56 protein-coding genes (2 of these 56 cut by a window edge) are annotated in these 57,671 nt (G+C 41.6%); 47 read left to right on the top strand and 9 right to left on the bottom strand.

Annotated elements, in window-relative coordinates; translation table 11 throughout:
• The 4 genes in view from B3R63_RS02460 to B3R63_RS02445 are tightly spaced (at most 46 nt apart) and all read left to right on the top strand, a layout consistent with a single transcriptional unit that may run on beyond the window.
• Positions 1-244 carry the 3' end of a HesA/MoeB/ThiF family protein gene (locus tag B3R63_RS02460; RefSeq protein ID WP_051005731.1) on the top strand. It extends 497 nt beyond the left edge of the window, so only the last 244 of its 741 coding nucleotides appear in the window; the start codon falls outside the window, past its left edge; the stop codon is at positions 242-244.
• A gap of 46 nt (positions 245-290) precedes the next feature.
• A complete protein-coding gene (locus tag B3R63_RS02455) occupies positions 291-1,595 on the top strand; it encodes an ABC1 kinase family protein (RefSeq protein ID WP_151838882.1) in 1,305 nt (434 codons plus the stop codon).
• A 19-nt stretch (positions 1,596-1,614) separates the two neighbouring features.
• The gene (folB, locus tag B3R63_RS02450; RefSeq protein WP_005405653.1) at positions 1,615-1,995 is read left to right on the top strand and encodes a dihydroneopterin aldolase; all 381 of its coding nucleotides are present in this window, start codon (positions 1,615-1,617) and stop codon (positions 1,993-1,995) included.
• Entirely contained in the window at positions 1,952-2,395 is a 444-nt protein-coding gene (locus B3R63_RS02445) for a 2-amino-4-hydroxy-6-hydroxymethyldihydropteridine diphosphokinase (protein ID WP_005025500.1), read from the top strand. Before folB ends, B3R63_RS02445 begins: the two co-directional genes overlap by 44 nt.
• A 60-nt stretch (positions 2,396-2,455) precedes the next feature.
• Here B3R63_RS02445 and coq7 read toward each other — a convergent pair whose 3' ends face one another.
• Together coq7 and B3R63_RS02435 are read right to left on the bottom strand one after the other, a co-directional pair.
• Positions 2,456-3,091 (bottom strand): 2-polyprenyl-3-methyl-6-methoxy-1,4-benzoquinone monooxygenase, encoded by a 636-nt coding sequence (coq7, locus tag B3R63_RS02440; RefSeq protein ID WP_005025502.1) that lies wholly within the window; start codon positions 3,089-3,091, stop codon positions 2,456-2,458.
• A 2-nt stretch (positions 3,092-3,093) separates the two neighbouring features.
• Entirely contained in the window at positions 3,094-4,413 is a 1,320-nt protein-coding gene (locus B3R63_RS02435; protein ID WP_075040022.1) for an MFS transporter, read from the bottom strand.
• A gap of 170 nt (positions 4,414-4,583) precedes the next feature.
• Between B3R63_RS02435 and B3R63_RS02430 the strand changes: the two genes are divergently transcribed.
• From B3R63_RS02430 to B3R63_RS02400, 7 genes are all read left to right on the top strand, one after another.
• Entirely contained in the window at positions 4,584-7,340 is a 2,757-nt protein-coding gene (locus B3R63_RS02430) for an autotransporter assembly complex protein TamA (protein ID WP_286728212.1), read from the top strand.
• A 29-nt stretch (positions 7,341-7,369) separates the two neighbouring features.
• Entirely contained in the window at positions 7,370-11,884 is a 4,515-nt protein-coding gene (locus tag B3R63_RS02425) for a translocation/assembly module TamB domain-containing protein (protein ID WP_286728211.1), read from the top strand.
• A gap of 193 nt (positions 11,885-12,077) precedes the next feature.
• Positions 12,078-12,434, top strand: coding sequence for a hypothetical protein (locus B3R63_RS02420; protein WP_005014772.1), 357 nt, complete (start codon positions 12,078-12,080; stop codon positions 12,432-12,434).
• A 92-nt stretch (positions 12,435-12,526) separates the two neighbouring features.
• Positions 12,527-12,886, top strand: coding sequence for a hypothetical protein (locus tag B3R63_RS02415; RefSeq protein WP_005014768.1), 360 nt, complete (start codon positions 12,527-12,529; stop codon positions 12,884-12,886).
• A gap of 435 nt (positions 12,887-13,321) precedes the next feature.
• A complete protein-coding gene (locus B3R63_RS02410; RefSeq protein WP_005014764.1) occupies positions 13,322-15,961 on the top strand; it encodes a bifunctional aconitate hydratase 2/2-methylisocitrate dehydratase in 2,640 nt (879 codons plus the stop codon).
• A 131-nt stretch (positions 15,962-16,092) separates the two neighbouring features.
• Positions 16,093-17,337, top strand: a complete 1,245-nt coding sequence (locus B3R63_RS02405) for a PD-(D/E)XK nuclease family protein (RefSeq protein ID WP_286728209.1) — start codon at positions 16,093-16,095, stop codon at positions 17,335-17,337.
• Between the two features lie 403 nt (positions 17,338-17,740).
• Positions 17,741-17,959, top strand: coding sequence for a hypothetical protein (locus tag B3R63_RS02400; RefSeq protein WP_017401086.1), 219 nt, complete (start codon positions 17,741-17,743; stop codon positions 17,957-17,959).
• A 124-nt stretch (positions 17,960-18,083) separates the two neighbouring features.
• On the opposite strand, the gene B3R63_RS02395 is transcribed toward B3R63_RS02400, so the two are convergent.
• Positions 18,084-18,569: an Lrp/AsnC family transcriptional regulator gene (locus B3R63_RS02395; RefSeq protein ID WP_005025518.1), complete on the bottom strand. Its 486-nt coding sequence runs from the start codon at positions 18,567-18,569 to the stop codon at positions 18,084-18,086.
• A gap of 451 nt (positions 18,570-19,020) precedes the next feature.
• Here B3R63_RS02395 and B3R63_RS02390 point away from each other — a divergent pair, with 451 nt between their 5' ends.
• Genes B3R63_RS02390 through B3R63_RS02375 form a run of 4 tightly spaced genes read left to right on the top strand, consistent with a single transcriptional unit; the run spans position 19,021 to position 22,635 of the window.
• Complete coding sequence (locus B3R63_RS02390) at positions 19,021-19,974, top strand: ABC transporter permease (RefSeq protein WP_286728208.1); 954 nt, start codon at positions 19,021-19,023, stop codon at positions 19,972-19,974.
• Complete coding sequence (locus B3R63_RS02385; RefSeq protein WP_286728207.1) at positions 19,967-20,929, top strand: iron chelate uptake ABC transporter family permease subunit; 963 nt, start codon at positions 19,967-19,969, stop codon at positions 20,927-20,929. Before B3R63_RS02390 ends, B3R63_RS02385 begins: the two co-directional genes overlap by 8 nt.
• Positions 20,914-21,678 (top strand): ABC transporter ATP-binding protein, encoded by a 765-nt coding sequence (locus tag B3R63_RS02380; protein WP_005405615.1) that lies wholly within the window; start codon positions 20,914-20,916, stop codon positions 21,676-21,678. Before B3R63_RS02385 ends, B3R63_RS02380 begins: the two co-directional genes overlap by 16 nt.
• A 9-nt stretch (positions 21,679-21,687) precedes the next feature.
• Complete coding sequence (locus B3R63_RS02375; protein ID WP_005405609.1) at positions 21,688-22,635, top strand: siderophore ABC transporter substrate-binding protein; 948 nt, start codon at positions 21,688-21,690, stop codon at positions 22,633-22,635.
• Positions 22,636-22,935: 300 nt separating this feature from the next.
• On the opposite strand, the gene B3R63_RS02370 is transcribed toward B3R63_RS02375, so the two are convergent.
• Positions 22,936-24,144, bottom strand: a complete 1,209-nt coding sequence (locus B3R63_RS02370; RefSeq protein ID WP_286728206.1) for an MFS transporter — start codon at positions 24,142-24,144, stop codon at positions 22,936-22,938.
• A 344-nt stretch (positions 24,145-24,488) separates the two neighbouring features.
• Here B3R63_RS02370 and gltS point away from each other — a divergent pair, with 344 nt between their 5' ends.
• Positions 24,489-25,715, top strand: coding sequence for a sodium/glutamate symporter (gene gltS, locus B3R63_RS02365; RefSeq protein ID WP_286728205.1), 1,227 nt, complete (start codon positions 24,489-24,491; stop codon positions 25,713-25,715).
• Positions 25,716-26,430: 715 nt separating this feature from the next.
• Positions 26,431-27,348 (top strand): LysR family transcriptional regulator, encoded by a 918-nt coding sequence (locus B3R63_RS02360; RefSeq protein ID WP_005405492.1) that lies wholly within the window; start codon positions 26,431-26,433, stop codon positions 27,346-27,348.
• Between the two features lie 13 nt (positions 27,349-27,361).
• On the opposite strand, the gene B3R63_RS02355 is transcribed toward B3R63_RS02360, so the two are convergent.
• On the bottom strand, positions 27,362-27,817 hold the full coding sequence (locus B3R63_RS02355) for a DUF441 domain-containing protein (RefSeq protein ID WP_286728204.1): 456 nt from the start codon (positions 27,815-27,817) through the stop codon (positions 27,362-27,364).
• A 386-nt stretch (positions 27,818-28,203) separates the two neighbouring features.
• Between B3R63_RS02355 and B3R63_RS02350 the strand changes: the two genes are divergently transcribed.
• The gene (locus B3R63_RS02350; RefSeq protein ID WP_286728203.1) at positions 28,204-28,911 is read left to right on the top strand and encodes a pseudouridine synthase; all 708 of its coding nucleotides are present in this window, start codon (positions 28,204-28,206) and stop codon (positions 28,909-28,911) included.
• Positions 28,912-28,972: 61 nt separating this feature from the next.
• Here the strand turns inward: B3R63_RS02350 and B3R63_RS02345 are convergent, their stop codons facing one another.
• Positions 28,973-29,287 (bottom strand): type II toxin-antitoxin system RelB/DinJ family antitoxin, encoded by a 315-nt coding sequence (locus B3R63_RS02345; RefSeq protein ID WP_005014739.1) that lies wholly within the window; start codon positions 29,285-29,287, stop codon positions 28,973-28,975.
• Between the two features lie 108 nt (positions 29,288-29,395).
• A complete protein-coding gene (locus B3R63_RS02340; protein WP_286728202.1) occupies positions 29,396-30,307 on the bottom strand; it encodes a pseudouridine synthase in 912 nt (303 codons plus the stop codon).
• 145 nt (positions 30,308-30,452) lie between these two features.
• On the opposite strand from B3R63_RS02340, the gene tsaE reads away from it, so the two are divergent.
• The 4 genes from tsaE to hfq all read left to right on the top strand — a co-directional run bounded on the left by tsaE (position 30,453) and on the right by hfq (position 34,366).
• Complete coding sequence (gene tsaE, locus B3R63_RS02335) at positions 30,453-30,929, top strand: tRNA (adenosine(37)-N6)-threonylcarbamoyltransferase complex ATPase subunit type 1 TsaE (protein WP_005025544.1); 477 nt, start codon at positions 30,453-30,455, stop codon at positions 30,927-30,929.
• Positions 30,919-32,883, top strand: a complete 1,965-nt coding sequence (mutL, locus tag B3R63_RS02330; protein ID WP_005014736.1) for a DNA mismatch repair endonuclease MutL — start codon at positions 30,919-30,921, stop codon at positions 32,881-32,883. Before tsaE ends, mutL begins: the two co-directional genes overlap by 11 nt.
• 6 nt (positions 32,884-32,889) lie before the next feature.
• Positions 32,890-33,834 (top strand): tRNA (adenosine(37)-N6)-dimethylallyltransferase MiaA, encoded by a 945-nt coding sequence (miaA, locus tag B3R63_RS02325; protein WP_286728201.1) that lies wholly within the window; start codon positions 32,890-32,892, stop codon positions 33,832-33,834.
• A 91-nt stretch (positions 33,835-33,925) separates the two neighbouring features.
• Entirely contained in the window at positions 33,926-34,366 is a 441-nt protein-coding gene (gene hfq, locus B3R63_RS02320; RefSeq protein ID WP_286728200.1) for an RNA chaperone Hfq, read from the top strand.
• Positions 34,367-34,488: 122 nt separating this feature from the next.
• Here the strand turns inward: hfq and B3R63_RS02315 are convergent, their stop codons facing one another.
• The gene (locus tag B3R63_RS02315) at positions 34,489-35,799 is read right to left on the bottom strand and encodes a peptidylprolyl isomerase (protein ID WP_286728199.1); all 1,311 of its coding nucleotides are present in this window, start codon (positions 35,797-35,799) and stop codon (positions 34,489-34,491) included.
• Complete coding sequence (locus tag B3R63_RS02310; RefSeq protein ID WP_286728198.1) at positions 35,799-38,240, bottom strand: LPS-assembly protein LptD; 2,442 nt, start codon at positions 38,238-38,240, stop codon at positions 35,799-35,801. Before B3R63_RS02310 ends, B3R63_RS02315 begins: the two co-directional genes overlap by 1 nt.
• Before the next feature lie 120 nt (positions 38,241-38,360).
• Here B3R63_RS02310 and B3R63_RS02305 point away from each other — a divergent pair, with 120 nt between their 5' ends.
• The 25 genes from B3R63_RS02305 to rpsA all read left to right on the top strand — a co-directional run.
• On the top strand, positions 38,361-39,374 hold the full coding sequence (locus B3R63_RS02305) for an aminoglycoside phosphotransferase family protein (RefSeq protein WP_286728197.1): 1,014 nt from the start codon (positions 38,361-38,363) through the stop codon (positions 39,372-39,374).
• A complete protein-coding gene (gene murU / locus B3R63_RS02300) occupies positions 39,374-40,078 on the top strand; it encodes an N-acetylmuramate alpha-1-phosphate uridylyltransferase MurU (protein WP_286728196.1) in 705 nt (234 codons plus the stop codon). The genes B3R63_RS02305 and murU overlap by 1 nt, the downstream gene beginning before the upstream one ends.
• 70 nt (positions 40,079-40,148) lie before the next feature.
• Entirely contained in the window at positions 40,149-40,781 is a 633-nt protein-coding gene (gene rsmG / locus B3R63_RS02295) for a 16S rRNA (guanine(527)-N(7))-methyltransferase RsmG (RefSeq protein ID WP_005014727.1), read from the top strand.
• A gap of 24 nt (positions 40,782-40,805) precedes the next feature.
• Positions 40,806-41,588 carry a ParA family protein gene (locus tag B3R63_RS02290; RefSeq protein ID WP_005014724.1) on the top strand — a complete coding sequence of 261 codons (783 nt, stop codon included), beginning with the start codon at positions 40,806-40,808 and terminating at the stop codon, positions 41,586-41,588.
• Positions 41,585-42,472: a ParB/RepB/Spo0J family partition protein gene (locus tag B3R63_RS02285; RefSeq protein ID WP_005014719.1), complete on the top strand. Its 888-nt coding sequence runs from the start codon at positions 41,585-41,587 to the stop codon at positions 42,470-42,472. The genes B3R63_RS02290 and B3R63_RS02285 overlap by 4 nt, the downstream gene beginning before the upstream one ends.
• A gap of 44 nt (positions 42,473-42,516) precedes the next feature.
• Complete coding sequence (locus B3R63_RS02280) at positions 42,517-43,149, top strand: MotA/TolQ/ExbB proton channel family protein (RefSeq protein WP_005025558.1); 633 nt, start codon at positions 42,517-42,519, stop codon at positions 43,147-43,149.
• Between the two features lie 14 nt (positions 43,150-43,163).
• Positions 43,164-43,586, top strand: a complete 423-nt coding sequence (locus tag B3R63_RS02275; protein WP_005014717.1) for an ExbD/TolR family protein — start codon at positions 43,164-43,166, stop codon at positions 43,584-43,586.
• Positions 43,586-45,313, top strand: a complete 1,728-nt coding sequence (msbA, locus tag B3R63_RS02270; RefSeq protein WP_286728194.1) for a lipid A export permease/ATP-binding protein MsbA — start codon at positions 43,586-43,588, stop codon at positions 45,311-45,313. Before B3R63_RS02275 ends, msbA begins: the two co-directional genes overlap by 1 nt.
• A 3-nt stretch (positions 45,314-45,316) precedes the next feature.
• Complete coding sequence (gene lpxK / locus B3R63_RS02265) at positions 45,317-46,327, top strand: tetraacyldisaccharide 4'-kinase (RefSeq protein ID WP_286728193.1); 1,011 nt, start codon at positions 45,317-45,319, stop codon at positions 46,325-46,327.
• A gap of 9 nt (positions 46,328-46,336) precedes the next feature.
• Entirely contained in the window at positions 46,337-47,098 is a 762-nt protein-coding gene (gene kdsB / locus B3R63_RS02260) for a 3-deoxy-manno-octulosonate cytidylyltransferase (RefSeq protein WP_286728192.1), read from the top strand.
• Positions 47,099-47,115: 17 nt separating this feature from the next.
• The gene (locus B3R63_RS02255) at positions 47,116-48,099 is read left to right on the top strand and encodes a DNA polymerase III subunit delta' C-terminal domain-containing protein (protein ID WP_111280918.1); all 984 of its coding nucleotides are present in this window, start codon (positions 47,116-47,118) and stop codon (positions 48,097-48,099) included.
• Positions 48,100-48,117: 18 nt separating this feature from the next.
• Entirely contained in the window at positions 48,118-48,459 is a 342-nt protein-coding gene (locus tag B3R63_RS02250; RefSeq protein WP_286728191.1) for a PilZ domain-containing protein, read from the top strand.
• Positions 48,460-48,502: 43 nt separating this feature from the next.
• Positions 48,503-49,276 (top strand): TatD family hydrolase, encoded by a 774-nt coding sequence (locus tag B3R63_RS02245; protein WP_248122210.1) that lies wholly within the window; start codon positions 48,503-48,505, stop codon positions 49,274-49,276.
• 39 nt (positions 49,277-49,315) lie between these two features.
• Positions 49,316-49,924 (top strand): TetR/AcrR family transcriptional regulator, encoded by a 609-nt coding sequence (locus B3R63_RS02240; RefSeq protein WP_005405506.1) that lies wholly within the window; start codon positions 49,316-49,318, stop codon positions 49,922-49,924.
• 14 nt (positions 49,925-49,938) lie between these two features.
• A complete protein-coding gene (locus B3R63_RS02235) occupies positions 49,939-50,502 on the top strand; it encodes a type II secretion system protein (protein WP_286728190.1) in 564 nt (187 codons plus the stop codon).
• Complete coding sequence (gene gspI, locus B3R63_RS02230) at positions 50,492-50,878, top strand: type II secretion system minor pseudopilin GspI (RefSeq protein ID WP_005025576.1); 387 nt, start codon at positions 50,492-50,494, stop codon at positions 50,876-50,878. The genes B3R63_RS02235 and gspI overlap by 11 nt, the downstream gene beginning before the upstream one ends.
• Positions 50,875-51,510, top strand: a complete 636-nt coding sequence (gene gspJ / locus B3R63_RS02225) for a type II secretion system minor pseudopilin GspJ (RefSeq protein ID WP_286728189.1) — start codon at positions 50,875-50,877, stop codon at positions 51,508-51,510. Before gspI ends, gspJ begins: the two co-directional genes overlap by 4 nt.
• A gap of 22 nt (positions 51,511-51,532) precedes the next feature.
• Positions 51,533-52,477 (top strand): type II secretion system minor pseudopilin GspK, encoded by a 945-nt coding sequence (gspK, locus tag B3R63_RS02220; protein WP_286728188.1) that lies wholly within the window; start codon positions 51,533-51,535, stop codon positions 52,475-52,477.
• 96 nt (positions 52,478-52,573) lie between these two features.
• On the top strand, positions 52,574-53,170 hold the full coding sequence (locus B3R63_RS02215; RefSeq protein WP_005025581.1) for a 6-pyruvoyl trahydropterin synthase family protein: 597 nt from the start codon (positions 52,574-52,576) through the stop codon (positions 53,168-53,170).
• A 44-nt stretch (positions 53,171-53,214) separates the two neighbouring features.
• On the top strand, positions 53,215-53,928 hold the full coding sequence (gene ung, locus B3R63_RS02210) for a uracil-DNA glycosylase (RefSeq protein ID WP_286728187.1): 714 nt from the start codon (positions 53,215-53,217) through the stop codon (positions 53,926-53,928).
• On the top strand, positions 53,925-55,049 hold the full coding sequence (locus tag B3R63_RS02205; RefSeq protein ID WP_111280930.1) for an enoyl-CoA hydratase/isomerase family protein: 1,125 nt from the start codon (positions 53,925-53,927) through the stop codon (positions 55,047-55,049). Before ung ends, B3R63_RS02205 begins: the two co-directional genes overlap by 4 nt.
• A gap of 3 nt (positions 55,050-55,052) precedes the next feature.
• The gene (tadA, locus tag B3R63_RS02200) at positions 55,053-55,544 is read left to right on the top strand and encodes a tRNA adenosine(34) deaminase TadA (RefSeq protein WP_286728186.1); all 492 of its coding nucleotides are present in this window, start codon (positions 55,053-55,055) and stop codon (positions 55,542-55,544) included.
• 82 nt (positions 55,545-55,626) lie between these two features.
• Positions 55,627-56,061, top strand: coding sequence for an SRPBCC family protein (locus tag B3R63_RS02195; protein WP_286728185.1), 435 nt, complete (start codon positions 55,627-55,629; stop codon positions 56,059-56,061).
• A 10-nt stretch (positions 56,062-56,071) separates the two neighbouring features.
• Positions 56,072-56,755: a (d)CMP kinase gene (gene cmk, locus B3R63_RS02190; RefSeq protein WP_005014688.1), complete on the top strand. Its 684-nt coding sequence runs from the start codon at positions 56,072-56,074 to the stop codon at positions 56,753-56,755.
• 105 nt (positions 56,756-56,860) lie between these two features.
• Positions 56,861-57,671 carry the 5' portion of a 30S ribosomal protein S1 gene (gene rpsA, locus B3R63_RS02185; RefSeq protein ID WP_005014687.1) on the top strand. 863 nt of this gene lie beyond the right edge of the window, so only the first 811 of its 1,674 coding nucleotides appear in the window; its start codon is at positions 56,861-56,863; its stop codon lies off the right edge, out of view.

Below are 57,671 nucleotides of genomic sequence, written 5' to 3'. Positions count from 1 at the left end.
TTTTCCTAAAGGCCAGCATACAGATGAAAGTTTGCGCTGTGCTGACTCGGGAGTCTTGGCCACTACACCGGTAATGATGGCGTCATTACAAGCGCATCATGCTTTATTATATTTAGGTTTAAATCTTTTACCATTACGAGAAAAACTTTTACTCTGGGATGGTTTGAGTATGAAACAACGTATACTTAAATTTGAAAACGATACAAATTGTTCAGCCTGTCGAGCAAAAAGCCCTTTAAACTAGGGTGCATTTGTTAAAATCTCTCTTATTATTCTTGTATTTATAAGCTATGAAAAAAAATATATGGTTTGAAAGCATGCGGTCTGTAGCGCGTATGGGTGAAACTGCAGTAATCGCAGCCAAGACAGGCATTAAATATGCCACAGCGGCTGAAAAGCCCAATAATGCTAAAATGATGCGTGAAACTTTTGAATCCTTGGGTTCTACCTATATTAAACTTGGCCAGTTTATTGCCAGTACACCCTCACTTTTTCCACGTGAATTCGTTGAAGAATTTCAGGGTTGTCTGGATCAGACCCCTACTTTGCCTTTTTCTTATATTCAACAGGTTCTGGCTTCAGAATTTGCAGATCGCGACTTGTCTGAAATTTTTGCTTCAATTGATGAGACACCACTGGCATCTGCGTCTATAGCACAGGTTCATGCCGCCAAACTTAAAAGTGGTGAAGATGTGGTGATCAAAGTACAAAAGCCCGGTGTCGAAACCATCTTGTATACTGATCTGAATGTTTTGCACTGGGCCACCAAACTTTTGGAAAAAGTTGTACCCAAGGTCAAATTTGCTTCACTAGCTGATATTGTTGATGAGATCAAGACACGTATGGTACGTGAAGTTGACTTTATTGAAGAAGCACAAAACCTCGATGATTTTATTGAGTATTTGAAAATCAGCCAAAATCAGACTGCTACAGCACCAAAGGTTTACCATCAGTATTCTACCCGCCGTGTATTGACTATGCAGCGTCTGTATGGCGTACCTCTGACTGATTTTGAGGTGGTGAAAAAGTATGCTAAAGACCCGTCACAAGTGCTGATTACAGCTATGAATACCTGGTTTGGCAGTTTGATGCTCTGTAAGAGTTTCCATGCTGACTTGCATGCAGGTAATCTGATGCTGCTAGAAGATGGCCGGGTAGGTTTTATTGATTTTGGTATAGTCGGACAGTTAAAACCTGAAGTCTGGACAGCCTGTATTGCTTTTATGGATGCGTTGCAGCATACCAATTATCAGGCAATGGCAGAGAATATGCTAAATATGGGCATGACTGACCAGCAAATTGATGTACAGGTTTTAGCAGCGGATCTAGAGCGTTTATTTAGCGGGGTCTTACTGGCAGACCCACAAGAAATACTGTCTTCTAACCCGGCAGATTTAAATGACATCATGATGGATATGGTGGCTGTTGGTGAACGGCACGGTATTCGTTTCCCGCGTGATTTTGCACTACTATTCAAGCAGATGCTATATTTCGACCGTTTTATGCGTGTTCTGGCGCCATATACTGATATTTATGCGGACCAGCGTCTGCAAATGGTGCAGAATATGGATCCGAATTTATTGCTTAAACATTAATTAAATAAGTCAGGTCATTATGGATGCAATTATCATTGAAGGATTAAAGGTCGAAAGCGTCATCGGTTGCTTTAACTGGGAGCGCCAGATTACCCAGCCTTTACTGGTGGATCTCACGATCCACAATGACCTGAGCCGTGCAGCAGCCAGTGATGAACTGCAAGATACACTTAATTATGCTGAAATCTGTGAGCTGACTGCACAGGTCATCAAGCAGGCACAACCAAAACTGATTGAACATGCGGCGCAGTTAGTAATTGAAAAACTTTTTACTACCTTTTTTAGTATTGAATCTATTATTATTACGGTCCGCAAGCCTGCCATTATCGCGCAAGCAAATTCTGTAGGAATTCGTCTTGAACGCCACCGTAACATGCTATCTACTGGCTCTGGCCAGTAATCAACAGCCTCATCAATATTTCCAGTTTGCACGTTCGGCACTGGCACAGTTAGGACGGGTTCACTGGTCTAAAGTTTATCTGATTCCCTGTCGGGATAGTATTGGTGCAGATTACTGGAATGCTGCCTGTCTGCTTGAAAGCCAGTTAAGTGCAAAGCAGATGCAGCAATGGAGCAAAGAACTGGAACAGCAGGCCGGGCGTATCCGGCCTTCTCATTGTATTACTCTCGATGTAGATGTAATTGCATGGGGGAATAACTTGCAACAGTTAAACTTTAATTCTAGAAAGATGCCTCTACCGCTGGATGTCAGAATTCCTCTGCAGGATGTCGGGGTAAAATTACAGCCACAAAAAATCCAGCATCCGTATCCCTGCTGGAATATCGATATGCTGGATTAAAGTAGTTTTATATATCAGAAGACTAAATATTCCTATGATTTAAAACTAAAGGACAAAGCATTAAATGTAATAACTGGTTTTAGTCATCAGTTTAGAAATTGCTGTCATGGTCATCCGGACTGGATAAGGCAGATCAACCCCTCCAGCATTCAATGCAGTATCCCGGTGATGCAATTCATCTTCGTTCATCTGTTCCAGAATTTTTCGTGAACGGTCATCTTGGGCCGGTAACTGGCGAAGATGATCTTCCAGATGTAGACTGACCTGACGTTCAGTTTCGGCTACAAAGCCCAGGCTATACTTGTCACCTGCAATACCGGCAAGTGCACCCATACCAAATGAAAGGCTGTACCAGACCGGATTGAGCAGGCTGGTGTGGCTATCAAGTTCCTTTAAACGGTCTTCACACCAAGCAAGATGATCCTGTTCCTCAATGGCCGCCTGTTCCATTTCCCGGCGCACATTTGGCAGCTTGGCAGTCAGTGCCTGACCATGATAAAGCGCTTGGGCACATACCTCACCACTGTGATTCACACGCATTAGACCAGCTACATGGCGGGCATCACTTACAGTCAGATGGGTATCAGAACTATGGGCGGGATTATCACGTTGGGCTGTAGTTGCGCCCGGAACCAGACTTCTTAGGGCCTGATCAAAAGATTGAATAAGACGGTCCATACCAGTGTAATGACGCATGGTTAATCCTCCAAGGAGTTTTGAGTATTTTCAAGCATCGGTTTTAGCCTGATCAACAGCCAAATGGTAAAAATAGCACTCAGTACCGCAGTGATGACAAAAAGTATTTTAATATCAATTTTAAGTATGCTTAAGATTAAAATAGAAAAGATGGCGGAACTTACCATAAAAACAGCATTTAATATGTTATTTGCTGCGACCACCCGGGCCCGGTGTGAGCGAGGTGAATAAGCCTGCATCATGGCATACAGCGGAACAATATAAAAACCGCCACTGATACCCAGTAAAGTGACTGCCAGCATGACATGATAATAAACCCAGCCCTGATGGAAAAAATCACTCAAACTCAGCATTTCACCAGTACGTTCGGGTACAAACATCAAGCTGCCAGCAAGATAAAGTGCAAATATAGTCAGGCCCACTGCACCAACGGGCACCATTTTGATATTGACCTCACTACCACCGATCTTGCGGCACAGTAACGAACCGACTCCAATGCCTACAGAGAAAAAGGTTAACAACAGGCTGACCACATTTTCAGAAGCGTGCAGATTTTGCTGGGTAAGCTGAGGAATTTGGGTCAGGTAAGTGGCACCATAAAACCAGTACCATGAGTTGCCAAGCAAAATAGTAAAAATTAATGGCAGACTTTTAGCATATTGAATTGTTTGGAAACTGGTTCTAAAAAAATTCCAGTCAATCTGGAGATCAGGGGCAGATACTTTTTGAGGTAAAATAAAACGGCTGGTTAAATAGCCTAAGCAAGCAATAACTACTACTGTCAGGCTGATCCAAAATAGATTGCCTTGAGAAATTGAGATTACGGCGCCGCCTAAAATCATACCCATTAAAATCGCGATCGAGGTGCCGGACTGAAACAGGGCATTACCAGACATTAACTCTTGTGGTTTTAAGATTTCAGGCAGAATCGCGTACTTAATTGGACCAAAAAAGGTCGAGTGAGTGCCCATCATAAATAGTGCAAGTAACAATAACCATAGATTACCCATCAGAAAGCCTGCACTGCCAATTAGCATGATCATAATCTCGAGAATTTTAATCATACGAACCAGGCGTGAGCGTTCATAACGATCTGCAATTTGTCCGGCAGTTGCTGAAAAAATAAAGTAAGGCAAAATAAATAACAGGGCAGCTAAATTATTTAGGGTACTGACCGGCACACCTTGCTGGTGAATCCACCCATAAGTAATAACTAATAATAATCCTTGTTTATAAATATTATCGTTAAGGGCCCCGAAAAATTGAGTTAAAAACATCGGCAGAAAGCGGCGCGAGCGAAGAAGATGTTCTGGTTTTTCCATGGGCAATAAACTTCATTAGTTTTATTAAGAAATGTGTGTAAATAGTAAAACTCTAAGTAATTTCATGTATGATATTTTTAACCGTTGAGCCATGAAAAACGAACTGTTTTGCCTGATTTCCGGTTTATTTATTAGGAAATTTTTCCACTAAAATAAATTTAGAGTTTTACATGCCTGCAAAAATTAACTTTAAACAGTCAGCTCTGACCCGGTCAATACACCGTATACTGAAAATAAATCATATCAATAAACTGGTCTATACAAATGTATTTTTAAGTATATTTACTGCCTCTGTCTATGCACAGGAGGAACCTATCCCGACTTACCGGCCAGAATCCAAGCCAGTATTAACCAGTCGTAGTGAGGCAAAAGGCCAGCCTGAAGATGATCAGGATGAGATAGCCGCTGCACCTTCCATGACAGAACAAGAATTACAAAAAGTGGTTGAAGACAAGAAAGAAGAAATAACGCAGGATCGGAGCGTAAATCAGGACAGCTTAAGATTGCTGGAGCAGCAGACAGATCAGGATACTAACTCAGCCTTTAAACCCATAGAGTTTGAAGATCTTGAAGAGTATCCGGTCGAGCAGATTGACCAGAGTATGGCCAATGAAATTTACCGTGTCGCAGAAGAGGCAAAATCAGAGGCTCAAGCATTTCGTGCAGGTTTAAACCGTGCTCCGGAAACGGCTATTCCTGAGGCAAGCCAGCAGGAGCTGACGGCCATTAACCAGGCGCCTGTAAATGTTGACCAGTTAATGCAGCAAATTCAGTCAGATCGTGCAATTGTAGCAGAAATCAACGAATCAGGTCGTACATTGGCTGCACTTGATACCGGAAAAACTACACCTAAAGATGCTGAAAAACCGAATATCTTCAAACGAGTCTTGTACCGGATTCGTCCGCCACGAGATATGAGTACAGCAGAAACAGTGCCACGGATTACCGCGACTGTTGAGGGTGCTCCTCCAGAGCTGGCTGCCAACATACGAGGAAAACTTTCCAGTTTTACCCAAGAGTCATTTGAGGACTTTAATAGTGCTTTACCACAATTACGCAGTCTCTCAAATCAGGCTGCGCAAGCAGTAGGTTACTATAACTCGACCTTTCGCTTTGAAAAAGTAAGTGATAGCCGGGTACGGGTATATGTCCAGCCGAATGAACCGGTACGCATTACCGAGCAGGACATTGAAATTTCTGGGGAAGGTAGTGAACAGCCACAATTTCAGGTTATCGAGCTTATTCCCGATCAGGACGTTGGTGATATTTTTCATCATGGACTTTATGAAGAGACTAAACGCCGTATCACTGACGCAGCTAGCAATAACGGTTATTTCGATGCTTACTGGCGCCTGCATGATGTCAAAATTAGTCAGCCGCAGAATACGGCAGAAATAAATTTGCGTTATGAAACGGGTGACCGATATAGCCTGAAGAAACCTGTATTCCAGATGAGTGACCCTTCCAAACCCTTTCCGCTGGATGACGATATCTTACAGAGTATGGTTCCCTGGAAAGAAGGTGATGACTACACTTCCTGGCGTATTAACACGCTGGCAAACAACCTCACCAATGCGCGCTATTTTAACTATACCCTAGTCGATGCAGTAAAGCCGGATCCGATAGAAAAACCGCTCGAACTTCCACCAGATATACAGACCCTGCTTGACCAGCAGCAAATTTCTGAACAGACATTAACACAGGATCAGCAACGTAATAAAAATACTTCTGCGCAGGAAGTTACCCAGAACGTAGTTGATGAAAAACAGTTTGCCGGCACACAGCCAGATATACAACAAGCCTCACTGGCCCGGGAGCAACAGCAGATCCAGGATGAGCGGGAAACACAGCAGGAACAGTTACGTGAGCAGGCTCGTGCAGAAAGAAGCATTCCGGTTCTCATTACTTTAAATGCCGATAGTTTAAATAGTGTTGAAACTGGTATTGGTTATGGTAGTGACACAGGCGCGCGCCTGCGTACCCAGTATCGTCGTGCCATCGTGAATCGGCGTGGTCATGCTTTTGACAGTAATCTGGAAGTATCTAAAATCCGTCAGGCGCTTGATGGCCGTTATACGATTCCATATAACCATCCAACTGACGATTATATTAACCTGGTTGGTGGATATGAGCGGGAAGAGCGGGAAGATGTCGGTAAAGGCCTTAATCTGGATATTGAGTCAGCAGTTGCAGGCATAGACCGGATTATCAAAAATCCGCGAGGCCAGTGGCAACATACTTTTGGGGCCCGTTACCGTTTAGACCGGCTGAACCAGCGTGGAAATATCGTATCAGACAGCATACCAGATGCATTCCAGATCCCCGGTTCAAATCCTGAACAGCAGTCTTTACTATTTGGCTATGAAACCTCACGTCTTGACAGCGATGCACGGGTAAATCCAACTCGTGGTTTTAGACAAACCTATAAAGTGGAACTGGGTAGTAAAACCTTACTTTCTGATGCTGATATGGCACTGGTTAATGCTGGCTGGCGCTTTATTTATTCGCTAGGTGAAAATAATGATCATCAGTTCGTGGGGCGTGCTGATGTTGGTTATATTTTTACAGAAGATTTTGATCAGGTTCCTTATAATATTCGGTATTTTACCGGCGGTGACCAGAGCATTCGGGGCTTTGATTACAAGAGCCTGTCACCAGAAGAGTTTGGTTATAAGGTAGGTGGCCAGGCTTTAGCAACGACATCGCTAGAATATAATTACCAATTTAAAGATGGTTGGAGAGCAGCAGTATTTGCTGATGCTGGCAATGCTTATGATAAAGATTTTAATACACCGACCGCTTATAGCGCCGGTTTGGGTATCCGCTGGAGTTCACCGGTAGGACCGATACGTCTGGATGTCGCCGCAGGGCTTTCAGATGATAATATACCTATTCGGTTACATTTTTTTATTGGCCCACAACTTTAATAAATATATAAAATTTTCTCGGGAATACTATGGCTGATGCAGAACAGCGGGTAAATTCACCCGCTCCAGCACCTAAAAAAAATCATCGTAAACGTGTAATTCGTAGTGCACTTTTAGCTTTATTGATTGTGATACTGCTTTTGGCATCCGCATTGGGGATTATGTTTTCTACAGACCGCGGCAGTAAATTTTTACTGGACCGGGTGCTGGAGCGACAGACCTTTATTGTATATGAATATGAAGGTGGGAACTTACTGCGCGGCATTACACTGCGTAATATTCTGGTTAAAGTGAAACAGGTCGATGTCAAAATTGACCGCGCCGAGATTACTTTGGGATGGCGGGCAATACTGCAAAAAGAACTGCATTTGAATTATGCCGACGTACGTAATTTACAGGTGATTAATAATAAACCTTCTGATGGTAAGCCATTTGAATTTAAAGATATTAAACTTCCTTTTGTGCTTCGGGTAGATAATGGAACAGTTGACCATTTACTGATTAAAACCACCACCTCTGCAGTGGATTTTTATAATATTGAATTAAATGATGCTCTCTGGTCAGGTACTGAGCTGAACTTCGAGCGTTCACGTATGGATATGGGCTATTTAAGTCTGCGCAATGCAACAGGCCGGATTATCTTTTCAGGTAATTATCCATTAAATGCCATTGGCGATTTGAATATTCCTGCTTTAAGAAATAACCTTAATATTCATGATATTAAAATAGTAGCTAAGGGCAGTCTGGACAGTGTTCAGGCGGGTGTAGCCACTAATACTCCAGATTTGCTTACTGGCTGGGTGGTCTTGCATCCGGTACGTGAGCATGTACCTATGTTTGGTGAGCTACAGTTGAATAATTATCACTGGCCTTTAATGACCGAGCAGAAACTGTTCAGTGAAAAAGGCGTAGCAAAGTTTAATGGAGATATTAAACAGCTTGATCTAGATATAAATACCGATCTGAGCGGTAAAGATATTCCTAAAGGTCAATATAATGCCTTGATGAATACTGACTTGGTCAATCAGCTTAATATTACCAATTTAAATGGCCAGCTAATGGGCGGTTCAATTAACTTGGCAGGCAGAGTCGGTTGGGACGAACAGGTAACTTGGGATTTAAAAGGCCGTGCAGACCGCCTTAATCCAGATAATAAAATTTTGCCTCAAGCCGTACGAGATTTCTTGCCACCATCTTTAGATGCAAATCTTGCTTCTAGCGGTACACTGGAAAACGGGTTGCATGCTACCGGTCTTATAGACTTTGACCGTTATGAAACCTGGAATTTGAAACTGGACCAGAAAGCTGGGGAGACAGGGCGTCCACTACCTATGTTGCTGGATGTGCGCTGGAATAACATTGATCGTGCCGTACCGTATGTGGGCTGGTTAAGCAGTGAATCCGGCCGCGTTAACTTGGCCTTGGTCGAAGGTCAGCAGAATATTCATGTGGCAACAGTAGTCCGCCGTAATGAAGAAGGTATGTTGCCACCGGGTCAATATAATGCTCAACTCAATCTGAAAAATAATATTCTCAATGTACCTACGTTCAGCTATAAGGCGGCTCAAGGTGGTCTGAGTGGGCATGCCAAAGTTTTACTTCCGCATGAGAAGCGTCGGTTAAGCTGGAATGCTTTTATAAAAGCCCAGAACTTTAACCCGCAAACTGTTGTTGCCAGTGCACCTGTCAATTTATTAAATGGTTCAGTCAGCGGTAGCGGCTATGCACGGCCAAACCAGCAGATTATTCAACTTAAGAATATCAATCTGTCTGGTCGACTTGCCCAAAATCAGCAGGAAACTGTGCAGCTCAGTGGTAACAGTAATATTGCCTTGCTATTCCGGGATGAAAAGTCTGGCGGAGGGCTACGCGGTTTTGGTGTAAATTACGATGGTTCGCTTAATGCCTTTAACCAGGGTAAGGGCTTGCTGAAATTACGCATGTCAGGCACACCAGAACTTATACGTATTAAAGAACTGCAACATAAAGGAATAGCCGGACAAATACAGGCCAATGGTCTGCTTAATTTGAAAAATGGAATAAGCTGGGACCTGAATGCTTCATTAATCCGGTTTAAACCGCACTATTTTGTTTCTAGCGTTAAGGGTGAGTTGTCTGGAAATATCAAGACACAAGGGGTTTGGTCAGGTTCTTTAAAACGTATTAACCTTCAGAAACTAAATCTTGCAGGATTTATTAATAACCGGCCTGTACGAGGACGGGGCAACCTGGCGGTAGTCATTGACTCCAGGCAGCAAGGTCTTTTGCCTCAGCAGTTTGAAGCTAATAACCTGTTTCTGGCATATGGAAAAAATCAGGTACAGGCAACAGGTAATGCCCAGAACCTGAGAATCAAAATTAATGCGCCTGCATTATATGAGCTATACAGCGGCTTACGTGGTCGTGCTTATGGCTATGTTAATTTACAGGCTCAACCCCGCTTAAGACTGACTACAAATCTGGTAGTGGATAATCTGGCACTGAACAATCTGTTCAGTATACGCAAGCTCTCGGTTCGAGGTGAGTTGCCATCTTCAGATACAGCACCTACAGTTTTGACTGGACGTCTTGAAAACCTGCGCCGTGGTGACCGAGAAATTCGTGAAGGAGTGATTCGGATTGCGGGTACCCGTAAAGCCCATGTAATGACAGCTGAGGCAAATAACCGCCATACCCGTTTCTTTGTACGTTTGGCAGGTGGTTTTAATGCACAAAATGACTGGTTAGGCCAGATACAGCAGGGAGATTTTAACTCTACACGTACACATCTGGTTCAGCAGCAAAATGCTCCGGTAATTTATTCGGCTACGCGTACTGAACTTTATGTTGGGCAGCATTGCTGGGCCAGTCAGCAAAGTCGATTATGTCTGGATCAACCTTTGCGTGTGAGTAAAACCAGAGGCAGTGCCTCACTGGTAACAACTAATCTTGATTTGAATGATTTTGCTGCATTTATGCCAGAAGGTCTGGCAGTTACCGGGAAACTGAATGGGTATGCAAGAGCATCATGGGCGCAAGGAACTAAACCGAAAATTGATGCGCGGCTGGTTACCCGAAATGGAGAAATCGGTATGGCTGCGGAAGATCCGCAGGAAGTATCGACGGCTGTACGTTATGATGAACTGAGTGTAATTGCCAAGAGTATCAGTGAAGGATTGCAATTACGTCTTGATGTAACCACCCCAGCAATTGGTACAGGTTATGCAAACGTGGTTATTAATCCTTATCAAACCCCGATGCCAATGCGTGGTGAAGTCGCTTTTGACCGGATTCAGCTCAGTGTGCTTAAGCCATTTATTCAGGATGTGCGTTCACTTAGTGGTACTTTATCACTTGCCGGAAAAATTGGCGGTTACTTGACCCAGCCAGAATTTAATGGAGATCTGCGCTTGAAAGACGGCGCTATCAGCATGATTTCACTGCCAGTAAATCTGACCAATATCCAGGTTTATTCAGCTATCCGTCAAGATCAGGCCACCATTAATGGCGCTTTCAACAGTGGCCGTGGAGTAGGCTCTTTAACGGGCAGTGTGGACTGGCGTAATGATCCGAGAATTCAACTCAGTTTGAAGGGTGAGAATCTGCTCATTCGTCAGGCTCCTCTGGTAACTGCTGTGGTGACTCCGGAAGTATCTTTAGATGTATTGCCAATGAGTAAGCGTTTGACACTTAAAGGTAAGATTGATGTGCCGCGCGCGCTTATTTCTATGCCGGAATCCAGTGCGCCAGTAGTAAATGTATCTTCAGATGTTCGTGTAGTACAGGAAGGCCAAGATCAGCTTTCAATCCTGCGTTCAGCCCGTCCGTGGGATATCCGGGCCGATGTGCAGGTCAATCTGGGTGATCAGGTGATCTTCCAGGGCTTTGACAGTCGTATTCCACTGTTGGGCCGGGTTTATCTGACCCAGCGCGGTCTGGAGACTGCAATGAATGCTAATGGTGCCATCGGGGTGAGTCGTCAAGTAAAAATTGAAGCATATGGCCAGCGTCTGGACCTGAATCGGGCAATTGCACGTTTTAATGGTCCTCTATCTAACCCGTCACTTGATGTTGAAGCCAGTAAAAATGTTCAGGGGAGTACTGTCGGGGTACGTGTGACGGGTACAGCATCCAGTCCAAATATTCAGATTTATAATGATGCCGGACTTTCTGAGCAGGAAGCATTAAATGCGCTACTTACCGGGCGAATTAATGAAGGTACAACTGGTCTGAATAATGCAGAAGGCTTTAGATCCGATGTAAATAATACAATTGCAGCAGCGGGTATCAGTCTGGGGCTGGGCGGCACACGTGCCTTTACCAACCAGATTGGGCGTACTTTTGGTTTAAGTGGCCTGGCGCTAGATGCACAGGGCACCGGAGATGATACTCAAGTGAGCCTGACCGGTTATATTACGCCTGACCTTTATATCCGTTATGGAGTTGGGGTATTTACACCGGTTAATACACTTACCGTTCGTTACCAGGTGAATCGTCGCTTATACCTGGAGGCGAGCCAGTCGCTAGAACGTGCTATAGATCTATTTTATAACTGGCGTTTTTAATCTGTTTTCAAATATAGACAAACAGGACATTTTTTCGAAAATGTCCTGTTTTTTTTGCAAATTCTAAATGGTAAAAGTAAATGAAATTTCAAATATTTTTATCCACTATTTCGTACAATAACTTATTAAATAAGTTATATACTTAATATGAAAACAATAATGAAACCATAACAGAATAATCAGGAGAATGAGTATGCTCGTGATACGAAATCCCGGGGTGTATCGCATGCATCGTGCTGTAGCCATTTTGTATGTCGCAGCTATTTTCATCCTACTATTTTTTGTACTGTATTTTCCGCAGGTGCCTGAAAAGAAATATATTAATCTGGCTCTTATAGTGTTGCTGGTTATGCTGGCACTGGCTCATGTCCGAGCCGCAATTGAAGTCAAATATGGCACAGATTATGGTCGGCGCCTGTCTCGCTTACTTGGTATTATTCTACTTTTTAGTTTTCCCATTGGTACGGCTATTGGTATCTATATATTAATCAAAACGAAAGCACAGTACTGGCAACCTTATAATGCCCGGTACTTAAGTTATGGTGATTAACTCTAAATGATCAGGGCTTCGGCTTTTGAGGGCTAAATGCTCGCTATATAGCATTGAAGTTGGGTATGATACGGGCCAAGAGGAGAGTGCAGATGAAGAAAATTATTGTAATAGGTACTGCTTTACTTTTGGCTGCCTGTAGCGAAAAACCCCCTTTAACGCCTGAGCAGCAGTGGCAAGGCTTTTGTACCAGTCTAGGTAATGCTGCACGTTCAATCATGCTAGACCGCCAGTCTGGGATTGATAAAGCTCAGGCACTGGAGCATGCTAACCGTGTGGAAGATCCACTAATCAAAGAAATGATTCTTAAAATTCTGGATCAGGCTTATCTTCAGCCAAGAGTTGAGGGTAAGCAGGCAAAACTTGATGTACAAGAAAAATTTAAACAGCAGGCCTATGAACAGTGCCTGAGTACACCACATGACCGGATGCCACAATATAAAAAACTATAACTTATATCTAACTTTATAAAATAGCCCAAGCATTTTGAGTAAAATGCTTGGGCCCGTTAGCAATGCTTAGATTAAATCTTGAAAATAAAACCAGCTTTAAATGTATTTATTGAAAGCAAAATGCACAGTTAATTTTCAGAAATTGCCAACCCGACTAAAGATAATTGGAGAAAAGAATTTTTCTTCACCTTAAGCTTCTATACTGTCATCTGACAATGGTCAAAATTTTAGTAGAGACAGATGCTCAAGATCCAAGACACTTGAGAGATCATATGAATAACATTTAGTTATAAAATAATGGGCATCACAAAGAAACACTTTACTTGCATTAACTTTTATCGGGAATTTTAGTAAAATTTTACAGTCCATATTATTTGTGAAGCTTTGAAGAAGCTGGAATTCACAAGTAATTTTTTAAAAAAGAGGAATTACACCGTGCTAGAAGCTTACCGCCAACACGTTGAAGAACGTGCCGCACTCGGAATCCCACCGAAGCCACTTGACGATACTCAAACAGCTGAGCTGGTTGAATTGTTAAAAAATCCACCTGCTGGTGAAGAAGCATACTTGGTTGACTTGATTGAAAACCGTGTTCCCGCAGGTGTTGACCAGGCAGCTTATGTAAAAGCTGCTTTCTTGGCTGCCGTGGCAAAAGGTGAAGCGACCTCTCCATTAATTTCTAAAGAGCGTGCAGTTTACCTGTTAGGTACAATGCTTGGCGGTTATAACGTAGCCCCTTTAGTTGAATTACTTGATGATGCTGAACTGGCTGAACTGGCTGCCGAAGCACTGAAAAAAACTCTTCTTGTATTTGATGCATTCCATGACGTCGCAGATAAAGCTAAAGCTGGAAATGCAAATGCAAAAGCAGTTTTACAATCTTGGGCAGATGCTGAATGGTTTACTAGCCGTAAAGATGTTCCTGAAGAAATCAAAATTACTGTATTTAAAGTAACAGGCGAAACCAACACTGATGATCTGTCTCCAGCACAGGATGCCTGGAGTCGTCCAGACATTCCATTACATGCAAATGCAATGCTGAAGAATGAACGTGACGGTATCAATCCTGAAAAACAGGGTGAAGTTGGTCCATTAAGCCAGATTAAAGATCTGATCGCTAAAGGTAACCAGGTTGCTTATGTAGGTGACGTAGTTGGTACAGGTTCAAGCCGTAAGTCTGCAACCAACTCTGTGCTTTGGTTCTTTGGTGAAGAAATTCCGCACATTCCAAACAAAAAAGATGGTGGCGTGTGCTTAGGTGGTAAAATTGCTCCTATTTTCTTTAACACGATGGAAGATGCTGGTGCATTACCAGTTGAGATCGATGTTTCTGAAATGAACATGGGTGATGAAATCGTTCTTAAAGTCAATAAAGACGAAGCTAAAGTTACTGCGTTCAAAAACGGCGAACAAATCGCTGAATCTGAACTGAAAACTCCAGTACTTCTAGATGAAGTACGTGCAGGCGGCCGTATTAACCTGATTATTGGTCGTGGCCTGACAGCGAAAGCACGTGAAGCATTGGGCCTTGGTCCTTCTACACTGTTCCGTACACCTGTACAGCCAGCAGATACTGGTAAAGGCTTTACACTGGCCCAGAAGATGGTAGGTCGCGCTTGTGGTCTTCCAGAAGGTGAAGGTGTTCGTCCGGGTACTTACTGTGAACCGAAAATGACGACTGTAGGTTCTCAGGATACAACTGGCCCTATGACTCGTGATGAGTTAAAAGACTTGGCTTGTTTAGGTTTCTCTGCGGACCTGGTCATGCAGTCTTTCTGTCACACAGCTGCGTATCCAAAACCAGTAGACGTACAGATGCAGCATACGCTTCCTGACTTTATCATGAACCGTGGCGGTGTTTCTCTGCGTCCAGGTGACGGTATTATTCACTCTTGGCTAAACCGTATGCTTCTTCCAGATACTGTAGGTACTGGCGGTGACTCACATACCCGTTTCCCAATCGGTATTTCATTCCCTGCGGGTTCTGGTCTGGTAGCGTTCGCTGCAGCAACTGGTGTTATGCCACTTGATATGCCTGAATCAGTTCTTGTGAAGTTCAAAGGTAAAATGCAGCCTGGTATCACCCTGCGTGATCTGGTACATGCAATTCCTTACTATGCAATTCAGGCAGGTGACCTGACTGTCGAGAAGAAAGGTAAGAAAAATATTTTCTCTGGCCGTATTCTTGAGATCGACCTGTCAGAAATGGAAAATGACCTGACTGTTGAACAGGCATTTGAACTTTCCGATGCTTCTGCTGAGCGTTCTGCTGCTGGCTGTGCGATCACGCTTTCTGAAGAGAAAGTTGCTGAATACCTTCGTTCAAATATCACCATGTTAAAATGGATGATTTCTGAAGGTTATGGCGATGCTCGTACTATGGCACGCCGTGTTGAAAACATGGAAAAATGGCTTGCTAACCCAAGCTTGCTTAAAGCAGATGCTGATGCTGAATATACTAAAGTATATGAAATTGACCTGGCTGATATCAAAGAACCTATTCTTTGCTGTCCGAACGATCCAGATGATGCAAAACTGCTTTCTCAGGTACAAGGTGACAAGATTGATGAAGTATTCATCGGTTCTTGTATGACCAATATCGGTCACTTCCGTGCAGCAGGTAAACTTCTAGACAAAGTACCTGGTGGTTCTTTATCTACTCGTCTGTGGCTGGCTCCTCCAACTCGTATGGATGAACGTCAGTTAATGGAAGAAGGGTTCTACAACACTTATGGTAAAGCTGGCGCACGTACTGAAATGCCAGGCTGTTCACTGTGTATGGGTAACCAGGCACGTGTAGCACCAAATACTACTGTTGTTTCAACATCTACCCGTAACTTCCCGAACCGTCTGGGTCAGGGTGCAAATGTTTACTTGGCTTCTGCTGAGCTGGCGTCTGTGGCTGCTGTACTGGGTAAACTTCCTACACCGGAAGAATATCAGCAGTATGCTTCTCAAATTGATAGCATGGCAGCAGATATTTATAAGTATCTGAACTTTGATCAAATGTCTGACTATACATCTGAAGCAAGCAAGGTTGACACTAAAAAGATCTCTGCTGCTCAATTGACTTAATAAGCGAGAGGGAAAAGTCGAAAGACGTTTCCCAAGTGTAAAAGCAATGCACTGATTTTCTTTGAAAATTAAGATAAGATGAGTTAAAAATAAGGGCTGAGTAATCAGCCCTTATTTTTTTGAGTAGGTAAATGAACAGTAAAATTAGTCAGATCATTCAGTCCACTCTAAATATTCTAGAAGAAAACAATAGTCATGGTAATAACTTCAATCTATTAAAAATCTGTGGAGTATCAAATAGTGAAGTATTCACCCATACTCCAATTTTGAAAGAGTTATTAGATCCTGAGGGAACACATGGGCAAAAAGATATATTCTTAAAAAGTTTTGTAGAGTTTTTTAAATTAGATTTTAAGATTAGAGGTAATATAAAAACAAAAAAGGAGCAAAGATTTAATGATTATGGCCAGATTGATTTAATGATTGAAAATGAAGAGCAGATAATTATTCTGGAAAATAAAATTTATGCTGTCGATCAATCTAAACAATTACAAAGATATTTTAACTTTTGTAAAAATTATGCTAAAAAGCAACTATTATTGATTTATTTAACGCTATTTGGAAATGAGCCAAGTTTTTCTTCATTAGGTAATATTAAAAAAGTTGATAATAAGTATTTAATTCAAACTAATAATGAGTTAATTAATATAAATTTAAGATGTTTAAGCTATAAGATAGATATTATTTCATGGCTTGAGGATATTAAGTCTCAATTTAATCATCTAACAAATCTTCAGTCAGCTCTTAATCAGTATATTAATTTACTCAGAATGTTGACTAATGAGCTGGTAACTGTAAATAAAGAATTAAAAAATATGTTATTAGAAATGACACCGAACGAACTTCAGGCGATTAAGCAAATCTCTAATCAATTTAACAGTAGTAATTATAGAGGAGACTTACTTTTTAAATTATTTGCATATTTTGAACATAAATTTATTGAAACAGGAAATTATGAAATATCTCCTGAATTCCAAGATATACATTATACATTTAAAAATTGCCAACAATGGTTTAAGCAGCTTAGTAATATTAATCCAGAAAGTAAAAGGAATGTTATTGGTTGTGTATTAAGAAGCAAAAAAAATCTTCATGTTACTTTTTTGTTTGTAGCAGCTAAAGATAATTTACATTATGGGATCACGTTATCAGAAGAGTGTCATTTTAATTTGAATGATCTAGAACGTCTACTACCAACATGGGGGCAAGCTAAACAATGGAAAAAAATCCCTGATGGTCTGATTAGCAAAGGTATAGAAAATCTAAGAAATTTTTCTGGTGATGCATTTAAATTATTGGCTGTTAAAGATAATAATTTTCTAGATGATTTCATTAAGGATAGGTTGCAGGAAATGGATATTATTCTAAAGCTATAAAAATAAGAATTTTTTAGTATTATCAAAATCAAATTATTAGTATTCCATATATATGTTAAGTATTAATCTAATTGATAATACTTATACATATATATGTGGAATATTCAGCGGACCTTAAGCTTAAGAAGAAACTTCATAAGTTTAAATATGATGAAATTCCTCGCAGGAGAATAATTTATAACAATCAAGTGAATAAACTATATGACTATATAGAGATTAGGCTTAAAAAAGAGAGTCACTCGGAAATTTACTGATTTTTTAGAGTTAAATTTTGAGCATATTTTTTAAAAAAGGGTTCACACTATAAAATTTGAAGTTAATTGATATTTTCTATATTAATATAATCTTTACAAGATAGGCAATAAGTTATTAAATTTCCTTAAATATGCTAGTTTAAAAGAGAATGTCTAAACAATCCCGCTTCCTCTGCATCGGCGGTTTCCTCAACGGAACCCAAGTCAAAGACCAAGGTGACAGCTTCGTCTGCGTCGAAAATGGTAAACAAGTGACTTACCATAAAAAGGAAATCTTCCATCAAGATGCTTGGGATCATGACTATTATGTCTGTGAAATTATCACTGACCAACAAGCTAAAAACTGGGTCTACGACATTGAAAGCTGAGCTGAAATTTTAGAGATTAAAAAGCCCTATAATGAGAAGCTGCTTACATAAGGTACTTCTCTGTTATTAAAAATAGTAAAATATACATAGTTTAAATATACGAGATAGCTTTTTAGCCTTTAATTTATTCAATCATGAGTAAATCTGCATTATTTGCCAGTTTTAGAGGACGTAAAGCAAAAATTGAACGGGTATGACGTACCCCCTTCATAGAATATAAATTTTTACGTAAGAAACGCTCATAGTGTTCTGAGTTTTTAACTGCTACTTTGACCAGATAATCATAATCGCCAGTTACCAGATGTGCTTCAACGACTTCAGGCATATTCGCTAAGGCCTCACTAAACTGGTCCAGAATTTCATCATCATGCCGTTCAAGTGTAATTTCGATAAAGAACAGCTCATTAATACCAATGGCTTTAGGATTAATATTGGCAGTATAGCCTTCAATAATTTTTAAAGATTCAAGGCGTTTAAGCCGAGTCCAGCAAGGTGAAGAAGAAAGTCCAACTTGTTCAGCTAGCTGAGCGATAGTTAAACGGCCGTCCTGTCTTAAAGCCGATAAAATTTTTCGGTCTATTTTATCTAATGTGTAATCTGTGCTGTTCAAAATTCAAACTATAGAAAATTATTCTGTTAATACTTAATATACTTCATTTTTGTACTGTATATAAGCAAAATTAACAGGAAATTCGGGAGATATTTTGTAAAATTTAACGATACACTATGGTCATAAAATCAGAGTCAATTGGGTAAAGGCTTTGATTAAACTTATAGCTCTTTTAAATAAGGGTGATTTAAAAGGGCTATGAGTTTCTCTAACTAATTTTATAGAATTAAAAACTTAAAATATAATTTAATAAAATTAATAATTACAAACTTAAACAAAACTGTCTTCGAGTTTAACTTAATTTAAGTTTTTGATAAAAATAAAATTTTTTAATATAAGTAGTCATTCTTAAAATTTAAAATATAAATATTAAAGATAATTATTCTCATTTGTGATATTTTCTTAATTACTCCGCTCTTTTTGCTTTAACTTCGCATGTTATTTCCCTGCCATGATTAAACGCCGTTACCTGTTTCTTTTGCTTGTTCCTCTTGCTGTTATTTCGTTATTTACAGGTGTGGGCGAAATGAATATTGCCGGATTGCTGGCAGGAAATATTCATGAATGGCAATTATTCTGGACCAGCCGTTTGCCACGCTTAATGGCCATTTTAGTTGCAGGTGCAGGGCTGAGTGTTTGTGGGCTGATTATGCAGTCACTCAGTCGGAACCGTTTTGTTTCCCCAACTACAGCCGGTCTTTACGATTGTGCCCGGTTAGGTGTACTCATCTCGATTATCCTGCTGCCAGCCGCTTCTATTTTTATTAAAACCGGTTTTGCAATTTTAGTTACATTGGCCGGTGCATTGGTTTTTATGAGTATTCTAGCCACACTCAAGCATCGGGATACCGTTTTTGTTCCTCTGGTTGGTATGATCTTTGGCAGTATCATTTCTGCATTTACGACTTTTATCGCTTTGCAAATGGACTTGCTACAAAATCTGGCGGGGTGGTTACAGGGTGACTTTTCAACCATTCTAAATGGTCAATATGAGCTGATCTATTTAAGTGTACCCATTTTAATAGTGAGTTATTTTCTGGCCAATCGCTTTGTGCTGGCAGGTATCGGGGAAGACTTTGCAACTAATTTAGGTCTCAATTATAAACAGACCTTATTTTTAGGACTAGTTCTGGTATCTGTCATTACTGGTGTAGTCATCGTCACAGTTGGAGCTATCCCATTCTTAGGTTTGATTGTTCCCAATATTGTAAGTCTGTATCTCGGAGATAATATCCGCAAGACTTTATCGCATACTGCAATTTTAGGGGCTTTACTGGTACTGGTCTGTGATCTGTTTGGACGTATAGTGATTTACCCATACGAAGTTTCAGTAAGTCTGATTATGGGTGTACTGGGCAGTGTGCTTTTCTTGTGGCTCTTGCTACGGAGGTACCGTTATGCATAACCGTACCAAACTGATGGTTTTGGGCTTTGCTGTAATCATTATGATTACCTTGTATCTCGGCTGGAATCTGGGCACAGGCTGGCAGTTTGCTGTGAAGCTCCGTTTAAAGACAATCATGGCAATTATTGTTGCTGGCATAGCGGTTGGGGTATCTACTTTAGTGTTTCATACTATTGTAAATAACCGCGTAGTGACTCCTCAGGCATTAGGTTTAGACAAGCTATATGAGCTGTCTAAAACCATGATCATTTATTTCTTTGGTGCAAGTACCTTACTGTCGATAAATTTTGTGACTGATTACCTGATTAGCCTGCTATTAATGGTCAGTTTTGCGCTCTTGCTTTACCGTTTTATTTTTCAGAAAGTCGCGCAACAGAATATCTACTTTCTACTTTTGGTTGGCCTGATCTGTTCAACATTGTTTGACAATATGACCACCTTTTTTCAGGTATTGCTCGATCCGGATGAGTTCCAGATAGCTGCTTATGCCGGTTTTGCCAGTTTTAACATAGTGAAAATGGAAACCGTAGGGTTAGCTTTACTCACTATTTTACCAATTTTACTTTATAGCTTTAAACACCATCACCGGCTGAACGTTATGGCACTGGGCCGTGACCATGCTCTTAATCTGGGGCTGGATTACGATAAAACCAGCCGTATTTTGCTGATTTTGGTAGTTCTGGCGCTGGCCTCAGCAACTGCGCTGGCTGGACCTATGATGTTTCTGGGTCTGTTGGTACTCAATATTACCTTGGAACTTTTTAAAACCCATCAGCATTATATTCTGCTGCCTGGCATCATTCTGGTCAGTATTCTATCTCTGGTTATTGGGCAGTTTATTGTCCTGCATGTGCTGAATTTTAAAACGACGCTGAGTGTCATTATTAATTTTGTCGGTGGAATTTATTTCTTCTGGATTTTGTTGAAGGAAAATAAAAAATGGCAATTGAGCTAAAAAATTTAAGCAAAAGCTATCACGGGCAGAGGGTGGTAAATGATGTGTCGCTTACTATTGCCAAAGGACAGTTTACTGCTTTTATCGGGCCAAATGGGGCAGGCAAAAGCACTTTGCTGTCAATGATCAGCCGTTTGACTCAGGTTGATACCGGCGACGTTCTGCTCGATAGCCAGAATATACAGCAGATGAAAAGTACCGAGATTGCTAAAAAGCTGGCAATTCTTAAACAGTCCAATCATACGGAATTACGTTTAAGTATTGAAGATTTAGTGGCTTTTGGCCGTTTTCCCTATTCACAGGGCCGCTTAAAAGCTGAAGACCAAAAGATTATTGATCAGGCAATCGCCTATATGGAACTAGAACCGTTACGGCATAAACAGCTGAGTGAACTTTCAGGTGGTCAGCGCCAGCGAGCTTATATCTCTATGGTTCTGGCACAGGATACAGATTATATCCTGCTGGATGAACCTTTAAACAATCTGGACATGAAGCACTCTGCACAAATTATGCGAGTACTGAAAGACTTGGCGGTGAATCATGGCAAGTCAATTATTATGGTAATACACGATATTAATTTTGCCTCGGTCTATGCCGACCAGATTATTGCCATGAAAAATGGACAGCTACTTTATCAGGGCACACCCGAACAGATTATGCAGGAAAATGTACTGCAACATATTTTTGATTTCGCCATTCCAATTCAGCAAGTTCAGCGACACAAACTTGGTCTGTACTTTATTAGCTAGGAGATAGATATGTTTTTTAACAAGAAGGTACTCGCCATTGCCTTGGCCGCTGTGGTTACTGCATGCAGCAACTCCAATATACCTTCTGAAGGTACAACACAAGCGCAGAGTGCAGATACCTTAAGTTTTAGTAGCAAGGCAGGTAATATTGATGTACCGGCTAATCTTTCAAGAATTGCAGTATTAGATACTAATGCATTAAATACCATTCATGAACTAGGAGCAGATGAGAAGGTGGTAGCTCTACCAAAAGGTACACCTTTACCAGCAGTATTAAACAAGTTTAATGACCAAAAATATGCAGATGTCGGTACAGTAAAAGAACCGAACTTGGAACGAATTGCAGCCAGCCAGCCACAACTGATCCTGATGAGTGGTCGAATGGAAAATCTGGTTGATCAGATTAAAGAGATTGCACCTACCTATTTTGTTGATATTGACTATAAAGACCAATTTAACTCTTTTAAACAGCAAACACTGAATATTGCTCAAATGGTAGGTAAAACAGCGGAGGCTGAAAAGGAACTGGCCGAGCTGGAACAGGATATTGCTGAAATTAAGCAAAAGACTAAAGGCAAGACTGCTCTGATCGTGCTGGTCAATAATAATAAGATTGCTGCCTATGGCCCGGGTTCACGTTTTGGTAATATCCATGATCTGTACGGTTTCACTCCAGCTGATCCATCTATTAAAGTAGGGTTACATGGCATGGCAATTTCACATGAATTCATTGCACAGAAAAATCCGGATTACCTATTCGTGATTGACCGCGGCGCAGCTATTACAGACAAAAAGGATGGTGCAAAACATATTCTGGACAATAATATTGTGAACCAGACCAAAGCTGCTAAAAATGGTCACATTGTATATCTGGACTCAAGCAACTGGTATTTAATGAATGGCGGACTGGGCGGTATGAAAGATATGCTGAAAGAAGTCGAAACTGCCTTAAAATAAGCTGCCTAAATTTAAAGCAAGAGTGCCAGTTAAGTCATCTTCACAAATTATTTTAAAAAGTTAAGTGATAAAAAAGCCCCGCAGTGCGGGGCTTAGTCGTATATAGATCGTGCTATATACTGTATGAGGCTCATCTCAAACTGCCTGCATTAAAACATAATTTAAGTTGGGTAGCGAGAATTTTCAGCTAAAAATTATTTTGAAATCGTTGCAAAATGACTTTTGAATTAAAAGGGACAGCTGCATACAAGCTCTGTCTTATAGAGGCGAAAAATTGACTGCTATTTAAGCAAGTCATTTTTAACTGGTCTGTAAGAGCTTTTGTTTCTTTTCAACAGCGAAAGCAAACAATAAAATAATTAAACCGCCAAGACTGAGCACGAATCCAACCCAGACAGGTGCTAGCCAGCCCATACCATGACTCAGTACCCAGCCTCCTAAAAAGGCGCCCAAAGCATTTGCCAGATTAAAAGCAGAATGGTTCAGGGATGCCGCAACGGCTTGTGCTTCACCAGCAACGTCCATCAGACGGGTTTGTAAAGTTCCACCTAAGCCCATAACAGTCAGGCCGATGAGAAATAGAGCTAGAAACGCAGTATATAGATCAGAAAGCATAAAACTGCCTAGCACAAAAGCTAAAGCTGAACTAATCAGAATGCCAACAATAGTTTTATTTAAATACCGGTCTGCCAGCCAGCCTGCAACCAGACCGCCAATGACCATTCCTGCTCCCCAGATTGCTAATGCTACAGGCACCACTTCAATATTTGCGCCAGTATACTCAGTCAGAATGGGTGAAACATAACTATAAACCGAGAACATCCCCCCGAAACCGATTGCACCGATGCCTAGTGTCAACCACATCTGAACATTTTTAAGTCCGGCCAGTTCTGTCTTGATACTCGCTGTAGCCTGAACCTGAATTTTTGGAATATAGAGTATGACCACTGCTACAGTTAAAAAAGCAATCAAGGCAGAGAATTCAAAACCGGTGCGCCAGCCAAACTGCTGACCTAGCCAGGTTACCAAGGGTACGCCAACCACTGTTGCCAGAGTAAGCCCTAACATCATTTGTGCAACTGCCGAAGCACGACGCGAAGGACCGGCCAGCTCTGCTGCGACCAGAGCACCCACACCAAAATAAGCCCCATGCGGTAAACCGGCAATAAAACGTGACAGCATGACAGTTTCAGTACTATGCGCTAAAGCAGTTAATCCATTCGCTATCCCATAAAATAGCATTAAACCTATTAATAATATTTTACGTGGTATCCGGGCGCCTAAAATCGCGATTACCGGCGCACCAATGGTTACGCCTAGCGCATAAGCACTAATAAAATGCCCGGCAGCTGGAACAGAAATGTTGAGATCTGCTGCAATTTCCTGAATCAGGCCCATAGCAACAAACTCAGTCGTACCAATACAAAATCCGCCAAGTGCTAAAGCGAAAATGGCAAGAAAGAGCGAATAAGATTTTTTTTCGACAGGAGAGTCTTCTACTAGAGGCATAACTACTTAAAAAAATAACAAGAACGCGAATTATAAGGAAAAATAGGTAAAAAATATAAAAAATCACTTCATATTTAGGTACTATTTTATCTATATATGAGAGTTTATTAATGAGTTTGATCAAGTCAGTACGGAACTATTAAATATTTAACGTATCTATCAGAAATATAAGCAAATTAATTCGAGTTAGAGAAATATACTAAACAAAATTTGATTTTTAATTAGCCAAAATAAAACTCTATAAAAACTTAAACTAAACAAGCTGATACATAAAGAACTTTCAACTAGTCGCATACTGAGGCTAGAACTTACGAAATAAATGATAAAGAAAATCAGGAAACCAGATGAATTATCAAATCGATGCTTTTGGAACCTTGGTATTAGCTGTACTGGTCCTGTTATTGGGCCGGTTTTTGATTCAAAGAATTAATTTCTTGAGACAGTATAATATTCCTGAACCAGTAGTAGGCGGGTTGATTGCTGCGCTTATTGCTTACCTGCTCCATAATTTTCTTAATATGAGTATAAATTTTGACAGTAATGTACAGAATATTTTTATGCTCATGTTTTTCTCGTCAATCGGTTTGAGCGCGAGTTTAGTCAAACTGAAGAAGGGCGGCGGGGCCTTGCTGGTATTTCTGGTTTGTGTAGCTTTCTATGTACTTGTACAAAATGCAATTGGCATGAGTCTGGCAACTTTATTAGGACTTGACCCGCTCATCGGCTTGATTGCCGGATCAATTACTTTAACAGGTGGTCATGGAACAGCAGGTGCCTGGGGAGAGATTCTGGAAACCGAATATGGCATTCAGGGAGCGATTGTGCTTGGTATGGCCAGTGCGACATTTGGTCTTATTATTGGGGGAGTGATGGGTGGTCCGGTCGCTAAATTTCTAATCCGGCGTCATCAACTGGCAGAAGAAATTCCCTATAACCAGCGTGATGATGAAACACCTCCTGGGCTTGAAACAGATGTTGCGCCGTTCGAGTATCCACGTAAAACCCGATTGATTACTGCCAGTAATGCAGTGACTACGCTTGGTATGTTTGCCTTCTGTATTTATGCTGCTAACTGGATGACTGATATCAGTGCAGGACAATGGTTTGAACTGCCTACTTTTGTTTGGGCACTGGCCACAGGAGTATTGCTGCGTAATATTCTGGAAAATGTTTTTAAAGTAAATATTTTTGATCGGGCTATTGATGTATTTGGCAATGCTTCATTATCTGTTTTTCTGGCAATTGCTTTGCTATCACTTCAACTCTGGTTACTGGCAGATCTGGCAGGCGCCCTGGTTGTAATACTCATTGCGCAAACAGCAGGGCTTGCCTTATTTACTATTTTTGTGACTTACCGCTTTATGGGTAAAAATTATGATGCTGCGGTTTTAAGTGCAGGGCATTGTGGTTTCGGTATGGGGGCTACACCTACAGCCATTGCCAATATTCAGGCAGTCACCAATACTTATGGCCCATCACACAAGGCTTTTCTAGTAGTACCATTATGTGGAGCATTTTTTGTTGATATTATTAATGCGGTGGTAATTCAGGGCATATTATCTTTCTTCTAATTTTCATTTAAAAAATAGACCTAATTTAAAGGTCTATTTTTTTATATTCAGTATACGCAGACTATAAATTTAAAACCAAAAGCATATAGCGACTCACAGGCCAGTTGATATCAAATCTCTTATAATAATTTATAGGTTTGTATATGCATTTAACTGGTATATAAAGATTACAGGGTTAGCATTAAACCATTATGATCGGCTTGCTTTAAGGGTAGGAATGATTATTTAGCTTTATAAAATAAGCTATTAACCTAGGTAAATTAGTAGATTTCAATATAATGGGAAGAGCGAAAGAAAGTTAAATATTCTATCTTATTTTGATTTTTTAACTGTTTGAAAATATAAAGAATAAAACTAAGTGTAATACTGTCTGAATTAAAAAACCTTCATAAAAAATAAAATAGCCAATTGTAAACAGGCTAAAGCTGGCATCAATCTGATTTTTCTGCTTGTTATCTTCAACCGGCTGAGTTTTTTCCAGAAATCTATTCTGGCCAGTTTTTCCTTGTCCATAGTCTTTTTCTGCAAATTAATATTCATATTTTGTCTTGGTACCCGAGTAGTCAAGAATATTGGCTTAATAAAATATTCATCCTGATTTTTATTAATAGAATTAACTTATTTATGAATAATAAAGAAAAATTATAATTGAGTAAAACTAATTAAATTCATGGTATATTGAATTTAATTCATTTGAATATTTTAAGTTTAATTTATGCTTGAGATTCGTCACTTAAAAACTTTACTGGCTTTACGTGAACATGGTTCGCTGGTGGCTGCTGCTAATGATTTATGCCTTACGCCGTCAGCAATTTCTCATCAGTTAAAGGAACTGGATCACTGGTATGGAACTGAAGTAGTAAATCGCCGAAGTCGCCCGGTAACTTTTTCTAATGTTGGACAGCGCCTGTTACGGCTGGCAGATGATGTTCTGCCACAGATACAGCTTGCGCAAAGTGATATAACCCGTATTGTTCATGGACAAACTGGGCGTATTATATTTTCTTCAGAATGTCATAGCTGTTTCGACTGGCTAATGCCACTTCTCAACCAGTATCGTCATCAGTACCCAGATGTAGATCTGGATTTTGCTTCCGGGTTTGAAGCTAACCCTCATGATCTTTTGCAAACTGCCGAGTTTGATCTGTTAATTACAGCTGATCCGATTGCTCTAAAAGGGGTGGAGTATTTTCCAATTTTTGAGTATGAATCTCGTCTTGTGCTTGCCAGTACCCATCCACTGGTCCGTGTTGAGCAAATTACGATACAGCAACTGGCTGAGGAAACCTTGATTACTTATCCGGTCGATAAACACCGGCTGGATATTATGGCAAAACTGTTTATTCCTGCCAATATTCAGCCCAAACACATCCGTACTACCGATCTGACCCAGATGCTGATTCAGCTGGTTGCCAGCGGACGCGGTATAGCAGCTTTACCAGACTGGGTGGTCAATGAATATGAACAGAAAGGCTGGGTCATCAGCCGTCGTCTGGAATGTGCGGGAGAGAAAGGCCTGAGACGGACTTTATATGCGGGTTATCGTACTGAAGAGAAGGAAAAGGACTATTTTGCAGGCTTTTTAAAACAGCTGCAGAAATTCTCTCATCAGCGTACACATTACTATATGTAAGTTAACCTCATGTTTAAGATGTACCAATAATAATAGATAACAGGCCTGCTGCAATTAGCGGGCCGACCGGTACTCCACGTAATACCGCTACACCGGCAACTGTTCCAATTAACAGACCAGCCACGACATCTGGCTGGTTAGACATCAGTTTTACACCACGTCCACCGAGCCACGCTACCAGTAACCCGATTCCAATTGCCAGTAATGATTTCAAACTTAGAAAAGATTTTAAAATACTTTCGCCTGGAATTTTACCGCTAGCGATCGGCGTAAGCACACCAATAGTTAAAATAATAATGCCAATATTTAAACCATGTTGCTGAAGATAGGGAAAAAACTGCTCTAGTGGCGTCATTTTGAAAATGATCAGTACCCCGGCTGCAATAGTGACAGCAGTATTATGACTAAAAATACCACAAGCCAACAAAACCAAAAGAACCATCAGGTTTACATCAAGTTGGGACATCATAAGCAAGTCAAACGTTGGGAGAAACGGACACCCATTGTACTCTCTTTCCTTAAAGGCGCTAGGGCAGGTTAAAGCTTGAGAAACGCAAGTAACCAAGACAGATCGCTAATATCAACTATGCTGTGTTTAACTAAATACTTTAAAAGGCTATAAATATTTTAAAAATAAAGAAGCTCTCCCTGAATTTCAATATGTTCAATAAAAAATTTTAACTTATATGGTTCACTTTCCAATAGTTACGATCTGCTACTTTTCATATTGTTTAAGATCAAAAAAGAAAATAATAAATTACTTATTTTATTTACCACAAGAGAGCAGATAACAATCATCAGCACATTCTTGGTAGAACTTAGCTAAAATAAACCGATTATTTTGGAGAATATCTCATGTTGCTGGAAAAAATATTGCAATCTCAAGGTTTTGGTTCACGAAAATATTGCCAGCAACTGATTAAAAGTGGAGCGATCAGTGTAAATCACGAAATTTGTGTAGATACTAAAGCAAAATTTGACCTGAAAAATTTTACTTTTAAGGTACATGGTGAAGAGTTTGAATATCGGGAAAAAGTATATATCGCATTAAATAAGCCACAAGGTTATGAATGTTCTCATCAGGCCCAATACCATTTTAGTGTATTTGATTTATTTGATCCCACTCTCCTTAATCGTGGAATCCAGTGTGTAGGCCGGCTCGATCAAGATACAACCGGGTTACTGTTGTTGACAGATGATGGTCAATTTCTACAGGCTCTGACACATCCACGTAAACATGTGGCAAAAGTATATGATTTGATAACGGTCGACCCTATTACGCCAGAACAGATCCGATTGCTGGAACAGGGCGTAGAGCTTCGTAATGATGGTATATTTAAAGCAAGCAATATAACGCAAAACAGTTCTCATCAGTTGAGTCTGGCGATTCATCAAGGTGTCTACCATCAGGTAAAACGTATGCTAGCTGCGGTAGGTAATAAAGTCGAAAAATTGCACCGTAGTAAAATCGGAGAACTTGAATTACCTATGCTTGCCGAAGGAGAATGGACTTATCTGGACCAGACACAGATTGAACTGGCAAAGTCACGTATGGTGCCATAGTAAAGTCTATCCAAAAGCTGAATCTAGGTTTTATGTATATAGGCTTGGCATGAAAAATTAATCAGACTTTGTCACTTTCCCCTAAAAGAGCATTGAGCTCTTCAAATAAGTCAGCATCATTCTCATCATCTGGTTGATAGGCTGGAGAAAGGGGAGCAGTTGCGTGCTCACTTTTCATCTTACGCAATTTGGTCAGCTGTTCCATATTAATACTGGGATTTTCAATTGCGAAAGGAATAGATTTGGTCAGTACGACTTGCTTGAAAAAAAGGCGGACTGCCTGTGCTGGTGTAATTCCCAATTGCTTAAAAACTGCAAAAGCCTGTTTTTTTTCTTGTGAGTCAAGTCGGACTTGATAAACTTCCGTTTTCCGCATGAATAATAACCAAGTTAGGAGAAAGAATTTTAGCTGTATTTTAACGCTACAAAATGTATTTTCAACGCTTTATATCAAGTAAATAATTTTTTTGTCATTACAGGTAAATTACAATAGCAGGTCAAATCCTGACTGATAGGTTTTTTTAACTAAATCTACAGGATCAATAAATGTTATTTCTTTAGCTAGTAGCTGCAAGGGCGCTGTAAAATCGTTATCTGATTTGTGCTGAACGATAGGATAAAAACTGTCATTTTGAATAGGTATTCCCAGATGATTTAGATGAACCCGTAACTGATGTTGTTTGCCTGTGCGTGGCTTCAACTGATATTTTGCCCAGTGAGCTCGAACATCTAAAAGATCAATCAATGTTTCTGTATTAGACTCTCCCTCCACTATCTGCATAGTATAAAAAGGTTCACCTTTGTCGAGACGCAGTTTTAGGTTTATCGGGAAATTAAGGTCGGGCTTAAAAGGCGCCACGGCATGGTAAGTCTTTTCTACCTTACGTTCAGCAAAGAGCTTCTGATATAAACCACGTGTTTCAGGACGTTTTGAAAAAAGTACTACACCTGCAGTTTCACGGTCGAGTCGATGAATAGGGGTGAGAGTCTCTATTCCGGTTTGTTTTTTCAAACGAACCAATAATGTTTCTTGTACATACTGCCCGGTTGGGCTCATCGTAAGGAAATGCGGTTTATCGACCACCAAAAATTCATCTGTTTCATGCAAGATGTGATGCTCAAATGGCACAGGTGTTTCCTTGGAAAGAAAACGATAGTAATAAATATGCTGATTTCCCTCATAAATACTATCAATCCTTAATTTCTGCCCATGTGTCGTATAAACCAGCCCGTCCTCGAAACGCTGCATCCATTCATTCGCATTAATATGCGGAAACTGCTGGGTTAAATGTTCATAGATGGTATTTGCCTGAGATTTTAGTGGCAGAAATACTTTACTGGCGCTAACACCATCGATCATGGGAGGTATAAAAACTGTACTAAAAGGTTTATTCATGAGAGCAATAATATATAGACAATAAGAACTGATCTTTATAAAGACCGGTCAAGATTAAAATTAATGAATATAGTATAGGGCAGCATAGGCTTTAAGGCGGGGCAATGCTATCATAATTGCAAGATTGGAACATGATGTGAGCCTTATGCAGTATACTTTTAGCCTGACTTTAAATAGTGAAGATGATACACAAAAGCTGGCTCAGGTACTGGCTCAGCATTTTAATTCAGGTGTTGTATATCTGGTCGGAGATTTGGGTGCCGGCAAGACCACACTCAGCCGTTATTTTTTGACAGCATTGGGCCATCAGGGTGCTGTAAAAAGTCCTACCTATACTTTGGTCGAGCCTTATACGATACAAGGTCGTGATGTTTTTCATTTTGATTTATATCGTCTGCATGACCCTTACGAGCTGGAACTGATGGGGATCCGTGATTATCTGGAAATTCCGGATGCGCTGTTTTTATTTGAATGGCCTTCCAAAGGTGGAAGTGAAATTCCGCAAGCTGACCTCATTATTGATATTTTAAAATCAGACGATGACCTGCAACGTCAGGTAAGTATTTCAACTGAATCGGCTGAGCTGTTTAATAAATTACGGGAAAAAATGAATGTCGCATGATGAAAGCGGTTTGCGCCGTATTCATACGCTTGATGCTGCTCTTGCAAACCAGATTGCTGCAGGTGAGGTAATTGAGCGGCCTGCTTCTGTGGTTAAGGAGTTACTGGAAAACTCGATTGATGCTGGTGCTACCGAGCTGATTATCCGGGTCGCCCAAGGTGGCAGTACTCTAATTGAAATTATTGACAACGGACGTGGAATACATCCTGAAGATCTTGCACTGGCAGTGATGCGACATGCAACCAGTAAAATCCAGTCTGCTGAAGACTTATATGCAATAGCCAGCTTGGGGTTTCGGGGTGAAGCCTTGGCTTCAATTGCTGCGGTATCACGCTTGAGTTTATGCAGTAGTCAAGATGACTCAGGTATTGGCTATCAGGTCGAAGTTAATGGTACTGCTTTTGATCACCAGGAGATTCAGGCAGTCGCAGCACAAAAAGGGACGCACATTCGTGTACAGGACTTGTTTTTTAATGTGCCTGCCCGTCGGAAGTTTTTGAAAAAACCGACCACCGAGTTCGGGCATATTGAGGAAATCGTCCGTCGCATGGCGCTTACGCATTTTGATGTGCGTTTCGTTCTTGAACATAATGACAGTATCCGTTTAAACCTGCCAATTGCTGATAGTGGAGAGCTGCGCTCTCAACGTGTCCAGCAGTTGCTGGGTCGCTCATTTACTGAAAATGCTTATTGGATTGATGCGCAAAGTATTAACATGCATCTTTCGGGTTGGCTTGGTCATCCATCTGATGCGCGTCCTCAGGCAGACTTGCAGTATGTCTATGTAAACGGAAGAATTGTAAAAGATAAAACCATCTCACATGCATTACGTATGGCATATGATGGTATTTTGCATGGCCATCAGCATGCAGGATACTTATTGTTTCTGGAAGTCGACCCAGAAAATGTCGACGTGAATGTTCATCCTACAAAACATGAAATCCGTTTTCTAAATCAACGTGAAGTTCACGAATTTGTGCGGCACTATGCAAAAGAAACCTTATCACAGTTCCAAACTGCAACTGCTGACCTTGCCCAAGCAATGAAAGCTGAATCAGTTATACATACCACGACTGGTTCTTATAACCCACAGCCGCGTCACCAGGAACAGTTTCAGTTACATCGTCCGACACAGCCCGAGGCTTCAGCTCTGGGCATAGCAGCTCCCCAAACTGAAATATCTACCGAATTACTGACCGAATTTAAGGCGAGTGCACCGCGTACTGTACAATATGCACCCCAGCGGCCTTATGCCGGCTCTCAGCAGTTAAATAACGCCTTAAAGAGTTATCTGTCACCATTAAGGGAAGAGAGTACTCAAGCGCCTGTTATTCCGGCTGCATCGGTAGTATCGGATCATGTAGATGAATTTCCATTGGGAATTGCAATTGCTCAACTGCATGGTATTTATATTTTGGCACAAAATACTGAAGGTTTAATTATTGTTGATATGCATGCAGCCCATGAGCGGATTTTGTTACAGCAAATGAAATCTGCCTGGGATCAATCTGAATTCTGGATAGCACAGCAATTACTCATTCCTAAAGTTGTTTCAATTACGCGTATGCAGGCAGCACGTATTGAAGAGTTGAAACCACAACTGGAACGTTTGGGGCTGGATATAGACCAGTATGGAGATGAGCAGGTGATAGTAAGAGGTGTTCCTGCTATTTTACAAAAAGCCGACTTCAATACATTAATACCTGAACTTTTAAATGATCTTGACCCAAGTGATGAAGCGCGCGGTCTTACGCAAAAACGTGACCAGATTCTGGCTGGTATGGCGTGCCATGGAGCAGTACGTGCACATCGGCAACTTAGTCTCTCTGAAATGAATGCATTGCTTCGTCAAATGGAACAAACTGAATTTGCCAGCCAGTGTAATCATGGCCGTCCAACTTGGCGTGCGTTTCCTTTAACTCAATTAGATAAATTATTTGCTCGAGGAGAGTAGTTGTACATGTCTAGCGTACTACCCGTCATCAATTTAATGGGCCCAACGGCAAGCGGTAAGACGACGCTGGCATGTGAGCTGTATGAACAGGGCGGATTTGAACTGATATCTGTTGACTCGGCACTAATTTATAAAGATATGGATATTGGTACAGCCAAACCTACCAAGGAAGAGCAGACTCTTTATCCGCATCATCTGATCGATATTATTAGCCCACTAGAAGTATATTCAGCTGCACAGTTTGTGGAAGATGTTTGTCCGCTCATTGATGATATACATGCCAGAGGAAAAACACCTATACTGGTAGGTGGAACTATGCTCTACTTTAAAGCTTTACTTGAAGGTCTTTCAACTAATCTACCAAATGCAGATCAGGCTATCCGTAAAACTATTGAGCAAAAGGCTGAATACGAAGGCTGGGAAGCAGTCTATGCTGAACTATGTGAAGTAGATCCTTTAGCGGGACAAAAATTTAGAGTAAGTGATAGACAGCGTATAACTCGTGCACTGGAAGTTTTTTATATCACTGGCCAGCCTATTACAAAACTACAGGCCGAACAGCCAAAAAATTTACCATATCGTTACACATTTCATAATCATGCCCTACTACCTAATCGATTAGAATTGCATGAGCGCATTGAGAAAAGATTAAAAAAAATGTGGGAAATCGGATTTTTAAATGAAGTAGAGATATTGATTAAAAAATACGATTTAAATGAAAACTTGCCTTCAATGCGTAGTGTAGGATACCGCCAAGTAATCGATTTTCTATTAAAAAGTGATAAAACTATTAAAAGTAAACATGAAATGGAGGATAAGACCTTATTTGCAACACGACAACTGGCAAAACGTCAATACACTTGGTTACGCTCTTTGCAAGAATTACACCAATTTAAAACTTACGAGACGCTTAAGCAGGCTCAACAAGACTTGCGAAACTGTTATAGATAAAGCAAAATTTAACTACTGTCTTTTTTATAATTTTTAATTGAAAAATAAAGATAGTTTTTTGCGCTGATTTTAATTTTTTTGGAGTTATAAAATGTCTAAAGGTCAAACTTTACAAGATCCGTTCTTGAATTCTCTCCGTAAAGAACGTATTCCTGTTTCTATCTTCCTTGTTAACGGTATTAAGCTACAAGGTCATATTGAATCTTTTGACCAGTATGTTGTTTTATTGAAGAATACTGTAAGCCAGATGGTTTATAAGCATGCGATTTCTACAGTAGTTCCAGCGCGTAATCCTCGTCCTGCAGGTGCACCTGCAGGAGCTCAAGGAGCTGGCGGCTTTGGTGGCGGACAAGGCAGTGGCTTTGGCGGCGGTCAAGGCGGTGGCTTTGGTGGACAAGGCGGCTTTGGTGGAGGCCATCAAGGTGGCTTTGGCGGCGGTCAAGGCGGTTTTGGCGGCGGCCAATCGACTTCAGGCTTCGATAATGACTCGAAATTTGAAGATAGCCAAGATGACGATACCAATAATCGTTAATTTATAAGTAATAAAAAAAGCTCCTTAAAAAAGGAGCTTTTTTTATTAATCAAACATTGACTTAAAAATTTTAAGTTTAGTTATTAAAAAAGACACTGGTAACAGTGTCTTTTTTAGCTTAACTAGGAGTTACTGTCCAGATTAGGTTGTTTGATTTCAACATAAGCATTGGCACGCAGTTCACGTAGCCAGCTATCAAGCTCGGTTTCAAACTGCCGCTCACCCAGAATTTGGCGGGCCATACGTTCTTGGTATTCTTCTGTCATATCCTGCTGACGAGCATCTGTCACCTGTAAAATATGCCATCCAAACTGGGTCTGGAAAGGAGCACTAACCTGGCCGACAGGAGTACTTTTCATTTTTTCTTCAAACTCAGGCACCATTACACCAGGGCTTACCCAGCCCAAACTACCACCGTCACGTGCTGATCCAGTATCTGTTGAAAAAGTAGAAGCTAATACTGTGAAATCCTCACCAGCTTTAAGACGATTATAAATATTATCAATCATGTGTTTAGCATTTTCTGGACTGACCACTTCAGATGGCTGAATCAAAATATGACGGGTCTGATACTGAGGGACTAATGCTTTTTGTTCACTTGTCTTACGTTCTAATACTTTTAGAACATGCACACCATCACGTGCCGGAATCAGTTCGGTAGTTTGGCCGACAGGTAAGGCACTTACGCGAGCTGCAAGTTCGGCAGGTATGTCTGCTAGGCTGCGAAAGCCCATATCTACACCTTCTACCTGAACCTTAGCATCTGAATATTGCTTACTGATAGCCTGAATGTCATTGCTTGTGTTTAAAGCATTTTTTACTTGCTGCGCAATACTTTCAACATTAGCAGTCTGCTTGTCTTTGGGAGTAATCCGGGCATGAATGACATGGACCTGACTACCCAGTGCCGCCTGACCTTGTGGAGATTTCAGGAAATTCTCTACATCTTGGTCGCTGATTTTGATGCGGGACATAACCTGTTGCTGGCGAAGACGATTAATTGCTAAATCTTCAGCAATACGGTTACGTAATGATTCATATGTTCCTGGAGCCATAGCATCAAGCTTTTGCTGAAAGGCTTCTAGGGTTTTTGTGCCGGACTGACTGGCAACCTTCATCACTGCTTCATTTAAACTCTTTTCATCAGGTTTAACGTTATAGCGTCGCACCTGTTCAAGCTGGGCCTGACGCAAAATCAGCTGGTCCAAAGCCTGTTTTTCCAGAAACTCCTGTGGAGGAACTTCACGTTTCTGGGTTTCCAGCTGATGTTTAAGTTCAGCTACGCCTTGTATCAAATCACTTTTTAAGATGACACCATTGTCCACAATCGCAACAACCTCATCTACAGGTTGTGCAAAGCTTTGCATTGATGAAGAAATGACTAAGGCAAGCGCAGTGGCTTTAAAGAATTGTTTAAAATACTTTGTCTTCATTAACGTTGTGTCCAAGATTGATTAATTTTACTAAAACCTAAAACGCGACTTTCAAGTAAAGAGGCCAGTTTATTATTTAGCCCCCCTAATCCCTTGAGGGTGAACTCGGCCATAACAGCGCGTTTCGGTTTAACACCCGGCTCATTGATGTCATCTAGATCATTATAATAAGAGCGGCCATATACTGACACGCCCCAACAGCAGGATTCATAATTTACACCGAGCAGATATTCACGTGCTACATCCTGATCAATGTCATATTGCACATGGCCCATAATACGCCAATTGTTATAAACAGGTTGTATAAACGATGCAACCACCTGGTCATAGCTGTCTTGGCGGTTTGGAATATCTTTGCGGTAAAAATAGCCAAGATTGTAAAGATTGCCCTGATTACCGGTGTAGTAAACCTGAAAATCTCGCTGCGAGTTTTCACCATTAGACATCCAGGCTGAATTGGCGCTAATTGTGAAATTCTGATTCAGCTGGCTACTCAGGCTGAGTACCGGACCCGTACGTTTTTCTTGGTCCAGCTCATCCTCATTATATAAAGTTACTCTGCGGTCTTCAAAGAAGTAGCTTTGTCCTACACTGGCACGCAGTCTTTCCAAACCTATCTGATCCATCAGGCTGTATGTTACGCCCAGAGAAAGAAAATTATTGTCTTCTAAGCGGTCATGTCCATAAAAGCGGTAAGGATTGAACAACTGGTCATAACTGATAGAAGCTGTAGTCGTATCAAAGTTTGGATAATCATTCTGATCTTTATACGGCGCATAAGCATAGAAAAGGCGCGGAGAAATACTTTGCAGGAAAGTTCCTTCTTTCTCAAACAGTAGGCCGGTATCGAGTGTAAATTGCGGTACTGCTACACTTTTTGTCAGAGAATCTGCTTCAATATCACGGTCTTCACGAGAGTCGCGATCATAGAAAGTGTTAATAGAGCGGAAAGATACTTCCGGAATTACAAAGGACCATGGATTGCGGTAGTTGTAACGAACCGCAAATTGGTTATAGATACGGGTACCACTACTTTCCAGAACATCTGAATCATCATTAATTGATTTTTTAAAATAGCCGGTATCATTGTTGAATTCATACTGTAGGCCCTGAGGATTTCCCCCGACGTAATTCAGCAGGAATTGAGGAAGTCGAGCGTACGGCCGGTCTTCATCCTTAATGTCTTTATCCAGTGTCTGAAAGTCTTCGACCTTAAGTTGAGCTCTCAAGCCTGGAATCTGGTTGCGATAGTTAATTACCCAGGCGCGGCGCTGGTTCAGATCGGTTTTGCTGTTTGGACTTGAATCCAGGTCGGCGAAATAGTCTTTATCAGAGACATAATTATATTCAAGATTGGTTGACCAATACGGGTTAATGACCCAGTCATGTAAAAAATGGAATTCTTTACGGTCTTCATCGTTATATTCTTTATCAGAAGGAAGATAACCTCCCCAAACACGCCCCTCACCAAAGTTTTCAGTTAAATAGCGGAACTCTCCCTCAGCCATAGGGCCACGATCAGCAAGATAGCGTGGTGTAATGGTCGCATCATAATTTGGTGCAAGATTGAGATATACCGGGACAGAGAGCTCTAGTCCACCGTCATTTGAGAAACCGAACTGGGGGTTTAAAATACCAGTTGTACGCCGGTCATCAATTGGGAAATTGAAGTAGGGCACAGCCAGCACAGGTGTATTTTTTACATATAATTTTGTTCCGGTTGTTACCCCGCGCCCGGTCTCCTGATTGAGCTCGATCCGGTCAGCCTGCAGCCTCCAGGCTGGTGCTTCACCTGGCGGGCAGGTGGTATAACTGGCATTACTGAGTATTGCAACTGTAGGGGAGGTTCGTTCAATTTTCTCTGCATGACCATGAGCATGCTGTTGCTCTGCAATATAAAAACTATTGTTCAGGTCGCCCGTCTGTGTTTTGAGGTTATAGTTAATCTGGTCACTTTGTGCTAGCAGCCCACCTTGAGCCAGTTGTACCCGACCTTGTGCATTCGCATAGGTTTGTGTCTGGTCAAGAGTGACTTTATCTGCACGGATGCTGCGCCCTTCTTGATCAATTACCACATTACCTTCAAGTGTCGAATCACCTTGCGGATTGTAATAGCCATAATCAGCAGTAATCACAGAGGTGACCTTGTCTGGATCAGGTGCGTTATTGTCCGGACTAACTGGTGTAATCCATGTGCCCTGACAAAATGCAGAACTTAAGGCCTGAGTATTTCTTAACTGTGCCTCAGGTGCACTTTTGTCAACATAATATTGTTCAAAAAACTGTTGCCCTGGGTAAGCTTCATTAATGCTTTCTTTGAGCTGGTTATTGCTTACTGTTGAAAAGGGTTCTGACTGCTCTGCATAACTTGATATGGAGCTACCACATAAAAGGGTCAAAATAGCAGTCGCTAAAGGATTAAATTTAAACTTATGCTTCATTTGTCTCATTAACCAAGTATGCTTTTCGCAATTAATTATTGTGGCATCATAGAGAAAAAGTGCAGAACTAGCTACACTTAATCCTTTAAAAAACTCAGCCTGTTTTAGATTTTATTGCAAATGAATACACAACGTGAACAATTGATACAAACATGGATTACAACTGTACTGAACTCGGATGAGTTTGAGCTTAATTTTTTAGCAGGTGATGCCAGCTTTCGCCGCTATGCACGTATAAAATATCAGAATAAAAGTTATATGCTCATGGATGCGCCGCCAGAAAAAGAAGACTGTGCTCCATTTGTTCATATAGATGAATTTTTTGCTGCTCATGGAGTGCGGGTGCCGCAGATTATGGCAAAAAATCTGGAACAGGGATTTTTACTGCTGGAAGATTTTGGTGATGTACTGCTTTCTACCTTGCTAAATGAAGAGACTGTAGATCAATATTATTTGCAGAGTTTCAAGCAACTGGTACAGCTGCAATCAATTGACGGAAAAGGCCAGTTTCCGCTTTATTCTCAGGAGAAATTACTGTCTGAAATGCAGTTGCTGACAGACTGGATGCTGCCTGCCTTAAGTATTGTACCCTCTCCGCAAGAACAGAAAATTATTGATCAGACATTTAAATTTTTATCTGAAGCTGCTTTAAGTCAGCCACAGGTGATCGTACATCGTGATTTTCATAGCCGTAACTTAATGAAACTTGAAGATGGGCAAGAGCTAGGGATTATCGACTTTCAGGATGCGGTAATTGGTGCAGATACTTATGACCTGGTCTCCATTACCCGTGATGCTTATGTACAGTGGCAACCAGAGCGTGTATATCAATGGTTCAGGACATTTTATGAGCTTTTGCCGGCCAGCACAAAACTGAACCGTACCTTTGAAGACTTTAAGCGTGATGCTGACCTCATGGCAATTCAACGGCACATTAAAATACTAGGTATTTTTGTGCGTCTGTTTGAGCGTGATGGTAAGGCGGGTTACTTAAAAGATCTCCCTCGTGTGATGTGGTATCTGTTAGAAGAAAGTCAGGGCTATACTGAACTTGAAGCGTTTGCGGAATTTATACGTCAGCGTGTGATGCCTGCTTTTACCCAAAAATACGGAATATATGAGGTGGCTGCCTGATGAAAGCAATGATTCTGGCAGCGGGACTGGGTAACCGGATGCGGCCACTCACACTGACCACGCCCAAGCCTTTACTGGAAGTTGGCGGGAAGCCACTTATAGTCTGGCATCTTGAGAAATTACAGCGTATCGGTGTTCGTGATATTGTCATCAATACGGCATGGCTGGGCGAAAAGCTAGTTGATGCTCTAGGTGACGGTTCAGCCTTTGGAGTCAATATCCTCTGGTCACATGAGGATGAAGGACTGGAAACGGCTGGTGGAATTATCAATGCTTTACCTCTGCTAGGTCAGGAGCCGTTTATTCTGGTCAATGGTGATGTCTGGACTACGATGGACTTTGCGCCTTTGCTGCAGACTGAGTTAACTGGACATCTTGCACATTTGGTACTGGTTGACAATCCGCCTCAGCATCCTCAGGGTGATTTTATATTATCTCAGGGGCATGCCTATACCTTTGCACAGGCGAAATCTGGTGAGGCACTGACTTATAGTGGTATTGCTGTTCTTTCGCCAGAGCTGTTTCTTGGACTGGAACCTGGTAAGCGTCCACTTGCCCCGCTATTAAAAGAAGCTATGCAACAGCAACAGGTGAGTGCTGAAAAAATGCAGGGAATCTGGGTTGATGTGGGTACACCAGAGCGTTTGAATGCTCTAGATCAGCAAATTCAGCAGGGCTTGTATGACCAAATGCATAATCACTAGTCATTAGATACTGTGTCATGAACTAGAAATCGGTATACTTCACTTAATTTTTTTGAGATGTTGCTTGTTTATGCATCCGTTTTTCCAAGAGTTAAAACAGGGCAGTCAGGCCTTGGGGCTAAGCTTGAATGATGAGACTTTAGGTCTGTTACTGCAGTATCAGGATGCACTGGTACTCTGGAATAAAGCCTATAATCTGACAGCAATCCGTGACCCGAAAGAAATGCTGGTAAAGCATCTACTGGACAGTTTAAGCATCTTGAAAGATCTGCCGTCTGGACGTCTGCTGGATATTGGTACCGGAGGTGGCATGCCAGGCATGATTATTGCCTTGTGTCAGCCAGAACGTGAATGTGTATTGCTGGATTCAAATGGCAAAAAAATCCGTTTTCTCAAACAGTTTATTGCTGACCTGAAACTAAAAAATGTGATTGCAGTGCAAACCCGTGTAGAAAATGAAGAAAGTATTCATGAGCTTGGCCAGTTTGATGTGATCACCAGCCGTGCATTTGCGTCACTAACAGATTTTGTGTTGGCTTCAGAACCTTATATGCATGGTGGAAGTGTGATTGCCTCTATGAAAGGGTTAGTTCCACATGAGGAAGTCGCTACTCTTGCAGAAAACTTTTCTTGCCAGATTATTGAACTGCAAGTTCCACGACTGGATGAACAGCGGCATCTGCTTTTATTAAAACGTATTTAAAAGATTTTTAGGATTGGGGTTAGCATGGCTCAGATTATTGCGATTGCAAACCAGAAAGGTGGCGTAGGAAAAACCACAACTGCCGTCAACCTGGCAGCTTCTCTTGCAGTATTAAAAAAACGTGTATTGCTGATAGACATGGATTCACAGGGCAATGCGACGATGGGTTCTGGCGTGCAGAAAAATGATCTGCTTTATTCAGTTACAGATGTACTGCTGGGTGAAGTACCCATTGAAACGGCAATTACCAAAGCAGAAGTAGGTTATAAAGTTCTTGGAGCCAATCGTGACCTTGCTGGGGTAGAGCTGGCGATCGCTGAACAGCCAGGCCGTGAATATATTTTGCGGGAAGCTTTAAAAGATATTGAAAAGTCTTATGATTATATCATTGTTGATTGTGCACCTAGTCTGAGCTTGATCACCGTTAATGCGCTTGCTGCAGTGCAGGGTGTTGTCATTCCGATGCAGTGTGAGTATTACGCGCTTGAGGGATTGGCAGATCTCACGCAGACAATTGACCGTATTCAGCAGGCGCTTAATCCTGACCTGCAAATTGTGGGTGTGTTGCGTACCATGTATGATGCCCGAAATGCCCTGACCCGTGATGTTTCGGCTGAACTGGAACAGTATTTTGGCAAAAAACTCTACGAGACGGTTATTCCACGTAATGTTCGACTGGCTGAAGCACCAGCGCATGGTTTGCCTATCATTTATTTTGAGAAAAGTTCTAAAGGTGCAGTAGCTTATTTGAATCTTGCAGCCGAAATTCTTAAAAAGACCAAGCTAAAAAAAGGAAGTAATGCATGACCACCAAAAAGCGCGGATTGGCCAAAGGCCGTGGTTTAGATGCCTTACTGGGTTCGATTCAAAAAGAGAAGTTGCAGCTAGAAGCTCAATCACTGGATCATGGACAGCTTAAACAGATTGATGTGCATCTGCTTAAGCGGGGTGAATACCAGCCGCGCCGTTTTATTGAAGAAAAAGATCTGCAGGAACTGGCCGCTTCAATTGAGAAGCATGGGGTTATGCAGCCGATTGTTATACGCCCGGTTGATGATGAAAAGCGTCCCTATGAAATTATTGCAGGAGAACGCCGCTGGCGTGCAGCGCAGCTGGCGGGGCTGACTGAAGTACCGGCAATTGTTCGTGACTTAAATGACCAGGTAGCAATTGCGCTTGCCTTGATCGAAAATATTCAGCGCCAGGATCTGAATCCAATTGACCAGGCAATAGCATTACAGCGTTTTCATGATGAATTCGGTTTAAGCCATCAGGAAATAGCCGAAACAGTAGGCAAGGCCCGTACTACCGTAAGTAACCTGTTGCGTTTGCTGAGCCTGGCTGAGCCAGTAAAAGACTTTATGCAACAAGGTTTGCTGGATATGGGACATGCGCGTGCAATCCTGACCCTAAAATCTAAAGATCAGTTAAAAGCTGCTGATACCGTTATTGAAAAAAGTCTTTCAGTCCGTCAGACCGAGCAACTGGTGCGTGAGTGGAACACACCAAAACAGGAAAAAAATAAAACGTCAATGTCAGCTGATCTTGAGCAGCTCACCCAGCGGCTTTCTGAACGTTTCAGTGCAGATGTCAAAATTGATTACAACAAGCAAGGTAAAGGAAAACTGGTGATCCATTATCATTCGCTTGATGAGCTTGATGGTATCTTGAATATCTGTCTGGCTGATTAACAGTTTAAAAATATAAAAAGATAGTTTGATTTGGGGTATACAGCATGTGGGAACTTGTTAAAGCTGGCGGCTGGCTAATGCTGCCGCTCGTCGTATGTTCTATTTTTACCATAGCTATTACATTGGAGCGCTTTATCCGTTTAAAGCGCTCTCAAGTGATTCCTGTAGAGCTGATTTTACGTCATCCCCAAGATATTGCTCCAGTAATCGACAGGTTAAGCCATGCCCCAAACCTGCAGGCTAGCACTTTGGGGCAGATTCTGCTGGCAGGCTATGCGAGTCGGCAAGAAAGTGAGCAGTTTGCACGTGCCCAGATGGAAGCGAAAGCCTCTCAGGAAATTGGGTATTTGGAAAAGAATATTAATTTTTTGGGTACCTTGAGCGCAGTAGCCCCATTACTTGGGCTGCTGGGTACGGTGCTGGGTATTATTGAATCTTTTCTGGTGATTGACCTAGGTACGACCAGTAACCCGGGTCTTATGATACCGGGTATTTCTAAAGCCCTGATTACCACTGCTGCGGGTATGCTGATTGCTATTCCTGCATTATTTGCTTATCGTTTCTTTCAAAGATTGGTACAGGAATATGTGGCTGAGCTTGAGCAGCAGTCAACATTATTTCATGCAGCATTGTTCTATAGTAGTACGGCTGGTTCAGAGCTGCGAAAAGTCGGCTAAATAGGTCAAATATCATGAAATTCAAGCGCTCTCAAGTGGAAGATATTCAGATTAACCTGACTCCCATGATCGACTGTCTATTATTTATTCTGGTATTTCTGCTTTTGTCTACGACATTTAATCAGCAAAGCCGTCTTAACCTGACCCTGCCAGATGCACAGGGTGTTCCACCAAAACAATACGATCAAAAAATCGAGGTTATGGTAGACTCTTCCGGCCATTACGCAGTCAATGGGCAAGCTTTGTCCAGTAAAGAAGTGGCTGATTTAAGCGCAGCAATCAAGCAGGTTGCTGAAGACCGGCGTGATTTGATGTTTATTATTGCGGCTGATGCCAAGGCTACCCATCAGGATGTAATCCGTGTGATGGATACGGCCGGACAGCTGGGCTTTGTAAATGTCAATATTAGTACCAAGCTCCCTACCCGAGGTTATTAGTGAAGCAAGATTTTAAAGTTTATGCGCGTCTCCTGTCTTATTTAAAGCCTTACTGGGGGGCAGCTTTACTTGTACTCGTCGGTTTTGGTATTAATGCTTCTACAGAGGTATCAGTTGCCAAGCTGCTTGAATATATCATTAATGCCATTCAGCACCAAAACCAGCAGAATTTAAACTGGTTTCCATTTCTGGTTATTATCTTGATTTTTTTCCGTGGATTGGGGCTATTTATTGGCGGCTACTATACAGCCGTCATCTCACGTAGTCTGATTTTTCAGATCCGGCAAGAGGTGTTTGCCAAACTATTGCGTTTACCTGCCCAGTATTATCTGGACAATAACAGTGGCCAGATTACTGCCAAAATCATGTATAACGTGGAGCAACTTACAGCTGCTTCCTCTGAATCTTTAAAAACACTGGTTCAGTACGGTTTTATTACATTAGGCCTAATTGGTTATCTATTATATACCAACTGGCGTTTAACCATCTGTATCTTGATTTTCGCACCACTGATTGGACTGTTGATCCGCAAAGCGGCTAAACGGATGCGCAAGCTTTCCGTACAGGTGCAAAATACTATGGGTGATATTAACCATGTTGTACAGGAAAGTGTAAATGGCAATGCAGTGGTAAAAGGGTTTGGTGGAGAGACCTTTGAGCAGGAGCGTTTTTATCATCATTCTAATGAAAACCTGAAACGTGGCCTGAAAATGGTCATTGTACAGCAGATGAATAGCCCAATTGTTCAGCTGATCATGGCAATTGCAATGAGTATTATCATCTGGATTGCTTTGCGCCCCCAGGTTCTGGGTAATACTTCAGCAGGCGAGTTTGTCGCCTATATTACAGCGGCCGGATTACTGGCTAAGCCGATCAAGTCTCTAACAGATATTAATGAAAAGTTGCAGCGGGGGATGGCCGCTGCCTATTCAGTATTTGAATTACTGGATATGCCTGAAGAAAAAAATACAGGTGATTTAAAACCTGTACTAAAAGGCAATATTGAATTTAATCAGGTAAACCTGACTTATAGTGATGGCTCACAGGCTATTTATGATTTTAGTCTTAATGTAAAAGCTGGTGAGACAGTAGCATTAGTTGGACGTTCTGGTGCAGGTAAAAGTTCTCTGGTGAATTTGCTGGTACGTTTTCAGGAAATCAGTTCCGGAAAAATTTTACTAGATTGCATCGATATTCAAAAAATCGAACTGACAGCCTTGCGTTCTCAAATCGCAATGGTAAACCAGCAGGTCGTACTATTTAATCGTAGCGTGCGAGACAACATCGCTTACGGCCAGCTACAAGGGGCAAGTGAGGCTGAGATCATTGCAGCTGCAAAAGCAGCCTATGCCCATGATTTTATTATGAGTTTGCCGCAAGGTTATGACACCATTCTGGGTGCACAGGGACTTAATCTTTCAGGTGGTCAGCGTCAGCGTATCGCAATTGCCCGTGCTATTTTAAAAAATGCCCCAATTCTAATTCTGGATGAGGCTACCAGTGCACTCGATAATGAGTCTGAGCATTTCATTCAAAAAGCCTTTGATAAGGCTATGCAGGAACGGACCACTATTGTTATTGCACACCGTTTATCTACTATTGAGAATGCAGACCGGATTGTGGTTATGGATAAAGGCCGTATTGTCGAGCAGGGTAACCATCAGGAACTGATGCAAAAGCATGGCGCGTATTATCAGTTGCATCAGCGTAATTTTGAGGAAAACTGATCCATGTCAATGGCCCGGTTGATTCAAGATGCGTGGAATAAGCAGGCTGCTTGGCTGATTATTTTAAGACCATTGGCATGCTTGTATCGTGGAGGATTTTTGATAAACCGCTGGTTCTATCAGGCAGGTTTAAAGAAAGTCTATCACTCACCTGTGCCGGTTATGGTTATTGGCAATATTACCGTGGGCGGTAGTGGAAAGACACCACTGCTGATTCATCTGACCAAATATTTGCAGAGTAAGCAGGTGCGAGTGGGGGTGATCAGCCGCGGATATGGAGGCAAAGGACCATTTCCAGCACAGGTTTCTGTTCACTCCACACCTGAGCAGGTTGGTGATGAACCTTGCCTGATTGTACAGTCGACCGGTATACCAATGGCAGTAGGCAGCAACCGGCAAGCTAATATTGAACTGTTATTGCAACATCATTCGCTTGATCTGATCATTAGTGATGACGGGCTACAGCATTGGGCATTGGGCCGGCAAATTGAGTGGATTGTACTGGATAATAACCGTGGCCTGGGCAATGAGAAACTCCTGCCAGAAGGATACTTACGCGAACCGAAGAGCCGTCTGCAGAAAGCTACTGTAATTGAACATGCTCAGCATCCTCAGTCTGTATTTAATATGCATCTTGAGTCCGGGCAGCCTTATTTGCTTAATCCTAGTGCAGGAAAAGAGCAGATATTTGATGCCACTCTGGAATTTCATGCAGTTGTAGGTATCGGTTTTCCTGAGCGCTTTTATCAGACGCTCGCTTCACTGGGCATCAACCGGATTTATCATCATGCCTACGCAGATCATCATGATTACCAGCTTAAAGATCTGGAATTTGGTGACTTGAAACCGCTAATTACTACTGAAAAAGATGCAGTAAAAATCCGACAGCTTCTAAAGAGTGTTCCAGAATTTAAAAGACAGATTTGGGTCGTGCCGGTCGATGCAATATTATCTTCTGCCTGTTATGCACTGCTGGAACAACAGCTTGGTCAATATGATATACAGATTTCTTAAGGTCTTTTTATGAAACACATCGTCATCCCTGCACGTTATGCAAGTTCACGTCTGCCAGGTAAACCGCTTCTGGAAATTCATGGACGTCCAATGATTTTACGTGTGGTAGATCAGGCCCGTAAAGTTCAGGGGTTCGATGATTTATGTGTGGCAACTGATGATAAGCGTATTGCAGAGGTGTGTCGGGACGAAAATGTGGATGTGGTGTTAACCCGTTCAGATCATCCATCAGGTACGGACCGCTTGAGTGAAGTTGCACGGATCAAGGGTTGGGGAAGTGATGATATTATTGTTAATATTCAGGGTGATGAACCTTTATTGCCAGCTCAACTGGTACAACAGGTTGCACAGCTATTAATAGATCAGCCCCAATGTTCAATGTCGACTTTATGCGAGCCGATTCATGAGCTTGATGAGTTTCAGCGTGACAGTATAGTTAAAGTGGTAAAAAGCCTTCATGGAGAGGCTTTGTATTTTAGTCGCGCCACTATTCCTTATGATCGTGATGCTGCCCGGCAGACTATACCGCAGTTACATACGCAGGCTTTTCGTCATCTGGGGCTTTATGCGTATCGTGTGAGCCTGCTGCAGGCTTATGTAGGTTGGGATATGGGACTGCTTGAAAAACTGGAAAGTCTAGAGCAGCTGCGTGTACTGGAAAATGGCCATCGTATTGCAATTGCTGTTGCTATGGCTAACTTGCCACCGGGTGTAGATACTCAAGCTGATCTTGACCGGCTAAATGCATTGGATATTTCCTATTTTGAATAACTGCTGGAACAAGTAATATGGAAAATGTTCTTGAGCAATCCCGGATTTATCCTTGGCAGCAACCAGTATGGGAAACACTGACACGGCGTTTTCCTGACATCGGTCATGGGCTACTGTTTTACGGCAAATCCGGCTGTGGTAAAGAAGCTTTTAGCCGGCATTTTCTCGCCTGGATACTTTGCCAAAATAAACAAGCTCAAGGACCGTGTGGGGAATGTAGTAGTTGCCAGTGGTTAAAATCAGATACACATCCCAACTATGTACATATTTCGACCGATGAAGAAAATAAAAAACAAAATGCTAAAATTCGCATTGAAAAAATACGTGATTTACAGCCTTTCGTACAGCAAACCGGTGAGGGCTGGCGCGTTATAATGATTGAGCCAGCTGAAGCACTCAATATTGCTGCGGCAAATGCATTGCTTAAAACTTTGGAAGAACCGGGGGAGCGCATTGTCATTATTTTACTGGCTGATCATTATTTAAAGTTACCGGCAACTATTCGCAGTCGACTGCAGCACTATGCACTGGATCGAATCAGTACTGAACAGGCAGAACAGTATATCCGTCCCAACTTGTCTGACCTGAACCAGCAAAATTTGCAGCTTTTAATGAATCTGTCTAGTGATATGCCTTTACAGGCATTAGAGTTGGCTGATTCTGCATGGTTGCCGAAGCGCCAGGAATTTCTTAAGGATTGGGAAAAACTGGTAGCTCAAAAAAATATGCCGGTATTCTTTGCGTCAAAATGGCATAAAGAGCTGACATTTCCTGAATTTATCACTATGTTTGAATACTTGTTGTGTGATCTGATTTGTGTCAAGCTAAATCAAAACCTGAAGAATGTTGATCTTAACCTGAAGCCAGTTGCTGAACATTATTCGCTTAATGTTTTATTCGAAATCTATTCAGATTTGCAAAAATCCAAGCAGCTTACTGAGCAGAATGTACAGGTTAACTTGGTTCTGGATCAACTGTTCATCAGGCTGATGAATGTTTAAGACTTAAGGGGAAAGTCGATGCAACCACGTATGGGCGGTATTATTCAGGTGAATATACCTGACCGGGCAACCTTGCAGGCCAGTTATATGGGTTTTATTCAGGGTGGTGGCCTGTTTATTCCATCACAACAGCCAGTAAAAATGGGTGAAGAGGTTTTTGTGCTGGCTACTTTGCCTGGACAAGCTCAGAAAGTACCCTTGACTGGTAAAGTCATCTGGATTTCCCGCAAACAGAACGGAATTCGACCTCAAGGTTTCGGAATCCAGCTAAGTGGCGAGAAAGGAATTTATTATAGAAGTGAAGCTGAAAAGCTGCTTGCCGGTAGCCTGACTTCAGATCGTCCGGGTTATACCGTCTAAAACTGTCAATTTTTAAGCTCACTGGTTGTTATAGGAAAAAATTGTGTTTGTAGATACTCATTGTCATTTAACCCTGCTGGACCTGTCGCCTTATGATGGTGATATTGATCTGGCCATTCAGGCGGCAAAAGATGCAGGGGTATCAAAAATGATGAGTATCTCGGTAAATCTGGATGACCACATTGAGCTTTCGCGAATTGCCACCCGTCATCCCGAGTTGGGCTATAGTGTAGGTGTGCATCCTTGTGAAGATGCCACAGTCATGGCGCGTGCTACGACTGAATATCTGGTTGAGCTAGCCCAGGCAGAAAAAGCGTGGGCGCTTGGTGAAACCGGTCTCGACTATTTTCACAGTACGGATTTTATTGCTGAACAAAAAGAATGTTTCGCCCGTCATATTCAGGCTTCAAAAATAGTAAAAAAGCCAGTAGTTGTACATACTCGCTTGGCCAAGCATGACACGGTTGATATTATTCGTGCCGAAGGCTCTGAACATGGAATTCTGCACTGTTTTACAGAAGATTGGGAAACTGCCAAGGCAGTCTTGGATTGTGGTTACTATATTTCTTTCTCGGGTATTGTATCTTTTAAAAATGCTCAGGATTTGCGAGATGTTGCTAAACAGGTTCCACTTGACCGTATTTTGATTGAAACGGATAGCCCATATCTGGCGCCAGTACCTTATCGAGGTAAATCTAATGAACCAAAATATGTTCCATATGTAGCCAAAGCCTTAAGTGATGTATATGATAAACCGCTTGAGGAGATTGCTTTCATAACAACACAAAATTTTGAAAACCTCCTTAATTCAAAGTAAATACACATTGAAAAGCAAAAAGAGAGTAATCGGGTGAAGATGGATCGTCAGGCCCAGTTTCGGGCAAGAGAAGCATTAATATTTCAAGTGGCAGAGCAACTCCTGTTGGAAAATGGTGAGTCAGGCATGACACTTGATGCACTGGCGGCAGAACTCGATTTAGCCAAGGGTACTCTATACAAGCATTTTCAAAGTAAGGATGAGTTGTATATTCTGCTTATTATTCGCAATGAGCGGATGTTGCTGGAAATGATTCAGGATAGCGAAAAATCTTTTCCTGAACACTTGGCTTTTTTCATGTTGCATCATCTGCATCATCCTGAACGTACTGTACTTTTTCATCAGATTGAAGAGCGGCTTTCGATTACCGGACAGGGAATCCACCATCTTTTTAGTGAGCTTTATCAGGTCCGTAAACAGCGAATGCGTATTATTATACGTATGACCGAAAACTATTTGGAATCCATTGGCAGTATCATGACAGTGCGTGACTATCTCGCTTCGATCTGGTCACTAACACATGGTGCGGCAGCAATTTTAAATTCAAGTTTTTATCAGCGTTATCTGGGGTCGCGTGATACTTTAAGAGTGGCCTATATTGATCAGGCTTTGGCACTGCCCAAGCAGGTTAATGAACAATATGCCTGATATGGAATAATCTAATGATCCGTTCATCTTCATCTGCTCATTATGGTTTTACCTTAATCGAACTGATGGTGGTCATTGTGATCATTGGTATTATGGCATCTCTTGTTGTAATGAATTTGAATGGTATTGATCAGCGCAAAGCAATGCAGGCTAGGGAAGTTTTTTTACTGGACCTGCAGAAAATCAACCGGGAAGCCAATGACCAGGCACGTATACTCGCACTTGAAACGCGCTCAGCTACTGATGTAAATACTTTTGTTTATAACTTGCTCGAATATCAAACTGCGACTGATATGAAAACTACTACTGGGTTTTTAGCTCCTGCACCAGAAAAATGGCAGAAATATAGTGAGTTTCCTTCCCGTCATTTGCCCCCAAATGTCAGCTTTAGTATTCAGCCTCTCGATCATGATTTTCAAAACGCCAGTAATGAAGAGTTATTAGGAAGCCGAGCACCTAAACTGATCTGGCTGGGAAATGGAGAAGTGAGGCCTGTACGCATCCAGTTCTATCTGGAGCAAAGGCCGGTAGGCCATGAAATCGAAATTGATTATTTAGGTAAAATTAGTGAAACCTAAAGGCTTTACATTACTTGAAGTTATGGTTGCGCTAGCAATTTTTGCGACAGCAGCAGTTGCTCTGACAAAAGTAGCCATGCAATATACACAAGCCACCTCAAATGCAATTTTAAGGACAAAAGCGCAATTTGTGGGTATGAATGAAATTGCTCTCATGGAAATGAATCAGGCGTGGCTACAGGGAACAGAGTCTAAACAGGTAACATCTCAAGGTGAAACCTGGCAAATTGACAAACAGGCAGCTTCCACCATCAGTCCAAATGTACAGCGTATTGAAGTACAAATTAGTCTGTTTAATACAGAGCAGGGTAAGGTTGAAAATGGAATTGCGACCTTGGTGTTTTTTAATCATCCACTCAAAGAAAATACTTCATGAAATATAAACGGGGTTTTACTCTGGTGGAGCTGTTGGTCGCGATTGCGATTTTTGCAGCACTCTCTGCGCTGGGTTGGAAGGTCTTTGATTATCTGATCAAAGTAAAAGAACGAAATAGTATACATGAGCAAAATCTTGCCCGGTTACAGGAAGCTTATCAGCAAATCTTACGTGACAGCCTGCAGCTGATTCCATTAACTGCAAATAATGGAGGAGAGTTGCGTCCTGCACTTGAATTAAACGATCAGCATTTTATTTTTAGTAAAGCTGGTGTAACTGATCCTTTGGGCCAGGGGCTGGGGCCTTATGAGCGGATCGAATATCAATACAGTAGTGCAGACCAGAAACTGTACCGGTTAAAATATCAAAACCTGATTACTCCAACCGCTATTCAGCCCCAGTCAAGTGTGCTTCTTGATCAGGTCGAGCAATACCGGATTAGCGTCTTAAATCCTGCTGAACTAAACAGATGGCCTGAAGGCGTATTAGACCCTGCTTCCCAATCAGAACAGCTTAAAATTCTACCGCGCGGTTTTAAAATCAATCTGACTATAAATGGAACTGAATACGAATGGATTTACAGCCTTTTAAATACAGGTGATTTAAAAGAAAAAATAATAAATCCATCTTAAAAGTAAAAAACTGGGGATTACTATGCGGCAGCAACAGGGTATAGCACTTATTACTATTCTGATGATGGTTGCCTTGGCAACCATTCTGGCTGCCACTATTGCCAAGCGGCAAAGTCAGACAGCAGATAATACCGCTTACCTGATGCGACAGGACCAATCTTTACTCTATGCAAAAAGTGCTGAAGCATTTTTCTCTGAAATCCTGCAACAAGACAAAGAAAATGCTGGAGATATTGATCATTTACAGGAAATTTGGGCACAGCCTATGCCCGCCTTTCCCGTAGAAGACGGTTATATTTCAGGTCGTTTAAAAGATGAAAGCGGAAAGTTTAATTTAAATAATTTGGTTAAGGCAGATGGTACGGTTAATCCGGATGCTCAGGCCTGGTTTGAGCGCTTGCTGATCCGTGTTGGTCTGCCTGCCGAACTAAGCCAGGCAGTGATTGACTGGCAGGACCCAGACGATCTGACTATAGGTGCTATGGGCGCAGAAAGCAGTTATTATCAAGGTTTGAATCAACCTCATCTTACTCCCAATACCCGGTTTTTTAGTATTGAAGAGCTGAAGCAGGTAAGAGGGTTCGAAGGAAAAAAATACCAATTGATAGCGCCTTATGTAAGTGCATTACCAGCAGAGACCAAAATTAATATCAATACAGCACCTGCTTTGGTTCTTGCCAGTATGGATGAGAAGCTTGATCTGAATGCTGTCACAGATGCTTTGCAGCGTAAGCAAAGTAATATGGAATACTTTAATGCTACAGGCGATTTGTGGGGACTTGAGCCATTCGATCAGATAAGTGCTACCAACAAAGCACAAGTAAATCTATTGCTAGATATAAAGTCAGATTTTTTTAAAGCTGAAATTGAAGTACGGCTTTCAGAACGTAAACGGCAGTTCACAACATACTTTAAGCGCGATGAAAACCAGATCTATGTATATTTTCGAAGTCTTGCCCCATTTTAGACTGCATGAATTGTGAGCAGTTATAAAAATAGCTGCGAACTACTTTACTTTTGCTTTATAATTAAAAATATTTGCAGTCAATTACCTATTCGGCGCATGTTAATTCGTAAGTTATTTAAGTTTGAAAACGCCCATATCGTGCGAAATTGCACCTCGGATCGCTGTAAGCGTTCGATTCATGGCCATAGCTACAAGGTTGAATTGTTACTCAAGGCTAACCGGTTGGATCATGGACAGATGGTCTATGACTTCGGCCTGTTGAAAGGGGTGATCAAAGATCTTTTCGACAGTTTTGACCATGCCATCTGTTTTTGGCAAAATGATGACCAGGAATATATTGCAGCGTGCAAAAAATTTAGTGCGCGTTGGATAGCTCTGCCTGTTTCACCCTCTGCTGAACAGTTTTCGCGTATTTTCTTCTTTCTAGCCCAGCAGGTTCTAAATTCAACCGTTACCCAGAACGGGGAAGGTGATGTTGAGGTTTACTCGGTAATTGTGCATGAAACAGATACAGGCTATGCACAGAGTTTTCAGGAAGATATAGAAAATAGGCAAATGGGTTTATTACAGCTTGAACAGATCGAATTTTCTGAACAGGTTCAGCAAGAATGGGCCGATCCGACCATGTATGAAAGATTGAAACAGGGTTTAAAATTTGAAAATCCTGGAGTTGAGCTGCAGGTCAAGCTTTAAAACTTCGGATATTTTATTTTGGATAAGACTTTAAGGAAAAAGGCATGCAGTTAACTGAGCAGCAAGATAAAAAATTGAGTAAGGTTCAGTTAGACGAAAGTTGGAAATATGCCTTGGCAGATTTTTTGCTGGGTGCCAAGATGGAACACTTGCGTAACTTCTTGCGAGAAGAAAAGAAAGCTCAAAAAACAATTTATCCCCCAAACCCGGAAATATTTAAGGCATTAAATATGACTCCACTTGACCAGGTTAAGGTCGTAATTTTGGGGCAGGATCCTTATCATGGGCCTAATCAGGCCAACGGGTTGAGCTTTTCTGTACATCGTGGTGTAGGTTTACCGCCATCATTACGTAATATTTTTCATGAACTGCATACTGATCTGGGTGTGCCTGAGCCTCACCATGGTGATCTGACCAAATGGGCAAAGCAAGGCGTATTACTGCTAAATAGCGTATTGACTGTTGAGGCAGGCCAGCCAACTTCTCATCAAAAGCAGGGCTGGGAAGATTTTACCGATTATGTGATTGATGTGGTAAATGAACAGCGGGAACATGTTGTCTTTATTTTATGGGGTGCATATGCACAGCGTAAAGGACAGCGAATTAATCAAGACAGACATTTGGTCTTGAAAGCTGCTCACCCTTCTCCTTTGGCAGCCAACCGTGGTGGTTTCTTCGGTTGTAAAGTATTCTCCAAAACAAATAATTATTTAACACAACATGGCATTGAGCCTATAGACTGGCAGCTGGACGCATGACAAATTCTCCCTCACTAAATTCTTATCATCCTGACTTGGTCGTTGAAGCCGCGGATAATGGCTGGCGTATAGTACGTTTAAATCGTCCGAAATCCTTGCATGCTCTGGATGAATCTATCGTTTCTGCATTACTGAAGGCTTTTGAAGATTTTCAGCATGATGATCAGGTCAAGGCTATCTGGTTAGATTCAACAACACCAAAAGCTTTTTGTGCAGGTGGAGATGTTCGTAAACTACGTCAATTAGTCATTAATCATGAAGTAGATACAGCGAACCGGTTTTTTGAACAGGAATACGCACTGGATTTACTCATTCATAATTATGCCAAACCAATTCTGGTCTGGGGAGAAGGTTATGTTATGGGAGGTGGGCTGGGCTTGTTTATGGCAGCACCGTTCCGGCTGGTCACTCCCTATTCGCGGTTAGCTATGCCTGAGATTAATATTGGTTTATACCCTGATGTCGGTGCAAGCCGTTTCTTGGCAGATCGGGGTCCGATAGGTTTATTTACCGGTCTGACGGGTTCAATTATGACCTCTGCTGGCGCTTATGGCATCGGTTGGGCAACCCATATCTGTGATGCACAGCGTGATGTAGTATTACAAAAAGTCATCAGTATTGATTGGAATCATTATCCTGCAGGAAGTTTCCGTGCGATTGATGATACCTTAAACAGCCTGCACCGACCGGTGGCCCCAGGCCCATTACAGAATTCACTTGATGTGATTCATAGTGTCTGCCGGGGTATAAATTTTGAACAGGACTATCAGGCTATTATTGGTTTAAGTGATGCTCGTAGTGACTGGTTGCGTCAGGCAAGCGAAAATCTGCAAAAGGGCTCGCCTGCCACAGCGGCACTTACTTGGCTGTTATGGCAATGGGGGCGTCAGGTTCATTCTTGGAACGAAGTATTTGAGCTTGAACTTCAAATTTCCAACTGGAAAATCCGCCATCCTGATTTTGTTGAAGGAGTACGTGCACGACTGGTGGATAAAGATTTGTCACCTGAGTGGAAACAAAGTGCCGATTTAAGTCTGCGCAGTATCTTGGGTGATCAACCACCAGTAACCACAAATGAAAGCTGGAACAGACTACTTAAACAATATCAGGTGATTGACTGATATATGCAGCAACATGAATTCGATGATCATTACTGGATGCAGCTTGCCTATGAGCAGGCTGCACTTGCAGCGTCAAAAGGGGAAGTTCCGGTAGGTGCGGTAATTGTAAGTAATAACCAGATTATTGGTGTAGGACATAATCAGCCAATTTTCAAGCATGACCCAACAGCTCATGCAGAAATACAGGCCCTTCGAGAGGCTTGTCAATTAACACAAAATTATCGACTGCCAGATGATACTACTTTATATGTCACTCTTGAGCCTTGTACAATGTGTGTAGGAGCATTAATCCACGCACGGGTGCAGAGAGTGGTTTTTGGAGCTACTGAGCCTAAAGCCGGGTCGCTCGTCAGTGCGCGCCGCTTATTAGAGAGTGGTTATTATAATCATCTATTTCAATTTGAATCAGGCTATTTACAAGAACAGTGTTCACAACAGCTAAGTGATTTCTTTAGAATGCGACGTGAACAGAAGCGTCAGCAGAGTAAACCCTGAACTAATCTCCATAAAATAGATACCATCATGGTTTCAGAACTCTCCAAATTATCAATTTTCAATAAAAAACACAGGAAAGAAAATGGATTATATTGAAGTAAAAAAACAGTTTAATGCGCCTGTATCCGAAGTCTTTGAATTGCTCTCCAAGCATTCAACATATAATACAGCATTTGCACCTATACAGGTCGTGCGTAGTAAAGACTCAGCTGATCCGCAGCGTCCGGACGGGGTCGGATCAGTTCGCCGTATGGGATATGGACCAGTTAAACCTCTGCAAGAAGAGATTACACTGCTTGAAGAAAATAAGTGTATTGAATATAAGATTATTAAAAATCCTTTAATCCGACATCATTTAGGCCGAATTGAGTTTGAAGAACTAGCAGGAGATAAAACTTTAGTGCGCTACCGGATTGAATTGCAGGCAAAGGCACCGTTTGTCAGTAAATTAATACTTGCACAGCTTAAAGGCGCGATTACACTAGGTCTCTCAAAGTTAGCAAAATCAGTTTCTTGATGGAAAATTAATGACAGTTCAAATTATTACTATCGATGGTCCAAGTGGTTCAGGAAAGGGGACATTAGCAGCGAAGCTCGCCGAATATTATGGTTATCATTTACTTGATTCGGGAGCCTTATATCGACTTTTAGGGCTGTCATTACATAAACGTGACCTGTTTGAAGAATTGGAAAGCAACCTGGCTGTCTGTGCAGATATTGCTGCACAGTTGAATATACGCTTTAAAAGCACTGATCAGGGCACGAAAATCTATTTAGATGATGAAGATGTTACTCAGACTATTCGTACTGAACGGGTTGGAGAATATGCCTCAAAAGTAGCTGCTGTGCCAGAACTGCGCGCAGCCCTGTTTACACGGCAGCGTGATTTTGCACAGCAGCCTGGCCTAGTTGCAGATGGTAGGGATATGGCTACAACTATCTTTCCTGAAGCGCAGGCGAAAATCTATCTGACTGCATCTGCCGAGTCGCGTGCAGAGCGCCGCGTAAAACAGTTGCAGGGTATGGGGCTGGATGTTAAAATAAGCGACATTTTAGCTAATATACAGGCGCGCGACAAAAGAGATATGGAACGTGAAGTTGCTCCTCTTAAGCCTGCACCAGATGCTTATATTATTGATAGCTCAAATTTGAGCATAGATCAAGTGTTTAAGTTGATGGTCGACTATGTCGATGCCCGATTAGCGCATTAAAGAATATCAACAGAAGCATAGCTTGATCAGTTCTTATGGACTATGTGGATGTTTAACTAAACCGGCCTTGTCTGATCCAAGACCGTTGACTTTATCAGGTATATCATGACCGAATCTTTTGCAGCCCTCTTTGAAGAAAGCGAATTAAACCTTAACGTTGAAAAGGGTGCAGTCATCCAAGGTGTTGTAGTAAGCATCGATGCTGACTGGATTACTGTTGACACTGGCCTTAAATCTGAAGGCGTTGTTGACCGTGCTGAATTTTTAAATGACCAGCGTGAACTTGAAGTTCAAGTTGGTGATACTGTAGACGTTGTTGTTGAAGCTCTTGACAACGGTATGGGCCAAACAGTTTTATCACGTGAAAAAGCAAAACGTGCTGAAACTTGGACTAAACTTGAAAAAATCTTTGAAGACGGCGAAATCGTTACTGGTGTTATCTCTGGTAAAGTTAAAGGCGGTTTCACAGTTGATATCGGTCCAGTTCGTGCGTTCCTGCCGGGTTCTCTGGTAGACACTCGTCCGATCCGTGATACAACTCACCTTGAAGGCAAAGAGTTAGAATTTAAAGTAATCAAACTTGATGCTAAACGCAATAATGTTGTGGTATCTCGTCGTGCAGTAATGGAAGCTGAATCTTCAGCTGACCGTGAAGCTCTTCTTGCTCAGCTTGAAGAAGGTCAAACAGTTACTGGTACGATCAAAAATCTTACTGACTACGGCGCATTCGTTGACCTGGGCGGTATTGATGGTCTTCTACACATCACTGATATGGCTTGGAAACGCATCAAGCACCCATCAGAAGTGGTTGAAGTAGGGCAAGAAGTTACTGTTAAAGTGCTTAAGTTTGACCGTGAGCGTAACCGTGTATCTCTAGGCCTTAAACAGCTTGGTGAAGATCCATGGATGGCGATCA

Source organism: Acinetobacter sp. UBA1297 (assembly GCF_002307755.1).
Classification (GTDB): domain Bacteria; phylum Pseudomonadota; class Gammaproteobacteria; order Pseudomonadales; family Moraxellaceae; genus Acinetobacter; species Acinetobacter radioresistens.
This window is presented reverse-complemented; position numbering and strand designations above follow the sequence as displayed.

Coding starts and splice junctions, on each gene's coding strand:
- B3R63_RS02455 (WP_151838882.1), top strand. CDS start 291: ATGAAAAAAAATATATGGTTTGAAAGCATGCGGTCTGTAGCGCGTATG.
- folB (WP_005405653.1), top strand. CDS start 1,615: ATGGATGCAATTATCATTGAAGGATTAAAGGTCGAAAGCGTCATCGGT.
- coq7 (WP_005025502.1), bottom strand. CDS start 3,091: ATGCGTCATTACACTGGTATGGACCGTCTTATTCAATCTTTTGATCAG.
- B3R63_RS02435 (WP_075040022.1), bottom strand. CDS start 4,413: ATGGAAAAACCAGAACATCTTCTTCGCTCGCGCCGCTTTCTGCCGATG.
- B3R63_RS02430 (WP_286728212.1), top strand. CDS start 4,584: ATGCCTGCAAAAATTAACTTTAAACAGTCAGCTCTGACCCGGTCAATA.
- B3R63_RS02425 (WP_286728211.1), top strand. CDS start 7,370: ATGGCTGATGCAGAACAGCGGGTAAATTCACCCGCTCCAGCACCTAAA.
- B3R63_RS02420 (WP_005014772.1), top strand. CDS start 12,078: ATGCTCGTGATACGAAATCCCGGGGTGTATCGCATGCATCGTGCTGTA.
- B3R63_RS02415 (WP_005014768.1), top strand. CDS start 12,527: ATGAAGAAAATTATTGTAATAGGTACTGCTTTACTTTTGGCTGCCTGT.
- B3R63_RS02405 (WP_286728209.1), top strand. CDS start 16,093: ATGAACAGTAAAATTAGTCAGATCATTCAGTCCACTCTAAATATTCTA.
- B3R63_RS02400 (WP_017401086.1), top strand. CDS start 17,741: ATGTCTAAACAATCCCGCTTCCTCTGCATCGGCGGTTTCCTCAACGGA.
- B3R63_RS02390 (WP_286728208.1), top strand. CDS start 19,021: ATGATTAAACGCCGTTACCTGTTTCTTTTGCTTGTTCCTCTTGCTGTT.
- B3R63_RS02385 (WP_286728207.1), top strand. CDS start 19,967: ATGCATAACCGTACCAAACTGATGGTTTTGGGCTTTGCTGTAATCATT.
- B3R63_RS02380 (WP_005405615.1), top strand. CDS start 20,914: ATGGCAATTGAGCTAAAAAATTTAAGCAAAAGCTATCACGGGCAGAGG.
- B3R63_RS02375 (WP_005405609.1), top strand. CDS start 21,688: ATGTTTTTTAACAAGAAGGTACTCGCCATTGCCTTGGCCGCTGTGGTT.
- B3R63_RS02370 (WP_286728206.1), bottom strand. CDS start 24,144: ATGCCTCTAGTAGAAGACTCTCCTGTCGAAAAAAAATCTTATTCGCTC.
- gltS (WP_286728205.1), top strand. CDS start 24,489: ATGAATTATCAAATCGATGCTTTTGGAACCTTGGTATTAGCTGTACTG.
- B3R63_RS02360 (WP_005405492.1), top strand. CDS start 26,431: ATGCTTGAGATTCGTCACTTAAAAACTTTACTGGCTTTACGTGAACAT.
- B3R63_RS02355 (WP_286728204.1), bottom strand. CDS start 27,817: ATGATGTCCCAACTTGATGTAAACCTGATGGTTCTTTTGGTTTTGTTG.
- B3R63_RS02350 (WP_286728203.1), top strand. CDS start 28,204: ATGTTGCTGGAAAAAATATTGCAATCTCAAGGTTTTGGTTCACGAAAA.
- B3R63_RS02345 (WP_005014739.1), bottom strand. CDS start 29,287: ATGCGGAAAACGGAAGTTTATCAAGTCCGACTTGACTCACAAGAAAAA.
- B3R63_RS02340 (WP_286728202.1), bottom strand. CDS start 30,307: ATGAATAAACCTTTTAGTACAGTTTTTATACCTCCCATGATCGATGGT.
- tsaE (WP_005025544.1), top strand. CDS start 30,453: ATGCAGTATACTTTTAGCCTGACTTTAAATAGTGAAGATGATACACAA.
- mutL (WP_005014736.1), top strand. CDS start 30,919: ATGTCGCATGATGAAAGCGGTTTGCGCCGTATTCATACGCTTGATGCT.
- miaA (WP_286728201.1), top strand. CDS start 32,890: ATGTCTAGCGTACTACCCGTCATCAATTTAATGGGCCCAACGGCAAGC.
- hfq (WP_286728200.1), top strand. CDS start 33,926: ATGTCTAAAGGTCAAACTTTACAAGATCCGTTCTTGAATTCTCTCCGT.
- B3R63_RS02315 (WP_286728199.1), bottom strand. CDS start 35,799: ATGAAGACAAAGTATTTTAAACAATTCTTTAAAGCCACTGCGCTTGCC.
- B3R63_RS02310 (WP_286728198.1), bottom strand. CDS start 38,240: ATGAAGCATAAGTTTAAATTTAATCCTTTAGCGACTGCTATTTTGACC.
- B3R63_RS02305 (WP_286728197.1), top strand. CDS start 38,361: ATGAATACACAACGTGAACAATTGATACAAACATGGATTACAACTGTA.
- murU (WP_286728196.1), top strand. CDS start 39,374: ATGAAAGCAATGATTCTGGCAGCGGGACTGGGTAACCGGATGCGGCCA.
- rsmG (WP_005014727.1), top strand. CDS start 40,149: ATGCATCCGTTTTTCCAAGAGTTAAAACAGGGCAGTCAGGCCTTGGGG.
- B3R63_RS02290 (WP_005014724.1), top strand. CDS start 40,806: ATGGCTCAGATTATTGCGATTGCAAACCAGAAAGGTGGCGTAGGAAAA.
- B3R63_RS02285 (WP_005014719.1), top strand. CDS start 41,585: ATGACCACCAAAAAGCGCGGATTGGCCAAAGGCCGTGGTTTAGATGCC.
- B3R63_RS02280 (WP_005025558.1), top strand. CDS start 42,517: ATGTGGGAACTTGTTAAAGCTGGCGGCTGGCTAATGCTGCCGCTCGTC.
- B3R63_RS02275 (WP_005014717.1), top strand. CDS start 43,164: ATGAAATTCAAGCGCTCTCAAGTGGAAGATATTCAGATTAACCTGACT.
- lpxK (WP_286728193.1), top strand. CDS start 45,317: ATGTCAATGGCCCGGTTGATTCAAGATGCGTGGAATAAGCAGGCTGCT.
- kdsB (WP_286728192.1), top strand. CDS start 46,337: ATGAAACACATCGTCATCCCTGCACGTTATGCAAGTTCACGTCTGCCA.
- B3R63_RS02255 (WP_111280918.1), top strand. CDS start 47,116: ATGGAAAATGTTCTTGAGCAATCCCGGATTTATCCTTGGCAGCAACCA.
- B3R63_RS02250 (WP_286728191.1), top strand. CDS start 48,118: ATGCAACCACGTATGGGCGGTATTATTCAGGTGAATATACCTGACCGG.
- B3R63_RS02240 (WP_005405506.1), top strand. CDS start 49,316: ATGGATCGTCAGGCCCAGTTTCGGGCAAGAGAAGCATTAATATTTCAA.
- B3R63_RS02235 (WP_286728190.1), top strand. CDS start 49,939: ATGATCCGTTCATCTTCATCTGCTCATTATGGTTTTACCTTAATCGAA.
- gspJ (WP_286728189.1), top strand. CDS start 50,875: ATGAAATATAAACGGGGTTTTACTCTGGTGGAGCTGTTGGTCGCGATT.
- gspK (WP_286728188.1), top strand. CDS start 51,533: ATGCGGCAGCAACAGGGTATAGCACTTATTACTATTCTGATGATGGTT.
- B3R63_RS02215 (WP_005025581.1), top strand. CDS start 52,574: ATGTTAATTCGTAAGTTATTTAAGTTTGAAAACGCCCATATCGTGCGA.
- ung (WP_286728187.1), top strand. CDS start 53,215: ATGCAGTTAACTGAGCAGCAAGATAAAAAATTGAGTAAGGTTCAGTTA.
- B3R63_RS02205 (WP_111280930.1), top strand. CDS start 53,925: ATGACAAATTCTCCCTCACTAAATTCTTATCATCCTGACTTGGTCGTT.
- tadA (WP_286728186.1), top strand. CDS start 55,053: ATGCAGCAACATGAATTCGATGATCATTACTGGATGCAGCTTGCCTAT.
- B3R63_RS02195 (WP_286728185.1), top strand. CDS start 55,627: ATGGATTATATTGAAGTAAAAAAACAGTTTAATGCGCCTGTATCCGAA.
- cmk (WP_005014688.1), top strand. CDS start 56,072: ATGACAGTTCAAATTATTACTATCGATGGTCCAAGTGGTTCAGGAAAG.